A 57,671-nucleotide genomic window follows, 5' to 3' on the forward strand; every position below is an offset into this window, starting at 1 on the left:
ACGATCGCTGAGGATGTGAAAGTTAATGGTGCTGAATTAAAAGATGGTCTTTTAACAATTGCCTGTGAAAGAATTGTACCTGAATATAAAAAGAAAAAACTTATTGAAATTAAATAAGTAAAAACCTTACTTGTGGGGTACATTCCCCACAAGTATTAAGTTTTTAAAAACAACCGTTTGAAACAAAACCAATCACCATAGAATTAGAATCTACTTCAAATCTTCTCTCGCAAAGTATTCCATATTTTTTGGTATTGTAAACAAACTCTAAATTACCTTTATCATTTTTAAAATCTTCATCTGGCTTACCTAATTCCATTTGCAAATTGCTTGAAGTTTTTCCAATGTATTCACTTAACTTAGTATTTTCTTTTTCAATAATTGCGTCTGTTTTATTTTTGATTGTTTGGCAGCCGGCAACAAGAGTTAAAAGAAATAAGCTTACTAAAATAAATTTTAATTTATGCATACTTCAATGATAACACTCAAAATATGGCATAAATATAAACTTATAAGTTGAAATATGTTGATAAACTTAGATTTTTAAGAGTATTTTCTTAATTAATCTAATATTAGTCCATCTTAATCTTAGGAGGATCAATGTTAGAAAAATATTTCGACTATAAAAAACACAAGACCGATTTTAAAACAGAAGTAATAGCTGGTGTAACAACATTTTTGACAATGGCTTACATTATGTTTTTAAATCCATTTATACTATCAGGTGAATTTGCTGGACCAGAAAAAGGGTTCTTTGAATTTGGAGCAGTATACACGGCAACAATTGTTGCAACAGCGCTTGCTTGTTTCATAATGGCATTTTATGGAAAAACATGGCCGATAGGTTTGGCACCAGGTATGGGAATTAATGCATTTGTTGCATTTGGTGTTTGTGCTGGAATGGGCTATACGCCTCAAGAAGCTCTAGGGGCTGTACTAGTTGCTGGGATTCTATTCTTAATCATTTCATTAACACCTATCAGAGCATGGTTAATTAATTCAATTCCAAAAAGTTTAAAATTAGGAATTGGCGCTGGTATAGGATTATTCTTAGCAATAATTGGACTTCAGATCATGGAAGTTGTTGTTGATAACCCAGTAACATTAGTTCAATTAGGTGACTTGAGTGATCCCCTTGTTCTATTGGGTTGTGCAGCATTTATTTTGATGGTTGTTCTTGAAAAAATGAAAATTAAGGGAAATATCATTATTGGTATTTTACTATTCAGTATTATTGCATGGGCTACTGGACTTGCTAAATTTAATGGAATTGCAAGCTCACCACCTCCAATGACTTATCTATTTGATTTTGATTTATCAGCAGCATTAACGGCTGGTATGACAACTGTAGTGTTTACTTTATTATTTGTTGATTTCTTTGATACTGCAGGAACATTAACTTCAGTAGCAAACGTTGCTGGAAAGGTTGATAAAAATGGCAAAGTTAAAGACATTGAAAAAGCGATGATGGCTGACAGTGTTGGAACTGTAGCGGGTGCAATGATGGGAACAACAACTGTAACAAGTTATGTTGAGTCTGGTGCTGGTGTAAAAGCTGGTGGGAAAACAGGAATGACCTCTTTAGTAATTGGTCTTCTATTTTTGGCTTGTATATTCTTCGCTCCTTTAGCAACAAGTTTACCTAAGCAAATTGATGGTGCAGCTTTAGTATTTGTTTCTGTTCTTTTTGTTAGAAACATAACTGATATTGAATGGGATGATATTGGTGAGGCAGCTCCTGCTATTCTTGCTATGATTGCTATGCCGTTAACATATAGTATTAGTAATGGTATTGCTTTAGCATTTGTATCATACGCATTAATCAGATTATTTACTGGTAAGTTTTCTTCAACTTCACCAGCGATATGGATTATTGCAATCTTAAGTGTTGTAAGTTTTGCGGTTGCTTAAAATATAATTTTTAGGGCTGGAATTATTCCAGCCCTATTTATTTTTCTTAATTATTTCTTCTATAGACATCTCTTCATAATGTTCCGTAGGCTGAACAATCCATGGATCTGAATCAAGTTTTACTGGACAAAAATCTGGCTCAAATGTGGATGATTTTTTTTTCCATAAGCAGGCTGTTTTAACTTCATTTATATAATTTTTAGTTGGTTCATAATTTTTTAACCACTCAATACTTTTGTTTAAAGTTAATCCTGTATCAGATAAATCATCTACTAATAAAACTTTATTAAAATCTTTATTCTCAGCTAAAGAACTAATTTCTCTTGCAAACATTAATTGACCCTGTTTATCTTCCATTCCTTTTCCTGAATAACTTTGGATAACTATATAAGCTATAGGTAATTTTAAAATTCTAGAGAGGATATCCAATATGGGGGCTGCCCCTCTCATAATACCAACTAGTACTGTTGGCTTATAATTATTGTAAATTTCTATTGCTAGTTTTTCTACAATTTTTGTATACTGATCAAAAGTGATAATTAATTTATCTGCCATAAAATTTTTTATCATATAAATATAGATAAAAAAGAATAAAAACTATGAAAATTTATGATTGCTTTATGTACTTTGACGAAGAAGTAGTTCTAGACGTAAGGCTTAACACTTTAAATGAATTTGTTGATTATTTTGTAATTGTTGAAAGTATTTACACTCATAAAGGTGACCCTAGAGAACTAAAATTTAATCATAAAAAATTTGAAAAATTTAAGGATAAAATAATTTATATAGTTGATGAAGAAACTTATCCACAAACAGATGAGATAAATACTGAAGATAGTGAAGACGAAAAATCTAGAAAAGCAATTTTTAATGCGGCTTATAGAGAAAATGGACAAAGAAATCTTATAACTAGAGGGCTTAAGAAAGCAAATGATGAGGATATAATAATGGTTTCTGATGTTGATGAAATACCCAAGCTTTCAGAATTAAATTTTAAAAATATAAATGAAAAAATAATTTTGTTTAAACAAGACATGTTTTACTACAAATTTAATTTGTGGTTACCTAATTTAATTTGGACAGGAACAAAAGCATGTAAGAAAAAAAATTTAGTTAACCCTCAATGGCTAAGAAATATAAAAGACAGAAAGTATTCCTTTTTTAGAATAGATACTTTTTTTTCAAAAACCAAATATACTAGTACAAAAGTTATAAATGATGGTGGTTGGCATTTTTCAAATATCAAAACACCAAAAGAAATAGAATTTAAATTACGATCTTATTTGCATCATAGAGAGTTTGATCTAAACCCTCTTTCAGTTACGCAGATAGATGAAATTATAAGGAATAAACAAGCCATCTACGATTTAAAGGTTGATAAAACTGTTAATAAAATTGGTAATGGAAGTATTCTTAAAAATTTTGATTTAAACAAGCTACCAGAATATATTGTGACAAATAAAAATAAATTTTTAGATTGGATAGACTAATGAAAGCCTACTGGATCGCTTTATACAAAAGAATAGATAGCCAAGAAAATTTAAAAAATTATGGGGCAAAAGTTACAGGAATAATAAAAAGTTATGGAGGAAAGCCTCTTGTGAGAGGTGGAAAATTTGAAACTTTAGAGGGTGAAACTTACCCAAGAACTGTAATTTGGGAATTTCCAAATCATGAACAAGCTATGAAATGTCACGATTCCAAAGAGTATCAAGATAGTTGGGCTATAGCTAAAGATACTACTGAGCGAAACCTACAAATAGTAGAGGGTTTTAGTACTGAATAGGTTCTGGATCTATACTTCTCCAAAGATACCAAGTTGCAACTGAACAGTATGGACTAAATCTTTTGTTTAATAATTTTACATAAGATTCAGGTGGTAGATATTTTTTTTTATAATTTTTTGAAATTCCTTTTAAAAGACCAATATCTTGTATAGGCCAAATGTTTGACCGATTATAAGTAAATAATAAAATCATTTCAGCTGACCATCTTCCAATTTGTCTTAACCGAGATAAATAAATAATAGCTTCTTCATCTGACATCTTAGGAATTAATCTAGGGTTAAATGATTTATCTAGTATTTGTTTAGCTAAACTTTTTATTCCCCTAACCTTTTGTCCACTTAATCCACAACTTTTAAGTTGAACAGAAGAAAGTTTAGAGACTGTTTTTGCATTAATCTTATTTTTACATTTCTTTTTAAATTTCAAAAAAACTGAGTTAGCTGCAGCAACACTGATTTGTTGTCCAATGATACTCTTACATAATGAAAAAAATATATCTTTTCTAGAAGTAAGCACAGCCTCTGAAGGAGATTTGTACCTGCTAATTAATAAAGACATTACTTTATCTTTATTGGATAAATATTTTTTTGCAGTATTCCAATATTTTGGTTTTTTATTCATGTCTAGTTGTTGATGGTATTTTTTGTTTATGATAAATTTCTCTTCTAAAAATTATAAGAGAGGCAAGAACTACAAGTGATGCACCAATTAGTGTTTTTAGAGTTGGTATCTCATTCCAAATAAAATAACCAAAAAATATAGCAAATACCAAAGCTAAGTATTTTAAAGGTGCCACCAAAGATACTTCAGAAAGTTTATATGATTGAGTTAAAAATAAATTTGCAGAACCTCCTGTTACTCCAATTAAAGCTAAAAGAATAAAGTCTTGAAAATTTGGCATTTTCCATCCCATTGGAATTGTGGCCAAGCCAGCGATTGAAATAGTAATTGTAAAAAAAATTGAGATAAGCCAAATAGGTTCTGTTGTGGATAACTTTCTAATCGTAATGGTTACAAAAGCCATTCCAATACAAAATATTAGAGGAAGGAAATAAAGATAATTCATGCCCTTAAAGCCAGGCTCAGCAATTATAATAACACCTATAAATCCAATTAAGACAGCTAGCCATCTAAAAATACCCACTTTTTCACTTAATAGAAAAATTGATAATACGGTGATAAATAATGGTGCCGCATATGAAAGGCTAACAACGACTGCCAAAGGAAGTTCTCTTAACGCAACAACTATTGCTATCAATGCCATTAAACCCATAAGGCATCTAAATAAATGTTCTTTTGATCTTTCAGTCGTATAAAAAGTTTTTAATTTACCTTTTGGAATTAAAAAATATGTGGGCAACAAACCAAAAAAGCCCCTAAAAAATAAAACTTCCCCAGTTGGGTAGTCGCTTGACCATTTTACCAGCAAATCCATAACGGAAAAGGTGCAAACAGATAAAAACATGTACAAAAAACCTAATTGATTTTTAGTTAGCATAGCAATAATTTGTAAATCAAATTAAAGTATAATCAATGGAAATAGCAGTATTAGGATTGGGATGTTTTTGGGGACCAGAAATTAAATTTAGTAAACTTGAGGGAGTTATTAAAACTGAAGTTGGCTATTGTGGAGGTGACAGCAAAACAGTCACTTACAAAGAGGTATGTACTGGTAATACAAATCATGCAGAAGTTGTTAAGTTAGATTTTGATCCTAAAATTATCTCTTATGAAAAAATTTTAGATTTCTTCTTTGAAATTCATGACCCAACAACCTTAAATTCACAAGGACCTGATTTTGGGATGCAATATAGAAGTGAAATATTTTACCTAAGTGACAAACAAAAAGAAATTGCTGAGAGTGTTATAAAAAGAGTAAATTTAAAATTATCAGGAAATGTTGTAACAAAATCTTCTTTATTAAAAAATTATTGTCCAGCAGAAGAATACCATCAGAGATATTTGGAAAAAAGATAATATGTCTTTAGTTGAAACAAATTGGTTAGAAGAAAATTTAGATAAAGTAAAAATTATTGATTGCTCATGGCACATGCCTCAGACAGAACGTAATGGTTTTGATGAATATAAAAAAAATCATATTAAAGATGCAATTTTTTTTGATTTAGATGAAAATTCTAAAAAAGATATCGATCTACCTCATATGTTAACAGATGCTAAGTCATGGGAAAATATTGTGTCAGGCATGGGAATTGAAAATGATGATCAAATAGTTATCTATGATAATTCAGATGTAATTAGTTCGTGTAGATGTTGGTATAATTTTATCTATTTTGGTCACAATCCAGAATTAGTCCATGTATTAGATGGTGGATTAAAAAAATGGATCAAGGAAGATAAAGCAACCACTAGTGATATAATTAAGATTATTCCCTCTAACTATATTGCAAATGAAAAAAGAGAGTTAGTAAAAGATATAAACCAAATTAACAAAAATATTTTAGAAAACAATTTTAATGTTATTGATGCAAGAAGTTTAGAAAGATTTGAGGGTAAAGTTCCTGAGCCAAGAAAAGGATTGCGAAGTGGCTCTATCAAAAAATCTTTTTGTCTGCCCTTCTCTGAACTTATAAATCAAGATCATACATTTATTAGTAAAGAAAAGATTCATGAAAAGTTTAAATCAACAGGATATGAGATGGGCAAAAACATTGTATTTACATGTGGTTCTGGTGTTACCGCTTCAGTTTTGGCTCTTGCTTATTCCTTAATAGATAATAAATATATGCCTACTATTTACGACGGATCATGGAGTGAATATGGAAAAAATTAAAATATGAAAAGATCTACAAAAATCGGAACTGCAATCCTTGCCTTCTTTTTAATTATTACAATAGTAATTGTTGGAAGAACAATGATAGGAAATCATTTTAAAAAAAAATTTAGCAAAAGACCTCCTCCAGGAATAATAGTAACTGAAGTTGTAGCAAAAAATTTCTCTCAAAAAGTTTCAACTTATGGAGCAGCAATTCCTTTTAGAACTAAATCATACAAAATTGAAAAATATGAAATAGTTAACCCAATAGAATTCAATAGAAAATTGAAAAAAGGTGATTTAATAACAAAATTAAAAACTAGAAATTTAATAGCATCTTTTGATGGAGTGGTGACTAAAAGGGATTTTTCAAATGATATTAAAGTTTCTGAAAGTTCACTTTTAATACAACTAGAAGATACCTCGACAATTTATGTAGATGTAGATATTCCTGAGCTTTACGCAAGTTTTATTAGAGAAAATTTAAATGTTGATGTTAAATTTTCAGGTAATAGTGAAAAAATTTATTCAGGTGTTGTTGACTCAACAGCTGGCAGGATTGATGTGGATACAAGATCATTAGCTATAAGAATAAAATTAGAAAATGATAATTTTGAAATTTTACCAGGTTCTCTTTTGGAGATTATTGTTAAATATAATGAGAGAAATTCCATGAGTATTCCAGATACAAGTTTAATCATGGAAGGTAACAAAACTTATGTTTATAAAGTTGCAGAAGATAATGTGACTAATAAAGCTGAAATTGTTATTGGAATAAGAGACTCTGGTTTTATTGAAGTAGTTTCAGGTTTAGCTAATGGAGATAATATTGTAGCTGAGGGTTTAAAAAAAGTTAGACCAAGAGGCAAAATTAAACCAATTAAAAAATAATGTTTATAACTGACGTAAGTATAAGAAGACCAGTTATTGCTTGGGTAATGTCTCTTATATTAATTGTTTTTGGAATATTTGTTTTTTCACAATTGCCAGTAAGAGAACTGCCTGAGGGCTTACAACCACCTGTAGTTCAAGTTAAAGTAGACTACAAATCTGCATCAGCTCCTATAATTGATCAGGAAGTAACACAAGTAATAGAAGATGTAATAGGTGGAGTAGAAGGAATAAAAAATATTAACTCAACATCAGAAAATGGGAGCAGTTCAATTAATATTGAATTTAATCCTGATATAGACCTAGATAATGCTGCTAATGATATAAGAGAAAGAGTTGCAAGAGTTGTCGATAGATTGCCAAGTGAAGCAGCAGCACCTCAAATACTTAAACAATCAGCAGGATTTTCAACCACTATGTGGCTGGCTGTATCTTCTGCAACCTGGAGTGATTTAGAGCTTGGAGATTATGTCGAGAGATATTTAGTAGATCAGTTCTCAAGTGTTAAGAACGTAGGAACTATTAGAACCGGTGGTTTAAGAGATCTAAGTGTAAGAGTTTGGATTGATCCTATTAAACTAGCTGCAAACAATTTAACTATTCAAGAAGTTGAGGGAGCTTTAAGAAAAGAAAATGTAAGTCTGCCAGCAGGAACATTAGAAGCTACCAACATAGATTTGATACTAAATTTAGATAAGTCATATAATGATATAGAAAAATTAAAGACATTACCTATTAAAAAAAACATAAATAGTGTCGTAAGACTTTCGGATATTGCCAATATTGAGTTTGGCCCAGTTTCAGAAAAAAATCTTTTTAAGGCCCAAAGTAAAGATGCCTTGAATTTAAAGACAGTTGGAATTGGTATTTACGCAAAAAGTGGCGCTTCAACTGTAGAGCTTTCTAAAGAAATAAATAAAAAAATAGATGAGGTTAAAAAAACATTACCAGATGATTTAAATATAGAAGTGGCTTTTAACAGGGCAACATATGTGGGCACTGCTATCGATGAAGTATACAAAACTTTAATCATTGCTTTTATTCTTGTGGTTATAATTATTTATTTATTCTTAGGTAATATAAAAGCTGTAATTGTACCAGCAGTTGCACTACCTGTAAGCTTAATAGCATCGTTTTTGGGTCTTTATTTGTTTGGTTTATCAATAAACATATTTGTCTTATTAAGTTTTATTTTAGCAATTGGAATAATTACTGACGACTCGGTCATAATGACAGATGCAATTTATAGAAGAATTGAAAATGGAGAGAGCCCATTAGTTGCAGCTTATAAAGGATCAAAACAAATCAGCTTTGCAATCATTGCAACAACTTTAATTCTAGTTGCAGTTTTTATTCCTTTAATTTTCATTGATGGAATTGCAGGAACATTATTTAGAGAAACAGCCATAGCATTATCTGTTTCTGTTGTGGTGTCTTCTTTTGTTGCTCTTACACTATCACCTATGTTAGCAAGTAAGTTTTTAAAGAAACAGCCAAAACAAAATTTTATAGTCACTAAATTTGATAAATTTTTTAAATCATTCTTAAAATTTTATGAAGAAACATTGGGGTATTGGCTTAATAAGAAAAAAATCATAATTTCATTTATAGTCTTCACTATTATTATTTCTGGTGTTTTGTTTAATATTACAAAAAAAGAATTATTACCCTTAGAAGATAGAGGGGTTTATCTTGTTCTAGGATTTACAGATGAAGGAAGCTCTTTTGAATATACTGAAAAAAGAGCAGAAGATGTTGAAAAAAGGTTAATTCCTCTTCTTCAAGCTGAGGATAGTCCATACAAAAGATTTATAATGAGAGTGCCAGGCTTTGGTAGCAATAAAAATTCTTTTAATAGCTTTATAATAATTGCATTATTAGATGAATGGGCTGAACGAGATAAAAGTTCACAAACAATAATGAGAGAAGCAATTGGAAAAATTGTGACTGTTCCTGAAACAGTAGCTTTTCCAATATCACCTCAATCTATTAGAGTTTCTAGTTACAATAAACCTGTTCAAATGGTTATATTGGGCAGTACTTATGAGGAGTTAGAGGAAATACAGTCTAAAGTTATCAATAAATTAAGACAAAATAAAAATTTATCTAGAATAGAATCTGACTATTCTAGAGATAAACCAGAAGTTAAATTAATAATTAATAAAAATAAGGCTAAAGATTTAAGTGTGTCTACAGACTCAATTGGCAAAACCTTAGAAACTCTTTATGGTGGAAAAACTGTAACAAAATTTAATAGACTTGGTAAAGAATACCCAATTATACTTCAACAATACTTGGCAGATAGACGATCGCAAGAAGGCCTTTCCAAAATATTTGTTAGATCTGAAAGCTCTGGTAAACTTATCTCTTTATCAAATTTAGTAGAGTTCAGTGAAATTGGATCTGCAAAAAAATTAGCAAGATATAACAGGCAGAGAGCTGTAACAATATCAGCAAATATATCAGAATCTTATACACTTACAGAAGCAATTGCATATTTAGAAGAAACAATGGAAGAAATTGGCTCCTCTAATCAAATTGCATGGAAAGGTAAATCAGAAGAAATAAAAGAAACTAGTAATGAACTATTTATTATTTTTGGATTAGCATTTCTAACTGCGTACCTAGTAATGGCTGCAACCTTTAATTCATTTATTCATCCATTTATTATTATGTTAACTGTTCCACTTGCTTTGTTTGGAGGCTTGGTCTTTATATTATTCTTGAACAGTTCTATTAATATCTTCTCACAAATAGCGCTTGTCATACTAATTGGAATATCAACTAAAAATAGTATTCTAATTGTTGATTATGCCAATCAGTTAAGAACAGCTGGAAAAAATATAGAAACATCTGTTAAGGAAGCTTGTCAATTAAGATTTAGACCCATAATGATGACGTCAATAAGCACAATGATAGCAATGATGCCGTTGGTTATAGGAAATATTGGGCCAGGCGCAGGTGAAGCTTCAAGATTAGCAGTCGGTGCAACTATTCTGGGAGGAATGATTATATCAACATTCTTTACATTATATGTAACGCCAACCATGTATTTGGTATTAGCAAAGAATACGAAACGAATTGACGCTGTTGATATTGAGCTAAAAAAACAACTTCGTTAAAATATAATATATTTATTTTTATTTAATCTTTTCTGGCAATCTTGTAATTGTGATTTATATTTATTAGATTGTTTTTCTACTTTTTTAGCTAAACCTATAACTTTCTGATTATTCTTATAATCTTTATAACCACCCCACCCTTCATGATACGCTAGATACTGTCTAAAGGCATCTTTCTTAGAAATTTTTAAAAGAGATTCAGTTTTGTCGGTATACCAACCAATAAAATCTACACTGTCTTTAAATCTTGTTCTTGTTGCTAATTTATTTCCAGTTTCATTTTTATACTGCTCCCAAGTTCCCTTTACTGCTTGTGAATATCCAAATGAGCTAGAGGGTCTCTTAAATGGTATAATCTTAAATAATTTTTGCCTTGGAGGTTTAGCTAGCCAATCAAAGTCTGATTCCATCTTAATTATAGCTAGCTGAATATAAATTGGGGTTCCCCATTTTTGTTCAGTTTTTTTGGCATGTTTATACCAAAGGTATCTTTCATTAAAAATTGAGCAACTATTTGAAGTGTTTTGAGGTATTGAGGAACAGCCAGCAATAAAAATAATTAATAGTATTGAAAAATGATTTCTAAGTTTTGACATTCCTAATTATAATCTTATAGATAAGTATTACTAATATTACACCCACAATATTTCCAAATAAATCACTCATCTCAAATCCACGATTTGGAATAATAATATGAAATAGTTCTAAAAAAATTGATAATAGAAATAAATAAACACTTAAAAAATTAATCTTTTTAGTATTATGAAAAGAAAGTACTCCTAAGCTTGTAAGTAAAATAAAAGCATAGAAATGGTTTGATGAAATTATATAATCTTTGGTAATTTGAGGTTGTGTATAACGATCATTATACAAAAACCATCCAAGAATACTGCCTGGGTATAAATAAAATATTATCAATATGATATTTGAAGAATAAAACCCAATTCTAAAAAAGTTTTTTAACTTATTCATAATAATCTTATTTATTTTATTTCTTTTATCAGTTATCAGAATATATCAAATGGCTCATTTAATTTTAGTAAGACATGGTCAAAGTGAATGGAATCTTGAGAAAAGATTTACAGGCTGGGTTGATGTTGACCTCACAGGGCAAGGTAAATTAGAGGCCTGCAAGGCTGGAGAGTATATTAAGGAAACTAAAATTGATATTGATTATTTTTATTCGTCATTTCAGTTAAGGGCTATCAACACACTAAAATTTATTCAGGACACATTAAGAGATAAAAGAGAAACAGTTAAAGCCTGGCAATTAAATGAAAGACATTATGGAGCTTTAACAGGGCTAAATAAAGATGATATGAAAGAAAAGCTTGGTGAAGATAAAATACATGCTTTTAGAAGATCTTGGGATATTAAACCAGATCCATTAAATAGAAACAATCCATATCACCCATTAAATATAGGAGTTTATAAAAGCATTCCAAAAGAAAATATTCCTGACACCGAGTCCCTTAAAGATACCTACGATAGAGTAATGAAATTTTATATTGATGAAATTCAAATGAAACTAAAAAATGATAAAAATATTTTAATTTCAGCTCACGGGAATTCTATAAGGGCGTTATGCAAATTTTTATTTAAATTAGACAATCAAAGGATAACATTACTCGAAATACCAACAGGCAATCCACTTTTGATAAATTTAGATTCGAAGCAAAATATTAAAGAATGTTCTTACCTAGATCAAGATAGAGCTAAGGACTTGTTAGTTTTTTAATAATTTTTTGTAGATATTGAGATCTGTTAAATGTCTAAAGTCTTCAAAACTCTCAAAACCATATAAATCGTCTTTATCAATTAATTTATTCCAAATATTTGAAATGGAAAAATTACCTACCTCATAAGAATCAAATAAACTCTTATTTAAGATTTGGCACCCTGTATAAATTAAGTGATTAAGTTCATCCTTTTTTATAATATTTTTTTTCAGATTGAAATCACCCTTCAAATTTTTGTCAAAACTCAAGTTTTCATTAGCTAATAAAAGTATATTTTTAACTTTATTTAAAAAATAAAATTTCTCCATATCTTTAATATATTTTTTATAATTCTCATTCCATACGGTGTCTGGATTAAATATCATAAAATCTGTTTCATCAGATAAATTTATTAAATTTAAAATTCCACCGCCCGTATCTAAAATATTTAAGCCATCATTTATTATTTTAATTTCTAAATTAAATTTCTTATTTTTAAGAAATTGTTCAATTTTTTCACTTAGGTAAAATGTGTTAATTAAAATTTTATCAATTCCCAATGAATGTATTAAATTAATACAATTTTCTAATAAAGTTATTTCGTTTATCTTTAGTAGAGGCTTCGGGGTTGTCAGTGTTATTGGGTTTAAGCGCTTACCATATCCAGCACATAAAATTAATGCAGTTTTAATCTTCATTTCTGATTTCTTATTTTTTTGGAAAAATTGAGCTCTAATAAGCTTTTGAGCTCAGAAAATTTTTTATTGTTGGAAATTCTTAATTCAATTAACCTCCAAGCGTAGGGAATTAATTTCAAATATTGCTTTTTCTTATCTCTCATGGCCAATCTTGTGAATATTCCAATGATCTTCATATTTCTTAGAATGGATAATATTTCAAATTCACTTAATAACGTAGCCTTGTTAACTCTTTTTTTATTCAATTTTAGATAATAACGATAAATTTTATCTTTAAATATTTTATCTGTTTTAAATCTAACATCATCAATTAGCGAAGCTAAATCATAAGCCCTGTTTCCAATTAAAGCATCCTGCGAGTCGATAACTCCTATTTTATTTTTGTACTTCATTAAATTCGATACATGAAAATCTCTATGAACTAAAACTTTTTCTTTTGATTGAAGGTTTGTTAATAAAAACCTAATTTGTTTTTTTATATCAATTTTAAACTTGGTTAGTTTATTTTTTTTTACAAATTTTTTTGCATACCATTCACAAAATAAATTTGCCTCATTGAATAATTTAACATTATCATAAATAGGAATTTTATAAGTTTTACCTTTAAAGTTTTTAGATCGATTTTGTTTAATTTTTTGAATCTCTGCAAGTAAATCAATAGATCTTTTATAGAGAGTTTCTTTTTGGTTTTTATTTTTTTTTAATAAACTAAAAACTGAGTCGTCTCCAAAATCTTCAATTTCTATATAATTTTTTTTATAATTTTCGTTATAAAGTTTAGGTGCTAAAACTTTATTTTTAATTAGAAGACTATTTATTGCATCATATATTAGCAAATTTTTCTCTTTTTCCTTAGAGGCAAAAACTATGATTGATTTTTTTTTTGATGATGACTTTCTATAAAAAAATCTAAATGATGCGTCGCCTTTAATTTTTTTTAATTTATCATTAGTTTGCAACATCTATTATTTATTTTTAACCTTCTTAATTGTTAAATATCTTTTATTTAAATCATCATTGTATTCAAAATGTAAATCAATTTTGGAATCAATAGTTTCTTGTATTTTCTCAGGCCATTCAATTAATGTCACAACTTCTTCTCTATTTTCAAATAAACCAATGTTTTTTATCTCACTATAGTCAGTCAACCTGTACAAATCATAATGCTGTATTATAAAATTTCCAACATCATATTCATTTACCAAATTAAAGGTAGGACTAGTAACTTCGGTTAAATTGATTTTATTTAATTGTTGAAGATTATTAATGAGGTGTCTTATAAATGTGGTTTTGCCAACCCCTATTTCTCCATGAAAATAAGCTACATCTCCTTTTTGTAGTGTTCTTGAAAAACTTTTAGCTAGCTCAGATGTTTTATCTTCTAGGGTGATATCTATTTTTTCGCTATTAGTAGCGATAAGCATCTGGTTTGAATGGACCTTCTGTTTCAACACTTATATAGTCAGCTTGGTCTTTTGATAGTTTCGTAAGTTTAGCCCCTACTTTTTTTAAGTGAAGCATTGCTACTTTCTCATCTAATGATTTTGGTAATACATAAACTTTATTTTCATAATTTTTATGATTATGCCAAAGTTCAATTTGTGCCATTACTTGGTTTGTAAATGATGCGCTCATTACAAAACTTGGATGTCCAGTTGCGCAACCTAAATTTACTAATCTACCTTTGGCTAAAAGAATAATTCTTTTTCCATCAACTAATTCTATTTCATCAACTTCTGGTTTTACTTCTGTCCATTTATAATTTTTTAAGGCTTCTACTTGAATCTCATTATCAAAGTGTCCAATATTACAAAGGATTGCTCTATCTTTCATATTTCTCATATGATCTGCAGTAACAATGTCTATATTACCTGTAGCAGTAACAACAATATCTGCCTTACTTATAGCTTCATCCATTAAAACTACTTCATAGCCTTCCATTGCTGCTTGGAGTGCACAAATTGGATCCGCTTCTGTAACCATCACTCTAGCACCACTTTGCCTTAAAGATGCAGCACTACCTTTTCCAACATCCCCGAAGCCTGCTACAATTGCAACTTTACCAGACATCATTACATCTGTGGCTCTTCTAATTCCATCTACTAAACTTTCTCTACAACCATATAGGTTATCAAATTTGGATTTTGTAACTGAGTCATTAACATTAATTGCTGGAATCATTAATGTTCCATCTTTTTCCATTTTATTTAATGCTTTAATTCCAGTTGTTGTTTCTTCTGAAACACCTTTTACTTCTTTTAACAAATCTTTGTAATCACTATGCATCATTGCAGTTAAATCACCACCATCATCTAATAGCATATTTGCTTTCCAGTCTTTTTTACCTTCTATTGTTTGTCTTATGCACCATACAGCTTCCTCTTCAGTTTCACCTTTCCAAGCAAAAACTGGTATTCCTGCTTTAGCTATTGCTGCAGCAGCATGATCTTGTGTTGAAAAGATATTACAAGAAGACCATCTAACTTCTGCTCCAAGCTCTACTAAAGTTTCAATTAAAACCGCTGTTTGAATTGTCATATGAAGACATCCCAATATTCTTGCTCCTTTTAAGGGTGCTTTTCCTGAATATTCTTCTCTTAATGCCATTAGACCAGGCATTTCACTTTCAGCTATTGAAATTTCTTTTCTTCCAAAGTCTGCTAGCGATATATCTTTAACTTTAAAATCATCCATTGCTCAGTTTTATATAATAAAAATTTAATTAATCAACTTATGATTAAACTTTAGGGAAGACAATCTCAACATTTGCACCTTCTTGCGTTACATTGTTTGAGGCATTAATGGTAGCACTATGGAGTTCAACAAGGTTTTTTACTATATTTAAACCTAAACCAGAATGCTCGCCAAAGGTATCAGGTCTATTACTATAGAATCTATTAAATATTTTTTTTGTATCTGTTTCCTTAAATCCCTTACCTTCATCAATAACTTTAAAAATAATTTTATCCTTATCTCCTTTGTAAATTTCAACTAAGATTTTTTTGTTATCATCGCTAAATGAAATTGAATTATCTAATAAATTTGCAATAATTTGCTCAATTCTATTTTCTATTCCATTAATAAAATATTCCTCTTGATCATTTTGATCATTTAACATTATTTTAATCCCTCTTTTTGCTTCATAAATATTATTAAAATCATCTACTACAGATCTTGCAATTAATTTGAGATTAATTTTTTTCATTTTTTCTTTACTTAATGCAACCTCATCTTTTAGTATTTGAGAATAATCAGTGATCAATCTTTCAATTCTTTGAACATCATGATTGAGAATGCTAATTAATTTACTTCTTTGAGATTGATCATCAGTCTCGTTCAATATTTCTGAAGCACTTTTTAATGATGTTAAGGGGTTTCTTATCTCATGAACAAGATCAGTTGAAAAATTTTCTGCATGTGAAATTCTTTTTTGAAGTTCACTTGTCATATCATCTAAAGAATTTGACAAAGTTCCTAGCTCGTCATTTCTACTTTTAAGTTCATTAATATTTGTTTTTTTTTTGCCCTTTTCTTTTATAATTTTTGTGTACGCTACTAAGTTCTTAATAGGTTTTAGAAAATATCTATTTAAAACAAAAGAGAATATAAATATTACTATAATTATAAATATTGCTGTTCTTAGAATAAATGTTTTTCTTTCATCAATAGCAGATTTTACGTCATTAGCATTTTCTGAAATTGCTAGGTATCCAATATTAACTCCATTTAGTGTTATGTTTTTAACTGTTGTTAGTAAAAATTGATCATAGCCTTCCTGTGTAAAAGTAAAGGGCTTTCCATAATCTTTTGACCACGAATAATTAGTAAGAACATCTTTGAATGAAACGGTTTTTTCTTTATTTATATTTTTTGTTTCAACAATTTTTTTGCTTTTTTCTTCGTCTAATATTTCTAGCTCAACTATATCTAGTCGATTAGAAAAGGATCTTGGGTCTAAATCTAGCGTATCAGTATCACCCACTAAATTAAATTGATTATCAAATAAGATAACTCTATCTAAATTTTGAAATAAAAATCTTGTTGAAAATAAAAATTTTCTAATATCTTCTTCCTCAAATTTTATATTTAACCTTAAAATATGCTCAATTGTATTGTTAATTATTTGAACATGTTTGGAAGTTTTATTTTTTATTAAATTAGGTTTTGCATTACTAATGTAAAGTGCTGTTAAAATTCCTATAATTAAAAAAATAACCAAATTTATGAATAAAAATTTTTTTAATATAGATAAACTTTTTAGAAAATTACTGAACATTAACTAACGTTCCATCTGTATCCACTGCCATATCTTGTTTCTATAGCTGTAAAATCAGGATCAACTTTTTTAAATTTTTTTCTAATTCTTTTAACATGACTATCGATAGTTCTATCTTCAATATCAGTATCTTCTCGATAGGCAATGTCCATAAGCTGAGCTCTTTCTTTTATTATTCCCGGTCTCTTTGCTAATTCTTTAACTATTAAAAATTCTGTAGTAGTTAGTTTATCTGGTAATTGCTTGTTATCCCATTCACATTCAAGTTGTGAAGGGTCAAGTTTTAGCTTCCCATGCGAAATAATATTTTTTGTGTCTTCAAGATTATTGTTAATATCTTTTTTTCTAAGTTGAACCCTTATTCTTTCTATTAAAACTTTAATAGAAAAACCTCCTGACTTTTTAATAAAATCATCTGCGCCCAATTTTAAACCTAATAATTCATCTATCTCATCATCTTTTGAAGTTAAAAAAATTACAGGCAAGGAAGTTTTTTTTCTTAACTTTTTTAAAAGCTCTTCACCATCCATTTTTGGCATCTTTATATCTATAACAGCAAGGTCTGGTGGATTTCTAGTTAACCCAATTAAAGCACTTTCTCCATCAATATAAGTTTGAACTTTAAAGCCTTCTTTTTCAAGAGCTATACTTATACTTGTGAGTATATTTCTATCGTCATCAATAAGAGCTATTGTTTGGGTTTGCATATTCTACTTTAAAAATACTAAATTGTTCTAATTTAGGCAATGGAGATAAATTAATGAAGTATTCCCCAATTGTCCCCTGTATTCACGTCTACCGTCAATGGTGTTGAAAAAGTGTGTAAATCACTTTCTGTAACACTCGTCATTTCATCCTTGATTATTTCAGTTATATTTTTAACTTCTTTTACTGGAACCTCAAAAATTAACTCATCATGAATTTGTAATAATATTTTTGATTTATTATTTTTAATGCTTTCAAATCTTTTATTAAGTCTAATCATTGCAAGTCGCATGATTTCTGATGCTGATCCTTGAATAGGAGCATTAATAGCTGCTCTTTCTTGAAAATTTCTTACATTGAAATTTTTATCATTAATTCCATTAAAGTGAGATCTTCGACCAAAAATATTGGTTACATATCCACTTTTTCTGCAAAACTTAATTGTATTATCCATATAAATTTTTATTTCGGGAAATTTTAAAAAATAAGCATTTAAAAATTCATCTGCTTCATGATTTGAAACGTTGATTTGTTTTGCAAGTCCATATTGTGAAATACCATAAATTATTCCAAAATTAATAGCCTTAGCCTTCCTTCTCATGTCTTGGTCTACTTTTTTAATATTAACATTAAATACTTGGCTTGCTGTAAGAGAATGAATATCTTCATTGTTATTAAACGCTTTTTTCAGCTCCTTAACTTCTGCCAAGTCAGCTAAAATTCTCATTTCAATCTGATTATAATCTGCAGATATTAATGTGAAGCCCTTTTCTGCTATAAAGGCTTTTCTTATATCCTTACCATCCTCTGATTTAATAGGAATATTTTGTAGGTTTGGATCACTGGATGCCAATCTTCCTGTTGTTGTTGCTGCCAATAAAAATGATGTGTGAACTCGTTTAGTATTTGGATTAATGTGTTCAGGTAAAGCATCTGAGTAAGTGTTTTTAAGCTTGGACACTTGTCTCCAATCTAGAATTAATTTTGGAAATTCATGGCCTTTAAATGCTAAGTCTTCTAATACACTTGCATTTGTGGCAAAGCTACCTTTTCTAGTTTTTTTAAGTACAGCAATTTTTAAATCATTATAAATAATTTCACCTAATTGTTTTGGAGATGCAATATTAAATTCTTTTTTTGAAATTTTAAAAACTTCTTTTTCTAGTTTACTTATTTTTTTTTCAAATTTTTCAGACAAAACCTTTAAAAATTTATTATCAATTTTAATTCCTTCAATTTCCATAAATGCTAGTATTTTAATTAAAGGTTTTTCAAAGATTTCATAAATATTAGTTAATTTCTCTAATTTTAAATTTTTACTAAATATTTTGTATAATCTGTAAGTAATATCAGCATCCTCAGCAGCATACTCCATTGCCTTATCTAGCTCTACATCACTAAAGTTTATTTCTTTTTTACCTGTACCAACAATTTCTTTAAATGAAATTGTTTTATGCTGAAGATGAATCTCAGACAAGGTATCCATATTATGTCTATTTTTTCCAGCATCTAATACATAAGACATCAGCATTGTATCTTCCATTGAATTCATATTTATTCCCTGTTTATATAAGACAATAAAATCAAACTTAATATTTTGACCAATTTTTTTTACACTCTTGTCTTCTAAAAGTGGTTTGAGTTTTTTAATTACAGTTTCTTTTTTTAAACATCCTTTAAACTTATGACCAATTGGAATATAACAAGCCTTGCCAATTTTAGTGCTTAATGAAATTCCCACTAAATCAGTCTGATGTGCATCTAAAGAACTAGTTTCTGTATCAATTGCTAGCTCTCCAGTTTCTTCTGCTTCGTTAATCCACTCATCTATTTCTTTTTCATTTGTAATTAGATGATAATTTTTTTTACTTATATTTTGATGTTTTTTTTCAGGCTTTGTCTCTTTTGCTGTCTCTTCTAACAGTGGTTCTCCATATGCAGAAATGACAGAACTAAGAAGTCTATTAAACTCCATTTCTCTTAAAAATTTATATAGTTTATCTTTATCTATCTTCTTTAGATGAAATTCCTCTAACTTTCTTTCAACTGGAGCATCCTTCATTAGTGTCACTAATTTTTTGCTAATTATCGCCTTATCTTTGTTCTCTATAAGTGTTTCTCTTCGTTTATTTTGTTTTATTTCTTGAGCGTTATCTAATAATTTTTCTAGGGTTCCATACTTATTAATCAGTTCTGCTGCAGTTTTTACACCTATCCCAGGTACACCTGGAACATTATCGCTACTGTCTCCAGCTAAGGATTGAACATCAATAACTTTTTCTGGGCCCACTCCAAATTTAGTTACTATATCTTCAGGTGTTATAAATTTATTTTTCATAGGATCAAATATACGAACGTCTTTTCTATACAATTGCATTAAGTCTTTATCTGAAGAGACTATTGTCACCTTTGCACCCTTTGCTAAAATTTGTTCTACATAAGTGGCTATTAAATCATCTGCTTCATAATTTGGAAGATCTACAGATGGTAAATTAAAAGCAACTACAGACTTTCTTATGTATTCAAACTGTGGTGCTAAATCATCTGGGGCTTCTGATCTATTAGCTTTATAATCTGAATAAATTTCATTTCTAAAAGTTTTTCTAGCAGCATCAAATATTACAGCAAAGTGTGTTGGCTTTTGAAGATTTTCATTTGATTTTGAATCCTCTAATAGTTTAAATAGCATACTGCAAAATCCACTAACTGCACCTACTGGAAGACCGTCACTTTTTCTAGTTAGGGGTGGTAATGCATAATAAGCTCTAAAAATGTAACCTGAACCATCTATTAAATAAAAATGATCTGTTTTTTTTATTTTATCCATTAAATAATATTATCTTAAATATTTTAAATACTATAAATGTATTACCACGCATGGAGCAAAAAAATATACTTTCTGTTAAAAATTTAAAAAAAATTTATTCAAACAAACAAGCTGGGGACAACCTTGCATTAAACGATTTAAACTTAGACGTGAAAGAAGGAGAAATTTTTGGCCTTCTTGGTCCTAATGGTGCTGGGAAAACAACATTTATAAATATTTTAGCTGGAACAGTAGTAAAAACAGCAGGACAAGTAAGTGTCTGGGGTTTTGACTTAGATAAAAACCCAAGACAAGTTAGAGCTTCAGTTGGAATAGTTCCTCAAGAAGTAAATCTTGATCCATTTTTTAGCCCAAGAAAATTATTAGAATTACAGGGTGGCCTTTATGGAATTAAAGAAAAAGACAGAATTACAGATACAATTCTAAAATTGGTGTCCTTAGAAAAACAAGCTAACAGCTATGCTAGAAGTTTATCTGGTGGAATGAAAAGAAGATTATTAATGGCTAAAGCTTTAGTTCATCAGCCACCAATTGTTATTCTAGATGAACCTACGGCTGGTGTTGATGTCGAATTAAGACAAAATTTATGGAAAAATGTAAAATTATTAAATGAACTTGGTGTAACAATCATTTTAACAACTCATTACCTTGAGGAGGCTGAGGAAATGTGTCAAAGAATAGCTATTTTAAATAAAGGAAATATTGTTGCTCTAGACAGCACTAAGAATTTATTAGATAGAATTCAAACCAAAAAAGTAACCTTTAAAACCGATATAAAGATAAATATTAACGATGATGATCTAGAATCTTTAAAAATAGTTTCACACTTAGATAATGAAGTTTGTGTTTCTTATGAAAAAAGTAAAATTAATATGGAAGAATTAATTAATTTAATTAAGAAAAATAACGTCAAAATTATAGATATTTCAACTGACGACGGTGATTTAGAGGATGTTTTTTTAAGATTAATAAAAAACTAGATTATCACATTAATAAATAGTAATTTGTGGATATGGATCTATTAAAAACAAATACAATTCAAAAAGTATTAAAAACATTTATTCTAATTTTTATAGGAACAATGGCTTTAACTATTTCAGCTAAATTAAAAATACCATTTTATCCTGTGCCTATGACAATGCAAACTTTTGTAGTTCTTTTTTTAGGAATTGCTTTTGGGTATAAAATTGGCCTGGCATCTGTAGCTGTTTATCTTCTGGAGGGTATTCTAGGTATGCCTGTATTTTCTAACTCACCAGAAAAAGGTATTGGAATAGTTTATTTTACTGGTCCAACAATGGGATATTTAATTGGATTTTTATTTGCTTCTTTTTTTGCAGGCTATTTAAATCTTAATAAAAATATTTTTATAATTTTTGGAAAATTAATATTTTCTGTTTCTGCAATCTATGTATTTGGAGCTATTTGGTTGGGAACTTTAATTGGATGGGATAAACCAATTCTTCAATTAGGAGTGACACCATTTTTATTAGCTGAATTATTTAAAATTTGCTTATTGGCTATATTGGCTAAAAAAATTATCAAATTTAGAAAATTTATCTAGGAGATCTTTTAGATAAAATTCTTTGTAACGTTCTTCTGTGCATTTTAAGTCTTCTAGCAGTCTCAGATACATTTCTATTGCATAATTCAAAAACTCTATGAATATGTTCCCACTTAACTCTATCAGCTGACATGGGGTTTTCTGGTGGTTCAGCTTTTTTCTCTGGATCGGCTAGTAATGCTTTTTCAACATCATCTGCGTCTGCTGGCTTTGCTAGGTAATCAATTGCACCTTCTTTAATCGCAGCAACAGCCGTTGGAATATTTCCATATCCTGTTAACATTATAATTCTACTGCTTGGATTAGAAATTTGAATTTGCTTTACTACTTCAAGTCCATTTCCATCAGCTAGTCTTAGGTCGACAACTGCAAAAGCTGGTTTTTTCTCTTTAACAGATAGTATTCCTTTTTGTACACCCTCAGCTTGAAAAACCTCAAATCCCTTTTTTTCCATGGCTCTTGCAAGCCTGTCTCTAAAGGGGTTGTCATCATCAACGATTAATAAGGATTTATTATCAAAATCACTTAATTTTTTTAAATTAGCTGCTTCAATCATAGTATTAATATGGTGCCTTATCGGATAATTTCAACACCCATTATTTGCTTTACATTAATTAACTATTACCTTAATTGCATGATTTATATGAAAGTTTTTAAGTATTTAAGAACTTTTTTTTATTAAATTTTTTTTGGGGACATATGAAATGCAAAAATTTAAAACAGTTGAAGAGCTTATAAATCAACTAAAACCAGAAAAGCCTATTTATTGTATTAGAAAAAAATCTATACAGTCTGCTTCCACTTATTTTAGAAATAAATTTCCTGGTAAAGTTCTATATGCTGTTAAAACTAACTCACATCCTGAGGTTTTAAAAACAATAGTAGAAAGTGGAATTGAAAACTTTGATGTAGCTTCTATTCAAGAAATTAAAGACATAAGAGCTATCTCCCCTGATGCAAAATGCTCATATATGCATACCGTTAAGAGTAGAGAAAGTATTAAGGAAGCTTACTTTAACTACAATATTAAAGCTTTTTCTTTAGATACTAAAGATGAATTAATAAAAATTATTGAAGCAACCAATCAAGCAAAAGATCTTGAACTATTTGTAAGAGTTGCTGTTTCAAATGAACATGCTGAAATAGATCTATCTAAAAAATTTGGTGTTTTAACCTCTGAAGCTACTGGTTTATTAAGACTAACGAAACAATATGCAAAAAAAATCGGCTTAAGTTTTCACGTTGGCTCTCAATGTATGCACCCAATTTCTTATGCAAAAGGAATAGGAGAGATTGGAAACATAATAAAAAAAACAAAAATTATTCCTGATTACATTAATATTGGTGGTGGATTTCCTGCAATCTATCCTGATTTAGTACCTCAACCTTTAGAAAATTATTTTGAAGAAATAAAAAAAAGTTTAACTAATTTAGAACTAGAAAAACTTCCAGAATTATTATGTGAGCCTGGAAGAGCAATAGTTGCAGAAAGTGGTTCTACAATTGTCAGAGTAAATCTTAGAAAAAAACAAAAACTTTATATAAATGATGGAACATATGGAACTCTTTTTGATGCTGGTACACCAAATATGGTTTACCCATCTCGTTTAATTAAATCTAGCAAAATAATATCAAAAAAATTAACTGCTTTTAATTTTTATGGCCCCACCTGCGATAGCATGGATTACATGAAAGGACCATTTTTACTTCCAAATAATATTAAAGAAAATGATTATATTGAACTAGGTCAGCTTGGAGCCTACGGTCTAACTTTTAGAACTCAATTTAATGGTTTTTATTCTAATGAGATTTATGAAGTAGAAGATGAGCCAATAATGACCATGTATGGTAAGGACAGCAATAAGGCTATACTAGTTGCCTAATGTCAGAAAACAAAAATTTAACTCATAATAGCAAAAAAAGCTTCTTACAAAATCCAGTTGAACACATAGATATTACATCGTTTGATGCAAGAAAGATAATTTCCTCAATGGAAAAAATGTCTTTTGTTTCAAGAGAAACAGCAAATGCAGCCAATATTTTTAATGAAATGATTCAAGATAAGGATTGTACAATTTTTTTAACACTTGCTGGCTCAACCTCTGCTGCGGGATGTATGAATATTTATAAAGATTTAGTTAAATACAATATGGTTGATGCAATTATTGCTACAGGAGCTTCAATAGTAGATATGGATTTTTTTGAAGCTTTAGGTTTTAAACATTATCAAGGTTCACAATTTCAAGATGACACTGAATTAAGAAAAAATTATATAGATAGAATTTACGATACATATATTGATGAAGATGAATTGCAGGAATGTGATCAAAAAATATGTGAAATAGCAGATACACTTGATCCTAGAAGTTACACATCAAGAGAATTTATTTATGAAATGGGAAAATATTTAAAGAAAAATTCTAAAAAAAAAGACTCTTTAATTGAAACTGCATATGACAATAATGTTCCCATTTTTTGTCCTGCATTTACAGACTCAAGTGCTGGTTTTGGATTGGTCACTCATCAAGAAAATAATCCTAAAAACCATATTACGATAGATTCTATTAGAGAGCTTCGTGAATTAACTGAAATAAAGATTCAATCAAAAGGATCTGGCTTATTTATGATTGGTGGAGGAGTACCTAAAAACTTTGTTCAAGATACTGTTATCTGTGCTGAACTTTTAGGAAAAGAGGTTGAGATGCATAAATATGCAGTTCAAATTACAGTAGCAGATTCTAGGGATGGTGCTTGCAGCAGCTCTACATTAAAAGAGGCAAGCTCATGGGGTAAAGTAGATATTGCTAAAGAACAAATGGTTTTTGCAGAAGCAACTAGTGTCCTTCCTTTGATTGCAAGCGATGCTTATCATAAAGGTGACTGGAAAAATAGAACGAGAAAAAACTTCTCAAAAATATTTAAATAAAATTGAAATATCTTTCTAATAAAAATGGTTTTCTAGGAATTGACAATGATGTTAATTTTAAAGAGAAAGTAGTAGTTGTTCCATTTGGTTTAGAAAAAACTGTAAGTTATGGTGGTGGCACTCGTAATGGCCCTAAAGAAATCATCAAAGCATCTCATCAAGTAGAGCTATATGATGAAGAATTATATTGTGAACCCTATAAAAAAATTGGGATTAAAACTTTAAAACCATTTAAAATTGATAAAGACATTAAAAAAGCTCTTAAAAAGATGTCTGATATAAATCAAGAAATATTAGATAAAAAATTATTTCCAATCACTTTTGGTGGGGAGCACTCAATAACACCTGGATGTATTGCTCCATTTGTAAAAAAATACAAAGATATATGTTTACTACATTTTGATGCACATGCAGATTTAAGAGAGAGTTATAATGGTGAAAAATTTTCACATGCTTCAGCTATTAAGAGATGTCTTGATCATAAAAATGTTTCCATAATTTCATTTGGGATCAGAAATATATCTCAAAGTGAAATACCATTCTTAAAAAAAAACTCATCTAGGATTAATATCTTTTGGGCAAAAGACAAAAATAAATGGGACCTAAAAAAATTTAAAAAAATGATAAAGAATAAAACAGTTTATTTAACATTTGATGTTGATGGTTTAGATTCAAGCATAATGCCTGCAACAGGCACACCTGAACCAGGTGGATTATTATGGGATGAAACTTTAAATATCATACGGATAGCTGCTAAAAACTCTAATATTGTTGGTGCAGATATAAATGAGCTTTCACCTATTAAAGGTTTTAATTCTTACAATTTTCTTGTAGCTAAACTTGCTTATAAAATCTTGTCGTACAAATTTTTATACTAAGCTTTTGAAGCTTTAAAAGTTCCTAATAATAATCTAAATGGAATTAACATTGCTAAAGCAACAAATATTTTAACAGCTAAATCACCTAGAGATAAAGTGACCCATGGTATTCCCGTTGCATAAAATGAGATGGAGAAGAATAAAAATGTGTCAACAGTAGACCCGATTAACGAGGAAGTTAATGGAGCAACAAACCATTTCTTTTTTCTTAAATAGTCAAAAATTTGAACATCTAACAACTGTGCAACCATAAATGCTATACCTGAACCTATAGCAATTCTAACTGAAATTAAGTCTGCAAAATTTGTTGAAAAGAAAAGAGTAAATACAATCCCTATAATAAAACCAACATAAACAATTTTTCTAGCTACAACCTTGCCATAAGATCTATTTGCCAGATCCGTAATTAAAAAAGCAACTGGATAGCTAAAAGCACCATAAGTTAATATTTCTTCTAAACCATAATAATTGATTGGAAATTGTACTAAATAATTTGAAGTTAAGACAACAACTCCCATTATAAATGAGAGTAGTATAAAAAACTTTTTCATTAAGCTGATTTACTAGGAGATGCTTTTGGTGCTTTTTTAATAAAAGGTGATTTAATTAATATACTTTTTTTTAATTTTTTTAGTCTAGGCGAAATATTTTTATTTTTTACAGTCTTTAAAAACTGATCAAAAGTACCTTTTTTATCAACGCTTCTAACCCCGGCATTACTAACGGTTAAAGTTAGGCTTCTTTTCAAAAGTTCACTTGTAAATTTAGCTTTTTTTAAATTAGGTAAAAATCTTCTTTTAGTCTTATTGTTAGCGTGACTAACATTGTGACCTTTCATAGGAATTTTACCAGTTAATTCACATTTTTTAGACATAATATTTAGTGACTATATAAGATGTGTTCATGATCTCGTCAAGTTTATTAGGATCAATTAGTCAGCTTCTTTCCTATTATTTCTTTAAAATTCTTAATACCTTCGTCAATTAATATTTCTTTAAGCTCTTTTTTTATCTTTCCTACAATGTTTGGTCCTTGAAAAACCATTCCTGTATATAACTGAACATAGCTAGCTCCTGCTTGAAACTTTTTATAAGCACTTTCTCCTGAGTCCACACCTCCTACACCTATAATTTCAATCTTGCCCTTAAGCAGTTTATAAAACTTACTTATTAGTTTATTGGCCTCTTCCTCTAGTGGCTTGCCTGATAGCCCACCCTTTTGATGCTTTAAAATATTATTCAATTTTTCTCTATTTTTAGCTGTTGTGTTTGAAACAATTATTGCACTAACTTTATGTTTAATTAAAATTTTACTTATTAGTTTAATTTGTTCGTCTGAAATATCTGGAGAGATTTTTACTACAATTGGAATTTTTGATTTAAGTTTAACTTTTTCTTTTTCTATTGCATTCAACAATTCATCAAATTTAGTCTCATCATGAAAAGCTCTTAGATTTTCTGTGTTAGGCGAAGAAATATTAACTGTAATATAGTCAGCGATATCATAAAAGTTTCTAAGTCCAATCAAATAATCATTTAATCTATCTTCACTATCTTTATTGGGACCTATGTTGATTCCTAATAAACCTTTATGTGAATTAGATCTAATTCTATGGCTAATATTTTCTGCTCCTAAATTATTAAAACCTAGCCTATTTATAAGAGCCTGATCTTCCACCAACCTAAAAACTCTTGGCTTTGGATTTCCATATTGCTCAAGTGGGGTAACCGTTCCTACTTCAACAAAACCAAACCCAAGTTTAAACAGTGGGTTATAAACTTCAGCATTTTTATCAAACCCGGCAGCCATTCCTATTGGATTATCTATATTCTTACCAAATAAATTAGTCTTAAATATTGGATCTCCTTTATTTTGATCAACTATGTTTGGTAATATGTTTAGTTTTAAAGACTTAATTGCTAAATTATGAGCAGTTTCAGGATCAATTTTGAAAATTAGTGATCTGAATTTTGAAAACATTATTTTATTTTTTCTTTAATTAACTCTTTAGTTTCGTTTACTCCAAAAAAACTTATAAAAAATCCCATTCTTGGTCCATTTTCATCTCCAAAAACAACTTCATAAATTAATTTAAACCAATCACGCAAGTTTTCTGCATAACCATTTTCTTTTCCCGTTGAATAAATTAATGTCTGAATATCCTCAGGCAACATCTTATCATTGCAGCTATCAAGAGACTTAACCAGTGCTTCTAATGCGACTTTTTCATTTGCGTCAGGAGTTTTGTATTTTTTTTGTAATTTTATTACGTCATTAAAATACTTAATCGCATAACCTATAAGATTATCAAAAATTAGGTGTTCTTTTTCTAAAAGGTTTTGTTTATATTTTTTTACAAACTTCCAAAGTAACTCCTTAGAGTCTGCATTGCTCGTTTCTACTAAATTTAAAAGCATTGAAAAGCTCATAATAGTATCTTCTTTAGGAATTAATCCATTATGCACATGCCAAACAGGATTCATTAATAGCTGTAACTCATTTTGATTTTTAGCTTTTTCTATAAAGTCCAAGTACTCATCGACTGTTTTAGGAACTATTTCTTTATATAGTTTTTTTGCTCTTTTGGGATTTTGATACATATACAATGAAAGACTTTCGGGTGATGCATACTCCAGCCACTGATCAATTGTAATTCCATTTCCTTTTGATTTGGATATTTTTTCTCCTTTTTCATCTAAAAAAAGCTCATAAGCAAACCCAGATGGGTTTGTTTTTCCAATTAACTTGATTATTTTTGATGATAATATTGCACTTTCAATTAGATCTTTTCCATACATTTCAAAATCTATATCAAAAGCGTACCATCTCATTGCCCAATCTACTTTCCATTGTAGTTTGCAATTCCCATCGAAGATACTTACCTCAAGTTTTTTTCCATTATTATCAAATATAATTTTGGATTTTTCTTTTAGTATTTCTAAAACTGGAATTTCTAAAACCTTGCCGGTGTCTGGACAAATTGGTAAAAATGGACTGTAAGTTTTTTGTCTTTCTTTCCCTAGTGTTGGAAGAATTATATCCATAATACCTTGATAATTTTCTAGGATTATCTGTAATGTGGGATTAAAAAAACCATTCTTATAAAGAACTGAAGAGCTTTGAAAATTATATTCAAAATTAAATTTATTTAAAAAATCTTTTAACATTTCATTATTGTGTTCGCCAAAACTTGAAAATTTTTCAAATGGATCCGGCACTTGAGTTAAAGGCTTATGAAGATTGTTATTTAAGAGCTCTTGATTTGGAACGTTTTCTGGAACTTTTCTAAAGCCATCCATGTCATCAGAGAAAGTTATGATTTCCGTTGGTATATCGGTGAGTTGTTTTAGAGCATTAACCATCATCGATGTTCTTGCAACTTCACCAAATGTACCTATGTGGGGCAGCCCACTTGGACCATAACCAGTTTGTAAAATTATTTTACCTTTTTTATCAATAAAGGACTTTCTTTCACGCAGTAATTTTTTAGCCTCAACAAAGGGCCATGCGTTAGTTTTATCTAAATTATCTTTTTCAATCACTTTGTTTAATAACAAATATCTTATATTTGGTGTTTTTATTAATTCTTATAGAGTTGAAATTTATTTACCATAAAATAATGTTCTTTCAAAATGTCTAATTATAAAACTGTTTTTTTTACCTTGGGTGTTTTGCAAATTATTCTTGGAATTTCCATGATGATTCCAATTATAGCTCAGTTTATATATTCAGAAATTGACTCCTCTTTTATTGGAGGCTCTATAATTTCTATAATATTTGGTGTTTTATTTTTTTTAACAAATTTAAATCATGATAAAAAATTAAATCTACAACAAGCGTTCTTATTAACTGCTCTTTCTTGGTTAAGTATTGCAATATTTGGTTCTTTACCTTTTATTTTTTCTACTCTTGAACTTTCAATTACTGACTCTTTCTTTGAAAGTATGTCTGGAATCACCACGACTGGGTCGACAATTATCTCCAACTTAGAGAGTGCTCCTAGATCGATACTTTTGTGGCGAGCAATGCTTCAATGGTTAGGTGGAATTGGTATTATTGTAATGGCAATAACCTTAATGCCAATAATGAATGTTGGTGGAATGCAATTGTTTAAAATTTCAAGTAATGATTCTTCTGAAAAACTATTACCAAAATCAAAAGAAATTTCACTTAGACTAATTTACGTTTATTTAGGTCTAACCGTGCTTTGTGCTTTTACATATAAAATTTTTGGTATGAATATTTTTGATAGCTTAACTCATTCAATGACCACGATAGCAACTGGTGGCTTTTCAAATTATAACGAATCTATTGGATATTTTAATAGTCTACCTATCGAAATATCATCCATGGTTTTCATCATATTAGGGAGTTTACCTTTTATTGCTTATATAAAATTTTTAAATGGAGACAAAAAAATTCTTATCTCCGATGTTCAAATAAAGTCGTTTTTAAAAATTATTATTTTTTCAATTATTATACTTTTTATTTATTTACTTTTTCACAACAAAGATTTTTCTCAAATAAATATTAGGACTATTTGTTTTAATGTTATCTCTATATTAAGTGGAACGGGATATGTTACTGGAGAATTTGATGGATGGGGTAATTTTCCACTCATTTTCTTTCTAACTTTAATGTTCATTGGTGGTTGTGCTGGTTCTACCACATGTGGAATTAAAATTTTTAGAATTCAAATTTTATACCTTTTTATTATCAATCAATTAAAAAAGATTATTTATCCCAAAGGCATATTTATAATAAAATATGATAAAAATAATGTTGATGATAAATTTATGGCTTCCATCATTTCTTTTATCTTTCTTTATTTGGTTATATTTTTTTTAATAACTGCATTTTTATCTTTAAGTGGTCTTGATTTTGTTACTTCAATTTCTGGTGCCGCAACTTCTATCTCAAATGTTGGTCCAGGATTGGGCTCTACAATTGGCCCTAATGGCAATTTTTCAAGCTTACCGGAAATATCTAAATGGATTTTAAGTCTTGGAATGATATTGGGTAGATTAGAATTATTTGCTATACTTGTATTGTTTCTCCCATCATTTTGGAGAAATTAACTATGATTCAAATTAAAAAAAAATCCTTATCAGAAACTTTTGCTGTCTACTTTGATAAGAGAATGCTTAGAATATTATTATTAGGTGCAATTTCTGGTTTTCCTTGGGTTTTAATTGGGAGCAGTTTAAGTCTATGGCTCAAAGAAGAGGGCTTAAGTAGATCAACAATTGGTTGGGCAGGACTAATATTTGCTGTTTATGCTTTTAATTATTTATGGGCCCCCCTTATTGATAGATTTCAAATACCCTACCTAACAAAAAAACTTGGTCATAGAAGAGGTTGGATAGTTTTAATGCAAATTGCAATTTTAGCTTGTCTTGTTACTTGGAGTTTCATTAATCCTACCGAAAACCTTGCGCTACTAATTACAGTTGGTTTAATTATTGCTATAGCATCAGCCACACAAGATATTACAGTTGATGCTTTAAGAATTGAACAAATAGGCGAACACGAAAGTAAATCAATGGCTGCTGGTGCTGCTATGGCTGTTGTTGGCTGGTGGAGTGGATACAAATTAGGTGGTGTAATAGCTTTATTTACAGCAGAATATTTAGAGAATATGGGTGTTACAAATTACTGGCAAATTACATTTTTAATTTTAGGAATTCTAGTAATTTTAATGAACATAGGTTTGATGTTTGTTCATGAGCCTCTTTATACTGACAGACAAAAAAAACAAAAAGAAACTGATAAACTTATAGAAAGTAAACTTGGATCAAAAAATATTATAAGTAATTTTATAACATGGATAAGCAGCACATTAGGTGGCCCTATAATAAGCTTTTTTAGGAAAAATGGTTTTACAATTGCTGTTGGAATTTTAAGTTTTATTTTTTTATTTAAGATTGGTGAGGCCTTTCTTGGACGTATGTCGATAGTTTTTTATAAAGAAATAGGCTTCTCTAAAGGTGATATTGCAATTTATTCTAAAACTTTAGGTTGGATTACTACAGTTATGTTTACATTGCTGGGTGGACTTTTTGTAATTAGATCTGGTGTTTTAAAAGCAATGTTTGTTGCAGGAATATTAATGGCTGCAACTAACTTATTATTCACAGTCTTAGCGTGGAGTGATAAATCCGAGTTGTTATTCGCAGTAGCTGTCATATTTGATGATATAGCAGCAGCATTTGCAACAGTTGCATTTGTAGCATTTATTTCATTACTAGTAGACCGAACATATACTGCAACCCAATACGCGTTACTTGCATCAATTGGAACTGCAGGCAGAACTACACTTGCATCATCATCTGGAGCATTAGTAGATTGGCTTAATGGAGATTGGGGAGTATTTTTTATCATTACAGCCATCATGGTAATACCTTCTTTGATTTGTTTATGGTTTATAAAAGATAAATTAAAACTTCATGAAAGATAGTTATTTTTATAAAAAACCATTATCAAATATCCATAAAAAACCCAATGCATTTTCTGAGGTTACCTCTCAAATTTTGTACGGAGAAAAATTTAAAATTATATCTAAGAATAAAAGTTGGATAAAAATAAAGGCTTTATTCGATAATTATACTGGATACATAAAAAATAAAGATTACACAAAAGATCACCAACCAACCCATAAAATATTTACTCTAAAAGCAAATATTTATAATAAACAAAAAAATAAAACAAAAAATTTTTTGCCCTTTGCATCAAGAATTTCAATGATTCATGAAAATAAAAAATTCATAGAGTTTGAAAAAAATAAATGGATTAAAAAAGATAATATAAAAAAAATTAATCATATTGAAAAAGATTATTTAAAAGTATTAAAAATGTTTTTAAAAATTAAATATCTATGGGGTGGTAAAACTTATAGAGGTATAGACTGCTCTGCTATTTTACAATTATTTTTTTACTATAATAATAAATTTTATCCACGAGACACAAAAGACCAAATAAAATATTCAGCAAAAAAAAATAGAAGTAAAGTTTTTAAAAAAGGTGATATTATTTTTTGGAAAGGTCATGTTGCTGTTTGTATTAACGCTCAAAAGTTAATTCATGCATATGGTCCTGAAAAGAAAGTTTTGATTATGAATATAAAAGAGACAATAAATAGAATTGAAAGAACAGCAAAATTAACAGTAAAAAAAATATCCCCTATAAAATACTAATTTCTTCCAAAATCTGGCTTATTAATATCTTGTTTTAACTTAATTATTTTTTTCCTAACCTTCTTAGTATTAACTAATTTTTTAATAATAGATTTATTATTTTTAAATTGAATATCTCTTTTAAATGAACGTAAATTTTTAATAAACAGATCAATAACTTTTGAAATATTTTTTTGATTATTAAAAAAAATATCTCTCCACATAATTTCATTAGATGCAGCAATTCTTGAAAAATCTCTCAAACCACCAGCACTAAATTTTATTAATTCATATCTTTGTTGTTTTTCAAAGTCTGTAGCTGTTTTAACCAAATTATATGCAATTAAATGAGGCAAATGACTAGTCATAGAAAAAACTGTATCATGTTTTTTTGAGTCCATAATTGCAACTTTTGAACCAATTTTTTTCCAAAACTTGGTAAGTATCAGAAGATGTTTTTTGTTAGTATTTTTTTCTTTTATTAATATGCACCATTTATTAAAGAATAAATTTTTTACTCCATTTTCTGGACCACTAACTTCTGAGCCTGCAATAGGGTGACTTGATGTCCAAAAAATTCCTTTTTTTAATTTTCTTTTAATTAAGTCCATAGACTTTTCTTTAGATGATCCAACATCTGTAATAATAGTTTTGGGTAATAAATATCTGTTTATCTTTAAAATTATTTTTTCATATTCTCCTAGTGGAGTACAAAATATTATCAAATCTAAGTTTGGGATAATTTGCTTTAAATCATTTGTAATTTCACATGGTAATTTTAATTTTTTTATTTTTAGAATATTTGATTTTGATTTTTCATAGACAAATATTTTTTTAGCTATTTTTTTTTCAGAAATTGCTCTTAATAATGAAGAACCAATTAAACCACAGCCTATAATTAAAATATTTTTCATAATCAATTAAAGATAGCCTTAATTGTTGTTATGAATCTCATGTTCTCTTTTGTTGATCCAATTGTTAATCTTAATTTGTTTTTAATATTATACCCATCCTCTGTAGATCTTAATATAATTCCTTTTGACTGCAGTTTGTTAAAAATATAGTTAGCTGAAAATTTACATCTATCAAAATTTAATAATAAAAAATTAGCCGTTACTTTATTTGAGAGAATTTTTAGTTTTTGTAAAACATTTCTAACTTTATTTGCTTCTCTAATATTGTGTTTCACAGAATTATTAATAAATTTTCTATCTTTTAAAGCTTCTATTGCTGCCATCTGTGCAACTTGATTTACATTAAATGGAGGTCTAATTAAGTTCATTGCAGATATAATTTTTTTTGGCCCATGACCCCAGCCAACTCTTAAGGAGGCCAGTCCATATATTTTTGAAAAAGTTCTTATCACAACAACATTATTCTTATTTTTAAATAAATCTAAACCAGATTTATAATCTTTATTTTTCATATATTCAAAATACGCATCATCTAAAACTAGTAAAATGTTTTTATTTAATTTCTTTCTTAAGTCTATTAATTCTGCTCTAGTTAAGTATGTTCCCGTTGGGTTATTTGGATTAGCAATAAATACTAGCTTGGTTTTTCTTGTTACTTTCTTAATAATTTCATTTATCGAAACTTTAAAATTTTTTTCCTTAGAAAAAACAACTTTTGCCCCCACTATTTGTGCATATATCCTGTACATTAAAAAGCTATATTGAGGAACAATCACTTCATCAGAGGGTTTTAAGTATAACTGACAAATCATTTGAATAATTTCATCTGACCCTGCACCACAAATTATTCTCTCAAAATCACACTTAAATTTCTTTGAAATTTCTTTTCTTAATTTTTTTGCTTTACCGTCTGGATACTTCGATATTAACAATTCTTTATTCTGTAAAATTTTCTTTACTCTCGGGCTTACACCAAGAGCTGACTCATTTGCTGATAATTTTATAATATTTCGTATTTTTGCTATATTTGACTTACCTGGTTTATAAGCCTCTATTTTGAATTTTTTAAATTTTGGAACTGTCATTATATTAATTTAATTTACCTTATAAATAAAATATTATCCTTTCATATAGAATAAGTCATTTTTTAAAAAAATTGACATAAGAAATGCTATCTAGTACAAAAAATATGCGCTGATTTAACTGAATTGCGAGCGCTTAAAAAAAACCGCTAAATAAGTTTTTTTGTCTCACAATTCAAATTTGGCTAATACTTATGAATATAAATGTGAACATAAAAAATATTATAATTGATAAACCATTAAAATTAGATTGTGGCCAAACTATCAATAATTATTCTCTTGCTTATGAGACTTATGGCTCTCTAAATGAGAATAAAGATAATGCTATTCTTATTTTTCATGCCTTGACTGGTGATCAATTTGTATCTGGAATAAATCCAATTACTAAAAAAGAAGGTTGGTGGTCTTATGCTGTTGGGTCTGGTAAAGCTATTGATACTGATAAATACTTTGTAATTTGTGCAAATGTTATTGGTGGGTGCATGGGTTCATTTGGTCCTAGTGATATTAACCCTGATACCAATAAAAAATATGGCACTACTTTTCCAGTCATAACTATTAATGATATGGTCAATGCACAATTTAATCTCTTAAATTTTTTTAATATTGAAAAATTATTTGCTGTTATGGGTGGATCAATGGGTGGTATGCAGACACTTCAATTCATTAATAACTTCCCTAATAAAGCAAAAGTTGCTATTCCAATAGCCTGTACAGCTAGTCATTCAGCACAGAACATTGCTTTTAATGAACTTGGTAGACAATCAATTATGGCTGATGCTAATTGGGAGAACGGTGATTATTCCAATCAAAATAAAAATCCTAATAAAGGATTATCTGTTGCAAGAATGGCTGCACATATAACTTATTTGTCTAAAAATGGTCTTCAGGAAAAATTTGGAAGGAAGTTACAAGAAAGAGATGATCTGAAATTTGGTTTTGATGCTGACTTTCAAATTGAAAGCTACTTAAGATATCAAGGATCTGTATTTGTTGATAGATTTGACGCCAATAGCTACCTATACATAACAAGAGCAATGGACTATTTTGATCTAGTAAAAGAACATCATGGTAATTTATCTAAAGCATTTGAAAAAACTAAAACCAAGTTTCTTATTATATCTTTTACTTCTGATTGGCTTTATCCAACCTCTGAAAATAAAGAAATTGTTATAGCCTTAAATGCTATAGGTGCTGAGGTCGGATTTGTTGAAATTGAATCTGACAAAGGGCACGATTCATTCCTTTTAAAAGTTCCTAAATTTTTAAATACACTAGGTGACTATATTAAAACAGCTTATTCTAAAAACTAAACATGAAACAAGAATTTAAAATAATCTCCGATTTAATTGAAAAAAATACTAGAGTTTTAGATGTGGGGTGTGGAGATGGCATATTAATGGAATATCTTAAGTATAATAAAGAAATAGACATAAGAGGAATAGAAATCTCAAAAGATAATGTTCAAAAATGTTTATCAAAAGGACTAACTGTTATCGAAGGTGATGCAGAAAAAGATCTATTACAATTTCCTGACAGTTCCTTTGATTTCGTTATTTTAAGTCAAACATTACAAGCATTTTTAAATCCTGAAATAGTTATCAAAGAACTATTAAGAGTTGGCAAAAAAGCTATAGTTACAATACCTAATTTTGGTTTCTGGAAGGTTAGACTTCACCTATTAGTTAAAGGAACAATGCCAATTACAAAAAATCTACCTGATGAATGGTATAATACTCCTAACCTTCATATGTGTACTATAAAAGATTTTTATAATTTTTGTGAAAATAGAAAAATTAAATTAGATAAATCACTAGCTCTACATAACGAAAAGATATCTTCTATTAATAGACTTAATCTAAATACTAAAAATTTGTCTGCAGAATTGGGTATTTTTTTAATTGAAAGTTAAATGGAAATTCAAATAATACGTTGTCTACAGGATAATTATTCTTATCTAATTATTGATAAAGCTAAAAATATTGCATGTGTGATTGACCCTAGTGAAGCAAAACCTGTTATCAAATATTTGGAAGATAAAAATATACATTTAAAATATATATTAAATACACATCATCATTATGATCATGTGGGGGGGAATAAAGAATTAAAAGAAAAATATGGAGCTAATGTTATTGGATACAAAGGAGACAAAGATAGAATTCCAGAAATAGATATATTTGTTAGTGATCAGGACATTTGGCACGAAGAAAATTTCCAGGCTAAAATATTTCATATACCTGGTCATACCCTTGGCCATATATGTTTTTATTTTTATAATGAAGAGTCTGTTTTTACTGGAGACACTCTCTTTTCTCTTGGTTGTGGTAAGATTTTTGAAGGAACATACTCACAGATGTATAATTCATTAATGAAAATAAAAGCTCTACCAGAAAAAACTAAGATCTATTGTGGACATGAATATACCAAACAAAACTCTAAATTTTGTATTGCTCATGACCAAGACAATGAAAGCCTTAAAGTTAAGATTAAACTTATAGATGAAAAATTAAAAAAAAACCTACCTACTATTCCATCTACGATTAAAGAGGAATTAGAGTGCAATATTTTTCTTAGATCGGGTACAGAGGAAAACTTTTCAAAATTGAGAGATTTAAAGGACAATTTTTAGCTTATTCGCGCTTGACTATAATTTGGTCAAGACTATATTGCTGATTATAAAAAACAGATTAAACAATGTCATACGCAATAATACAAACAGGTGGAAAACAGTACAAAGTTAAAGCTGGTGAAATCCTTAAAATTGAAAGATTAGAGGATTCTAAACCTGAAACTAAAATCGAATTTAAAGAAATCCTAGCTTATGGAGATGATAAAACTATTGAAGTTGGTTCTCCAGTAGTTGAAGGTGCAAAAGTTGAAGCCGACCTTGTAGAAAATGGTAAAAATAGAACTATTTTAATATTTAAAAAAAGAAGAAGACAGAATTCAAGAAGAAAAAATGGTCATAGGCAACAGTATTCATTAATTAGAATTAGCAAAATTTTTTCAAAAGATGGTAAAGTTTTATCAGAAGCTGAGAAAATGGTAAAACCAACTAAAAAAGTTGAAAAAGTTGAGACTGAAGTAGCAAGCAAATAAATTAGGTAAATTATGGCAACAAAAAAAGCAGGTGGATCATCGAGAAACGGACGAGATAGTGCCGGTCGTAGACTTGGCGTTAAAAAGTATGGTGGTGAAGTAGTAATTCCTGGAAACATAATTGTAAGACAAAGAGGTACAAAAATTTTTCCTGGTGAAAACGTGGGGATGGGTAAAGATCATTCAATTTTTTCTGTTGTTGAAGGAAAAGTTGTTTTTAAAAAGGGTAAATCAGATAGAACATTCGTTTCAGTAAAGCCCAATTAGTAGTACAACTAAAAAACTAAGAGTTGTATTATGAAGTTTCTAGATCAAGTTAAAATTTATGTAAAAGCAGGCAATGGAGGACATGGATCTCCTAGCTTCCGTAGGGAAAAATTTATTGAATACGGCGGACCTGATGGTGGCGATGGAGGTAAAGGTGGCACCATATATCTTAGGTCAGAAAGAAATTTAAATACTCTTATCGATTATAGATTTCAACAACACCATAAAGCAGGAAGAGGAGTAAATGGTTCTGGACAAAATCGTACAGGTCACAGTGGAGAAGATTTAATTTTAAAAGTTCCAATAGGTACGCAAGTTTTTGAAGAAGATAATAAAACCTTAATTTATGATTTTAAAAAAGAAGGTGAAGAATTTATTGTAGCTAATGGTGGTAAAGGTGGTCTAGGAAATACTCGATTTAAAAGTTCCACTAATAGAGCTCCCAAAAAATTTACTAAAGGTGCACCTGGTGAAGAGTATGTAATCTGGCTTCAGTTAAAAACTATTGCTGATGTTGGTATTGTTGGACTACCTAATGCAGGTAAATCAAGCTTACTAGCTTCCATTACAAATGCGATGCCTAAAATTGCTAACTATAAATTTACAACATTAAATCCAAATCTTGGTGTTGCAAGTTATGATGATAAAGAAATAACTCTAGCTGATATTCCTGGATTGGTTGAAGGTGCGCACGAGGGTGTAGGTCTTGGTATTCAATTTTTAAAACACATAGAAAGATGCAAAACTTTAATGCATTTAATAGATATTACTGATGAGGACCTTGAAAATACGTATAAACAAGTTCGAAATGAGTTGGGGAGTTACAGTAAAGATTTACTAGGAAAAAAAGAAATAATTGTATTAAATAAGACAGACTTATTAGAAGAAGAAGAAGTGAAAGAAATTTTAAAAAATTTTTCTAAAAATAAAGATTCTGAGGTGGTTACACTCTCAACATTAGAAAAAGGCTCAATATCTAAAATTAAAGCTAAATTGCTCTCCTATGTATCTTAAAGATTCTAAAATAATTGTAATTAAGATTGGTTCATCCTTGTTAATAGATGACAAAAAAAAAGTAAGGAGAAAATGGCTCACTGAATTTGCTAAAGATATTCAGGAATTAATAAAACAGAATAAAAAAGTTATTATTGTAAGCTCCGGAGCAATAGCAATGGGTTGCAAAAAACTAAATATTAGCAAAAAAAACCTTAAGATTGATAAAAGTCAGGCTGTTGCTTCTATTGGGCAAATTGAACTAATGAATTTATTTTCAGAAACATTTGTTAAATTAAAAATTAATATTTCCCAAATTCTTCTCACTCTAGAAGATACGGAACAAAGAAGAAGAGCCCTTAATGCAAAAAGAACTTTTGACAATTTATTTAAACTAGACTTTGTACCAATAGTAAATGAAAATGATACTATCGCTACTTCAGAGATTAAGTATGGTGATAATGACAGATTAGCATCTCGTGTTGCGCAAATATCAGGTGCAGACTCCCTTATTTTGCTTTCTGATGTAGATGGTCTTTATACACATAATCCAAAAATATATAAAAATGCAAAATTAATAAAAGAAATAAGAAATATAGATAAAGATATAGAAAAAATAGCGACCAAAAGTATTAGTGAGCATGGAACGGGTGGCATGAAAACTAAAATAGATGCTGCTAAAATCTGTCAATTATCAGGATGCCAGATGGTAATAGCAAATGGCTTAATAAAACGACCTATTAAAAAAATAACTGAAGAGAATAAATGTACATGGTTTTTACCTAGGGTTTCAAAATTAGATGCTAGAAAAAAATGGATTATCAGCTCTGTTTCACCTAAAGGTGCGCTGATTATTGATGATGGTGCAAAACAAGCACTTTCAAATGGTAAAAGTTTATTAGCAGCAGGAATAAAAAAAGTATCTGGGCGATTTAGTAAAGGAGATCATATTAAAGTTTTAGATAAAAATAATTACGAATGTGCAAGAGGACTTAGCTCTTTTTCATCTAATGAAATAGAAAAAATAATGGGTCACCACTCAAAAGAAATAGAAAAATTACTAGGATATATTTCCAAATCAGAAGTAATTCATAAAGATGATATAGTAGAGGTATAGAATGAGCAGATATATGAGATTAATAGGTCAAAATGCAAGAAAGGCATTACTTGATAAAGTTAATTCAAAAACTAAAAATAAAGTTTTAAAAAAATATGCTTTCTTATTAGGCAAAGAAAAAAAATCTATATTTAAAGCTAATCAAAAAGATATTCAATTTGCTCTAAACAAGGGCCTAAAAAGCAATCTGATAGAAAGATTAACTATTGATGAAAAAAAGTTAATAGGCATAAAAAATTCTATAAATAAAATTGCTAAATTGAAAGATCCTGTTGATACTACTTTAGAAAAATGGAGCAGACCAAATGGTTTAACAATTAGCAGAGTGTCTATACCTATTGGTGTTATAGGTGTTGTTTATGAAAGCAGACCCAACGTTACAGCTGATGTTGCAAGTTTATGCTTTAAATCTGGAAATGCTGTAATTTTAAAGGGTGGCTCTGAAGCTATAAATACTAATAAAATTTTAGCAAAACTATTTCGAAAGTCGCTTAAGGAAACTAGAGTGAATGAAAACTTTATTCAATTTATAGACTCTAAAGACAGAAAAATGGTCGACTTTATGCTTTCAAAAATGAAAGATTATATTGATGTAATAATACCTCGTGGTGGAAAAAATTTAGTAAAAAGAGTTCAGCAATTTTCTAACGTCCCTATTATCGGTCACTTGGAAGGTCTTTGTCATACTTTTATTGATAAGGATGCCAATCTAAAGATGGCTACAAACATTACCTATAATGCGAAGCTAAGAAACACTAGTATTTGTGGTGCTACTGAAACAATTTTGATGCATGAAAAAATTGTTAAGAAATTCTGTAACCCAATTTTAAAAAAGTTAGAAGAAAATAATTGCAAAATTTATGGAGATAGTTTTTTGAAAAAATATTATAAGGGAAAGATTTATCCAGCAAAAGAAAAGGATTGGTCTACTGAATATTTATCTTCAACAGTGTCTGTAAAAACAGTTAAAGATTGTAACGACGCTATTAGCCATATTAATAAATATGGGACTATGCACACTGACTCTATCATTACTAAAAATAAAAAAACTGCAAATAAATTCTTAAAAAATGTTAAAAGTTCAATAGCAATGCATAACACATCTACTCAATTTGCTGATGGTGGTGAATTTGGTTTTGGTGGTGAGGTTGGCATTTCAACAAATACTTTACCTCCACGAGGACCTGTTGGATTATGGCAGCTCGTTTCATACAAATACGAAATTATTAGTAATGGTAAAACCAGAAAATAACTTAAAACAAAAAAAGACAAAAATTGGAATCTTGGGGGGAACTTTTGATCCTGCTCACAAAGGTCATTTAGAAATCTCTAAACAAGCTAAAAAAATATTAGAATTAAAAAATATTATATGGGCAATTACTAAACAAAACCCATTTAAAAATACAAGTAAAACAGATCTAAAAAATAGAATAAAATTTGCAAAAAAAGTCATTGGTAAAAATAATTTTATTAAAGTAAAGTTTTATGAGGAAAAAGTTCTCTCCAATAAAACAATTGATCTCATCAATTACTTAAATAAAGATAAAAAATTTGAGATCTATTTTATTATGGGTGCTGACAATCTAATCAATTTTCATAAATGGTATAAATGGAAATCCATTATAAAAAAATGTAATCTTCTTGTGTTTGATCGACAGGGATATAAAGCTAAATCTCTAAAGTCTGTGACCTATAACGGTGTAAATAAAAATAGATTATCTTTTATTAATTTTAAAAAAGTTAATATTTCATCTTCTCAATTAAGAAAAATTTGATAAGGTTAAATAAATTAATGGAAAAAAACATAGACCTTAAAGATTTAATCCTAAAAACCCTAGATTCTAATAAAGCCCTAGATATTATTTCAATAGATCTTAAAAATAAAAGTTCAATGGCTGACTATATGATTATAGCAAGCGGAACTTCTTCTAGACACATTCAAGCTTTATCTGAAATGGTGTTAGAAAAATTAAAGACCAATGGAATAAAAAATTCTAAAATTGAAGGAAAAGAAAGTGGTGATTGGAAATTAGTTGATGGTATAGATTTGATTGTTCATATATTTCATCCCGATAAAAGAAAATTTTATGAATTAGAAAAAATATGGTCAGAAATCATTCCTAAAGAAAAAGTGATGATATGATTTTGACTAAAAGATTTTTTCTTTTTTTTATAATACTATTATTTACTTTTCAAAAAAGTTTTTCTGAAAACACCGACTTATATAAAAAAATTGATTTGTTTGGTGAGGTTCTTGAGAAAATTAGCAAAGAATACGTTGATGAAGTTGATCAATCAAAAAGTATGGACTCAGCCATAAATGGTTTATTGCAATCTCTTGATCCCTATTCTGCATATATGACACCTGAAAGTTTTGAGGGTATGCAAACTGAAACTAGTGGAGAGTTTGGTGGGCTTGGTATTGAAGTTGGCATGGAAGCAGGTGTTGTAAAAGTAATATCACCAATAGATAATACTCCAGCATCAAAAGCAGGATTAAAAGCTGGTGATTATATTGTAAAAATTAATAATACCCAGGTCCAAGGCAAAACATTAATGCAAGCAGTAGACTTAATGAGGGGACCTGTTGGATCAAGTATTGAAATAACAGTTAGAAGAAGAGGTGTAAAAAAAGCATTAATTTTTAATATAACGAGAGAAGTTATTCAGGTTCAGTCTGTAAAATCTGAACTTATAGATAATAACATTGGCTATATAAAATTAACTTCCTTTAACGAAAATAGCAGTGAACAAATTAAAAATAAAATTAATAAATTAAATAAAAAAAAAGATCTAAAGGGTTATATCTTAGATTTAAGAAATAACCCAGGTGGCTTGCTTTCTCAGGCAATTAAAATTTCAGACTTTTTTTTAGAAAATGGTGAGATTGTATCAACAAGAAGTCGACAAGCTTCAGAGAATAGAAAATGGTTTGCTAAAAAAGGTGATCTAACAAATGGTAAAACACTAATTATACTTATTAACTATGGATCAGCTTCAGCATCGGAAATAGTAGCTGGTGCATTAAAAGATCATAAAAGAGCTATTATACTTGGAGAAAATAGTTATGGAAAAGGTTCTGTGCAATCAATAATCCCTTTGAAAAATAGAGGTGCTATTAGATTAACAATTGCAAAATATTATCTCCCTTCAGGAAAATCTATTTCTGAAGTAGGTGTAACACCCGATATAGAAGTTGCAGAAGGTTCGGATGATTTTAAATTTAACTCTGAAACTGATAATCAATTGAATTTTGCAATAAAACTATTCAACGGATAAATGCCAGATAGTAAAGTGAATTTACCTCTTAGAAGCGGGGTTGGAATTGTTGTCCTGAACAAAGATAATAAAGTTTTTGTTGCAAAAAGGATTGATAATCAAAAAAATTTTTGGCAGATGCCCCAAGGTGGTGTTGATAAGGGTGAGGACTATTTAACTGCTGCTTACAGAGAGCTAGAAGAAGAAACTAGTATAAAAAATGTTGAACTAATCAAAGAATGTGATGGATTAATCTCTTATGAATTACCAAAAAACTTACTAGGTATAATTTGGAAAGGTAAATATAGAGGTCAGGAACAAAAGTGGTTTATAATGAGATTTTTAGGACAAGATAATGAGATTGATATTAAAACTAAACACCCTGAATTTTGTGAATGGAAATGGATTGATCTAGAAAATATAACTGACCTAGTTGTAGACTTTAAACTACATGTGTACAAAGATGTTAAAGAAAAAGTAAAAGAAATTCTTAATTAAGAGTTTTTAGCACATCAATTTTTTGATCAACCAAGTATTTATTTTGATCTGTAATGTTACTATTTTTTGAATTTTCTTCTGCTTGAACAAGTAGTTCACTAATTTTATCTTTATCAATATCTTTAATATTAAAAATAGAACTTGTCAGAACTGATAAATTATTATTCTTAAATTCAACAATTCCATCCTCAACATAGTAATTATCCTCACCTGATTTAGAAAAGATTTTAATAATCCCCGGCTTTAGAAATGAAATAATTGAGATATGGTCCTTTAAAATCCCCATTTCTCCCTCAAAAGCAGGTACAACAACTTCTGTTACATCTTCTTTTGAAAGAAAAGATTTTTCTGGGTTTACAATTTCTATTTTGAACTCTTCACTCATTATGCAGCAGCATCTTTCGCCATTTTTTCTGCTTTTTCTACAGCTTCTTCAATTGTGCCCACCATATAAAATGCAGCTTCTGGTAAATGATCATACTCACCATTACATATTGCAGCAAAACCTTTAATTGTAGACTCTAAATCTACTAATTTTCCTGGAGAACCAGTAAAGACTTCAGCAACAAAGAAAGGTTGTGATAAAAATCTTTGTATTTTACGCGCTCTAGCTACTGTTAATTTATCTTCTTCAGATAATTCATCCATTCCTAAAATCGCAATAATATCTTGCAGAGATTTGTAAGTTTGAAGAATTTTTTGCACTTCTCTTGCAACTCTGTAATGCTCATCACCAACTATTCTAGGGTCTAAAATTCTAGAAGTAGAGTCTAGAGGATCAACTGCTGGATAAATTCCAATTTCAGCTATCTGTCTCGATAATACAGTTGTTGCATCTAAGTGAGCAAAAGATGTAGCAGGTGCCGGGTCAGTTAAATCATCTGCTGGTACATAAATCGCTTGTACAGATGTAATAGAACCCTTGTTAGTAGTCGTAATTCTTTCTTGAAGATTACCCATGTCAGTTGCAAGTGTAGGCTGATATCCCACTGCTGAAGGAATTCTTCCTAATAGTGCAGAAACTTCTGAACCTGCTTGAGTAAATCTAAAAATGTTATCAACGAAGAATAATACGTCTTGTCCTTCTTGATCTCTAAAATATTCAGCCACAGTTAAACCTGTTAAGGCAACTCTTGCTCTAGCCCCTGGGGGTTCATTCATTTGACCATACACTAATGCAGCTTTTGATCCTGGACCTTCTGGCTTAATAACGCCTGAATCTATCATTTCGTGATAAAGGTCATTTCCTTCTCTAGTTCTTTCTCCAACACCAGCAAACACAGAAAATCCACCATGAGCTTTTGCTACGTTGTTAATTAATTCCATAATAAGTACTGTCTTACCAACACCCGCACCTCCAAATAAACCAATTTTTCCTCCTTTGGCGTATGGTGCTAATAGATCAACTACTTTAATTCCTGTAACTAGAATTTCTGTCTCTGTTGACTGATCACTAAATTCAGGTGCAGCTCTATGAATTGGCCATTTTTCTTTTGTTTTAACTTCACCCTTTTCATCGATGGGTTCACCTATTACATTTATAATTCTTCCTAAAGTTTCCGGACCAACTGGAACTTGTATAGGAGCACCTGTTGCGGTTACTTCGTCTCCTCTTTTTAATCCTTCAGTAGCATCCATTGCAATTGTTCTAACACTTGACTCACCAAGGTGCTGAGCAACTTCTAAAACTAATCTGTTGTCTCCATTTTTACATTCTAATGCTGATAAAATTTCTGGTAATTCTCCATCAAATTTTACGTCTACTACTGCTCCAATGATCTGTGTGATTTTTCCTTTGCTCATAATTATAAACTTTCCGCTCCTGATATGATTTCAATTAGTTCTTTTGTAATAGCTGCTTGACGACTTCTATTATACTCAATAGTTAGCTTGTCAACCATTTCACCTGCGTTACGGGTTGCATTGTCCATTGCACTCATTCTTGAGCCCTGTTCGCTAGCTGAATTTTCTAACATCGCTTTAAAAATCTGAGTAGATATGTTTTTAGGCAATAAGTTGCTTAAAATTTCATCTTCGTCTGGTTCAAATTCATAATTATCCTCAGAAGAATTTTCTTCTGCTTCAGATGTTTTTAAAGGAATTATTTGTTGTTCTTGAGGTATCTGAGTGATTACATTTTTAAATTTATTATAAAAAATTGTACACACATCAAATTCTTCTTTTTCAAAGTTTTCAATTATCATTTTTCCGACTTTTTCAGCATCTAGATAGTTGATAGTTTTTGAATCTTTAAAAGATATTCTCTCTACGATATCATCTTTATAAACTCTTTTTAATTGATCATACCCTTTAGATCCAACGGTTATAATTTTTAAAGTTTTTCCCTCATCAGATATTTTTTGAAAATATGTTTTGGCTTTTTTAATAATATTTGTATTAAAACCACCACATAGACCACGATCAGATGTTAACACAATACATAAATGCACTTTATCTTCTCCTGTTCCTGAAAGAAGCTTAGGAGCATTTTCCTTATCAGAAATGCCACTAGATAAATTAAGAATAATGTTATTCATTTTTTCAGAATAAGGTCTTCCCTTTTCAGCATTTTCTTGTGCTCTTCTAAGCTTAGCGGCCGCAACCATTTTCATGGCTTTGGTAATTTTTTGTGTAGACTTTACACTCGCTATTCTTTTTTTTAAGTCGTCTAGTGTTGCCATATTTTAAGAATTAAAGTTCTTCTTAAGTTCCATGATAGTATCAACTAATGATTTTTCAGTATCTTCTTCAAGCTTACCTGAGCTTAAAACAGATTCTAAAATTTCTGGTTTTTCAGATTTACATTTTTCAATAATCTTAGATTCGAACTCAGCAATATCTTTAAGTTCTACATCATCCAAATAACCTTTAACTCCACAGAAAACTGAAATTACTTGCTCAGCAACTGTCATAGGAGAATATTGTTTTTGTTTTAAAAGTTCAGTTAGTTTTGAACCTCTATTTAAAAGTTTTTGTGTTGATGCATCTAAATCAGATCCAAATTGTGCAAAGGCAGCCATCTCCCTATATTGAGCAAGCTCCAGCTTCATTGAACCAGAAACTTTTTTCATTGCTTTTGTTTGTGCTGCAGATCCAACTCTAGAAACTGATAGACCTACGTTAATCGCTGGTCTAATTCCTTGGTTAAATAATTCTGTTTCAAGAAATATTTGACCATCTGTAATTGAAATAACGTTAGTTGGAATAAAAGCAGATACGTCTCCACCTTGCGTTTCAATTATAGGAAGAGCAGTTAACGAACCTCCACCATGCTCATCACTAAGCTTGGCTGCTCTCTCAAGTAATCTGCTGTGTAAATAAAATACATCTCCCGGATAAGCTTCTCTTCCTGGAGGTCTTCTTAATAAAAGTGACATTTGTCTATAAGCTACAGCCTGTTTAGATAAATCGTCATAAATGATTAATGCATGCATACCATTATCTCTATAGTATTCACCCATAGTACAGCCTGTATATGGTGCTAAAAACTGAAGCGGCGCTGCATCTGAAGCAGTAGCAGCAACAATTGTTGTATATTCCATTGCACCAGCTTCTTCTAAGGTTTTTTGAATTTGTCTAACGGTAGATCTTTTTTGACCTATAGCAACATAGATACAATAAAGTTTTTGCTTCTCATCACCAGATTCATTTATTTTTTTCTGGTTAATGATCGCATCGATAGCAACTGCAGTTTTTCCAGTTTGTCTATCCCCAATAATTAATTCACGCTGTCCTCTTCCAACTGGAACTAGACTGTCAATTGATTTTAAGCCTGTTTGCATTGGTTCACTAACAGATTGTCTTGGAATAATTCCAGGAGCTTTTACTTCAACTCTACTTCTTTTAGTTGCTTTATCTAAAGCACCTTTGCCATCGATTGGATTTCCTAATCCATCAACAACTCTTCCTAATAATTCTTTTCCAACAGGTGTATCAACAATACTTCCTGTTCTTTTAACAACGTCACCTTCTTTAATTTTTCTATCGTCTCCAAAAATTACAACTCCAACATTTTCACTTTCTAAGTTTAGAGCCATTCCTTTTGATCCATCAGAAAATTCTACCATCTCTCCAGCTTGAACATTGTCTAATCCGTACACTCTAGCAATACCATCTCCTACTGACAGAACTTGACCAACCTCAGTCACTTCTGCTTTATCGCCAAATTTTTTAATTTGCTCTTTTAATATCTTTGTTACTTCTGATGGGTTTATATCCATTTATGCCTCTATCATCCTATTTTCGATTTGTTGTAATTTATTTTTAATGGAAGTGTCCACCATTGTGCTTCCGACTTGCACAATCAAACCCCCAATTAAACTTGCATCATGTTTGTAGTTTAATTTTATTTTTGAACTAAAGTTTTTAGTCAATTCTTCTTTTATATTGTTAATTTCACTTTCAGTAAGATCTTTTGCAGAAGTTAATTCTGCTTTTAATTCACCTCTTTTGACCGAACATGTCTCAACAAAGCTTTTTAGAATTTTATCCACATAAAAGAATCTTCTTTTGGATATTAAGAAACTTAAAAATTTAGTTAATAATTCATTTAATTTATATTGTTCTGAAATTTTACTTAAAGCACTCAATTGGTCTTCTTTGTTATTCGTTGGATCCTTGATTAAAGATTTAAAATCTTCACTTGAAGTAATTAAATTAATAATTGAAGCAGAATGAACCTCAATCTCACTTAAATTATTAGCTTCTATGGCTAATTCATAAAGTGCCAGGGAATATCTACCTGCTGATGTTTCAGAAAAACCTTTATTTTTGCTCAATTTATTGTTCCTTATAAATATTAGAAGATTTATTAAAATTTTGTTTTAATTAACATATGACTCCTAGCTCTTCAAGTCACACATTGTCTAAAAGTCTTGTTTTTTCTTTGTTAATTGAAGTTTATTGGGTCAACATCAACCGTTAGTTTCATTCCAGCTGGAAATTTGAATTTTTCAATGACTTTTGAAAGGGAATTTTGAACTTTTAAAGATTTTCGACCCCTAATCAAAAGTCTTACTCTAAATCTTCTTTTTAATCTAAATATAGGTGCATTTACAGGACCAAGCACTCTACCATCAACAGCACTTTCTATAAAACTTTTAAATTTATAAGCCTCTTTTTCAAGTTCTCTTTCATTATTACCAGTAATTATTAAGGCAATAAATCTTTGAAACGGTGGAAGGTTATTTTCCCTTCTAATTTCAAGTTCTTTATCTAAAAAAATATCAGGATCTTTATTGGTAATGTCTGTTATCATTTTGGTATCTAAATTATAAGTTTGAAAATAAACAGTTGCTGGCTTTCCTGTTCTTCCTGCTCTACCTGAAAGTTGATGATATAATTGTAAATTCTTTTCAGCACCTCTTAGGTCGTGACCTTGTGATGATAAATCGATATCAACAACAACAATACAATTTAAACTTGGAAAGTGAAATCCTTTAGAAATTAATTGAGTTCCAATTAAAATTTGAATTTTATTATCTATAATCTTTTCTAAAACATCTGCTGAACTTTTTTTATTCATTGTATCGCTAGAAAATATAGTTGTTTCCTTGGTGGGAAAAATTTTTTTTACTTCTTCTGATATCCTTTCAACTCCAGGCCCACTAAAAATAAAATCACATTTTCCTTCTTTTGAGCAGTCCCTATTTAGTAAAGCTTTGTATCCACAGTAATGACATAATAAATTTTGTTTGTTTTTGTGATAAACCAAATTTATTGAACAATTTGGACATGAATAACTAGTAAAACATTTTTTACATAATACATGAGGTGAAAATCCTCTTCTATTTAAAAAAAATAATACTTGATCTTTTTTTTCAAGATGAAATTTTACTTTCTCAATTGTTTCTTTAGATATCCAGGATTGTGATTCTAACTTTGAATTATTAAGATTAATTATTTCATATTTTGGTAAAGATGCATTTAAATATCTTTGATCAAGTTTTGATAAACTATATTTGCCTTTTTTAATATTGTCATATGTTTCAATAGAGGGGACAGCTGTTATTAAATTGATTGGAATATTTTCAAAGGATGCCCTAGAAATTGCCATATCTCTTGCATTATAAGTTACTCCCTCATCTTGCTTATAAGATTGATCATGTTCTTCATCAACAATGATTAATCCTAGTTTTTTAAAAGGTAAAAATAATGAAGATCGAGCACCAATTACAACTTTAATTTTATCATTTGCTATTCCACTCCAAATAATTTCTTTGTTTTTTTTTGTAATTCCTGAGTGCCACACAGCAGGCTTGAAACCAAAAAATTCTATAAATTTATTTTGAAATTGTCCTGTTAATCCGATTTCTGGTAATAGAATTAAACCCTGAAAACCCTTATTAATTATCTCTTTTAAAGCCTCAAAATAGACCATTGTTTTACCTGAGCCTGTAGTGCCTTGTAAAACATGAACTCTAAATTTTTGATTTAATACATTCATTTTTTTTAATGAATCTTTTTGCTCTTTAGAAAGTTTTATTTCATTTTCTTTGATGTCTATTTTGAATTGCTCATAAGCTTCAATTGGTAACTTTTCTATGGCGCCACTACTTAATAATAACAATTTTAATGCCATGCCTTTAGGAGTCATATTGTATTCAGAAAACCAATTTAAGAATTTAATTGTATTTTTCTTTAAGGGTGGAACATCTAATTTTCCTAAAACCTTTTTAATAGCAAAATTTTTGTTTGTTTTTTTTTCAAAATCATCCCATACAACTCCAGTCACCTCTGACTTGCCAAAAGGCACTACCACATAGTCTCCAACCTTTAAATTTAAATCTGAATTATAGGTAAATGGATGATTAAAAATATTTGGTATAAGAATCGGTACTTTCATATTTTTATAATATGAAAATACTTTAAGAGTGTATTGTTCTTTTTTGAACCACTCTACTTCTATTGATAAACATAACTTCTAAAGGCACTATTTGTTTTTTACTTTCTGTACCAAGAATAGAACCTAAATTATAAAACTAATTCACTATTTAGTTAACAATCCCAATACATTTGAAATCTATTTGAAATACAAATCTTGGTCAATATGTTTCTAAAGCATCAATAATTATATCAAAAAATTAGATACAAGGCAGAATATTTAGATGAACTTTTACTTTATTTTTCTAGAGAGAGTTTATTTATAAAAATTTAAAAGTTTATTTTTTAGGGTTACAAGCAACCTATAGACCTTTGAGCTATAATAGTCTTTATGATTAAAATATACGAATTCCTCAGATCCGGGAAATTTAGTATCAATTATTTGATCTTCTAATAAATTTAAATATTTTATTGGCTCAACATAATATGTTCTTAAAAATAGGTTTGTTAAATAATTAGGATTCCATCTAAATTTATAAAATCCACCATATTTGTTGACTTCATTAATAAACTTATACCAATTATCTTCTTTAAATACTTTCATATTATATATTTCCATGCAGCCGGCTGAATAATTTAATTGGTGTAAAATATTCTCATCATCATTAATAACAGCATTAGCTAATTGTTTATCTTTCGGAGTGATATTATTTGATATTATGTAGTTTTTATAAAATTCCCACAAATTTTCAATACAAGCTAGGTTAGTTTTATTTTTTTTCATTTTTGATGTAAAGCCAGTAACTAAAGAATAGTTATTTAAAGATTCAAATAAATCAAATTTAATTTCTTTTTTGTAATAAATATCGTCATCAAAAAACATTAAGTTGTCAAAATCTTCTAATTTTTTAGATATACAACCTTCACCACCATAATTACTTACGTTTGCCAAGAACTTGCACATATGTAGAAAGCCTATTCTTTTTTTTGAAAAAGCTTTTTTTACATACTCATGGTATGTTCTGTTATAGTACAATTCTTTTTCAGCTATATACGATGGGATTTTTGGAAAGATTTCAATAAATTCTATAGTTGAGTCTATTTCTTTATTAATTTTTTCTTTAAGCTCAGAGCTAATTAAGTCACCAAATGTATGAATATAAATTGGATATTGAAAATTATTATTCCAATTCTTATAAAATAGGCTCAAAGTTTTATAAATTATATTGGTTCTTGCTACTAAAATGATGATTGCACTTTTTGATTTAATTGAAGTCATATTTATAATTAATTATATCATGAATAAAATTGTTTTTACAAATGGATTAATAATTCCGTTAATTAAATTTAATTTTTTAATTTGAGGAAGTGTCAACCATATAAAATTTTTTTTTTTAATCTTTGAGTAGTCTTTTTTTTCTAAAAAAATTAAATAGTTTTTGTTTGGCTTTCTCCAAAATCTTGCACCTTCTTCATAATGCATTGTTTTGCCAATTATATTTTTACTGTTTAAAACAAATTCAGATAAGTCTGTTTTTTTCCCCCCGTGTGCTAAGTTCATATTAGATTGCGTTGCAGAAAATGAAGGACATAATTTTAACCTGCCATTTCCATCGCCGGGCTCTCTTCTAGCGTTAAGTAAAAATTCAATCTTACCATCTATTTCTCTAACTAAAATTGCTAAAATTCCACCATGTTTTTGAAAAAGAAGTGGTTGGTCCCAATTTTTAACCTCTCTATTTTTAGCGTTTTCTGTTTTAACACCCTGCAATGAAAAAAATTGTTTACTTTTGTGAAAGACGTTGCCATTTGGTAAAACTTTCCAATCTTTTAAATTATTTATTGGCACTTTTCTAACTTTAGTTTTGTCTTCTTTTGCTCTTTTTTTAAACCAAATTAATATTTTTTTTATATCATGATCTTTATCTTCATTATTAAATAAAAGTTTTTTTCTTAGTTGTTTTAAATTCATTTTAATTAATCAATCCTAATTTTTTTTTAATTTTGTTATCTAAATCTATTTTTTTATAATAATGATTAAAAATCAATTTTGAATTGATAATATCGTTAAAAAACTTTTTAATATAATCATTTTTCAATTTTATAGTATATTTTTTATTTTTAGATTTTATAATAATATTTATTTTTTTGTTTGAAGGTAGCGCAAATGCTTGAAAGGGTATTTCGATAATCTTATCATTACCAAAAAAAATCAGATTACTAATATATTCTTTTGATATGGCAAAATTTCCATAAAATTTTTTTGACTTATCTTGAACTAATAAAGAAAATTCCTTAATAACTTTACTTTTTGACCTTTTAAAGTTTTTTTTGAGGATTAAACTTTTTTGAAAATTTTTATTAAAAAAGATTCGAATAATGGCAGCCGCATAAGGCCCCATATCATAATTGCACCCACCATTAATATTAGAAATATCTTTAATAGGTTTAGTGAGAGGTATATTAAAATTTGCCTGAATTGTTTCTATCTTCTTTTCTCCACCAATTAATTTTATAATTTTATCAAAAGCAGAGTGATAATTAAAAATCATTAATTCACACAATAATACATTTTTCTTTTTAGCAATTTTTAAAAGTTGGTTGGTCTCTGAGTAAGATGTTGTAATTGGTTTATCAACAATAACATTGTATCCTAGATTTAATGCTAATTTTGCATAGTAAAAATGAAGATTATTTACTAAAGAAATATAAATATAATCAAAACTTTTAGCCTTGAGAGCCTTGTCGTAATCATTATAAAATATTTTTTTCTTCCTATTGATTTTATGTGATTTAGAGCAAATAAATATATCTAGATTTTCTATTCTTTTTAAAGATTTAATTACTCTTCTACGTACAAAAGAGGAATAACCAATAATTAGCATTTTTTTTGGCATCAATATAATTTACTAAATTAATATATAAAAATATTATGTATATGATATTTCATTGTAATTATCACGTTATATGCAAAAAATTTTAATTATTAGTAAAAATAAATCATTAAGAGGAGGCTATAAAGCAGCAATAGAACTTGGAAATGCACTAAAAACCCTACCATTCAATAATGTGAAGTTCTTTAGAGGTGGATGCCAAAAATAAAAAAATAACTTTTTTAAAAATAAAATTCCATGAAAGATTGCCTGACTTACTGTCTGGTGAAAGTTATCATTGTTAAAGCTTAAAGTTTCAAGCTGTGCATTAAATAACTTTTCAGACATTATTACATCTTCAAGATTATATTTTAAGATTCTTGATTTCTGGTCTTCATCATAGGTGGGATAATTATCAATAATAACATCGCGCCATGAGTCTTTTATCTCTTTGGTCGTTGGGCCCTTGCCTTATTAGCGTCTGTAAAACTGAACCCAGTTGCGTAAATAGGTTCTCTTGCCATTCTCTTTGTTTCAGGAGCTGCACCAGCAGCGACAGTCTTTTGTATTTCATCAGTCATAATAGTTCACCTTTTATTAGTTGTTAATATTGGGAATACTACAATTCATGGAACAGAAAATGAGAAGCTAACTAGGTGTTAAAGTGACAAGGACAATACATACCTGAACCAAGAATGAACCAAGATTTATCCTAACATGTCCTAACAAATACAACGTCCAGTGAGTCCACAAAACATGAACACTGTTTAAAGACACAGTATTTGCTAATGCTTTAGAATATAGGTTTAGATATAGAAATTAATTAAGAGTGTATTGCTCTTTTATCTACTGATAAAGCTGCTTCTTTTACAGCTTCTGAGAATGTTGGATGCGCATGACACGTTCTTGCAATATCTTCAGCGCTAGCACCAAACTCCATTGCTACTCCAATTTCTCCAATTAATTCACCTGCATGAGGTCCAATAATATGTGCTCCTAAAACTCTATCTGTTTTTTCATCAGCTAAGATTTTCACAAAACCTTCTGCTTCATCAATTGCTTTAGCTCTTGAATTTGCCATAAATGAAAATTTACCAATTTTATATTTAGTATTTGCTTCTTTTAATTGTTCTTCTGTTTTCCCAATTGAAGCAACCTCTGGCGTTGTATAAACAACTCCAGGAATAATATCATAATTAACATGTCCTGATTGTCCTGCAATATTTTCTGCAACTGCAATACCTTCGTCCTCAGCTTTGTGAGCAAGCATCGGTCCATCAATTACATCTCCAATAGCATATACATTCTTAATATTTGTTTGAAATGTTTTATCAGTTTTAATTCTTTTCTTTTCATCTAATTCAACACCAATTGCTTCTAAATTTAAGTTAGTTGTATTAGGTTTTCTACCAACAGATATAAGAACTACATCACAATCAAAATCTGCTTTTTTTCCATCTTTATCTGATGTTGAAACTATAGCACCATTAGCATTTTTTTTAATTCCTTCTACTTTTGTCTGCATATGAAAATTAATTCCTTGTTTCTTTAATATTTTCATAAACTCTGTAGATATTTCTCTATCCATACCAGGAGTAATATGCTCTAAAAATTCAACCACATGAACCTCAGCACCTAATCTAGACCAAACAGATCCCATCTCTAACCCTATATAACCACCACCAACTACAACCATTTTTTTTGGAACCGATTGCAGAGTTAATGCACCTGTTGAAGATACAATTATTTTTTCATCAAATTCAATACCTGGTAATGCAACTGGAACTGACCCCGTGCTAATGACTGTTTTATCTGTTTCAATTATAGTTTCTTTTTTTTGATCATCTAATATTGAAATTTTATTTGCAGATTTAAAGCTTCCAGTACCCTTAAAGTAAGTGACTTTGTTTTTCTTGAATAAAAATTCTACACCCTTAGTTAAAATTGTTACTGCTTTGTCCTTGTTTTGCATCATTTTTTGAAGATTAAGCTTTACCTCACCCACCTCTATGCCAAGTTTAGAAAAATTTTGCGCCTTATGATAATTTTCAGAAATATTTAACAAGTTTTTAGAAGGTATGCACCCAACATTTAAACAGGTTCCACCTAATGAACCTCTTGATTCTATACATGCAGTTTTAAGTCCTAATTGTGCTAATCTTATCGCACACACATAGCCTCCTGGACCACCACCTATTACTACTGCTTGAAATTTATCTGACATTTAAATATTTAAAAATAACCTTCTTGGATCCTCTAAGTTTTCTTTAACCATTTTTAAGAATGATACTGACTCTTTACCATCTATAATTCTGTGATCATAAGACAAGGCAAGATACATAATGGGTCTAATTTTAATTTCACCATCAACCACCATTGGTCTTTCAACTATATTATGCATACCTAACACACCAGATTGAGGTAAGTTTAATATTGGAGTAGATAGCATTGAACCATAAACTCCACCATTGCTAATTGTAAAAGTTCCACCCTGAAGGTCATCTATGGTTATTTTTCCATCTCTTGCTTTTTCAGAAATAGTTTTAATATTTTTTTCAATATCAGCAAATGATAATTGATCAGCATCTCTTAATACTGGTACTACTAATCCCTTTTCAGTTCCTACTGCAAAACTCATATTATAATAATTTTTATAAATAATTTCATCTCCATCAATTTCAGCATTAACTGATGGATACATTTTTAGTGCAGCAACACATGCTTTTACAAAAAATGACATAAACCCTAATTTAATTCCGTACCTGCTTTGAAAATCTTCCTGGTTCTCTTTTCTCATTTCCATTATGCCAGTCATATCAACTTCATTAAAGGTAGTTAGTAATGCTGCATTTTCTTGTGCTTGTTTTAATCTTTTTGCAATTGTCTGTCTAAGCCTAGACATTTTAATTCTCTCTTCTTGACCATATTTAATTTTTCTTTCTGACGGTTGTGGGTTTTCCCCCATCATACCAATTAGATCACCTTTAAGAATTCTACCCTCTTTACCAGAGCCACTAACTTTTTTTAAATCAATTTTATTTTCAACTGCCATTTTTCTTACAGCTGGTGAAAGTACTTCACTATTTTTATTTGAAGAATCAGCTTTTTCTTCTTTAACTTCATTGTTTAATATTAAAGGTTCTTCCTCTTCAGGTTCTTTAAAAACTTTAGGAGCTTCTTTTTTAATTTCTAAATTAACTACATTATTTTCTGTTTTCTTAGGTTCAATTTTTGTAATTATCTTTTTTTCAGATGGTTGAGCTCCATTTTGACTTATCATACCAAGAAGAGCACCTACTTCGACTGTTTCTCCATCTTTAGAATTTATTTCGGACAAAACCCCATCAATTGGAGATGGTACTTCTAAATTAACTTTATCAGTTTCTAATTCTACAATTGCCTCATCAGCTACCACTGTATCGCCTTCATTCTTAAGCCACTTAGCAACTGTCGCTTCAGTAATGCTTTCTCCAAGAACTGGTACTAAAATTTTTTCG

Annotated in this window: 61 protein-coding genes (2 of these 61 cut by a window edge); 29 read left to right on the forward strand and 32 right to left on the reverse strand. The window is 29.3% G+C overall.

Annotated elements, in window-relative coordinates; genetic code table 11:
* Positions 1–117, forward strand: the final stretch of a protein-coding gene (locus AC5SMR_RS05905) for an Hsp20 family protein (RefSeq protein ID WP_006997730.1). 330 nt of this gene lie to the left of the window's left edge; only the last 117 of its 447 coding nucleotides appear in the window; its start codon lies off the left edge, out of view; its stop codon occupies positions 115–117.
* A gap of 46 nt (positions 118–163) precedes the next feature.
* On the opposite strand, the gene AC5SMR_RS05910 is transcribed toward AC5SMR_RS05905, so the two are convergent.
* Positions 164–469: a hypothetical protein gene (locus AC5SMR_RS05910; protein ID WP_494576650.1), complete on the reverse strand. Its 306-nt coding sequence runs from the start codon at positions 467–469 to the stop codon at positions 164–166.
* Between the two features lie 131 nt (positions 470–600).
* Between AC5SMR_RS05910 and AC5SMR_RS05915 the strand changes: the two genes are divergently transcribed.
* Positions 601–1,911, forward strand: coding sequence for an NCS2 family permease (locus AC5SMR_RS05915; RefSeq protein ID WP_494576651.1), 1,311 nt, complete (start codon positions 601–603; stop codon positions 1,909–1,911).
* A 33-nt stretch (positions 1,912–1,944) separates the two neighbouring features.
* Here the strand turns inward: AC5SMR_RS05915 and AC5SMR_RS05920 are convergent, their stop codons facing one another.
* Positions 1,945–2,481, reverse strand: a complete 537-nt coding sequence (locus tag AC5SMR_RS05920; RefSeq protein ID WP_494576652.1) for a phosphoribosyltransferase — start codon at positions 2,479–2,481, stop codon at positions 1,945–1,947.
* A gap of 29 nt (positions 2,482–2,510) precedes the next feature.
* On the opposite strand from AC5SMR_RS05920, the gene AC5SMR_RS05925 reads away from it, so the two are divergent.
* Together AC5SMR_RS05925 and AC5SMR_RS05930 are read left to right on the forward strand one after the other, a co-directional pair.
* Entirely contained in the window at positions 2,511–3,401 is an 891-nt protein-coding gene (locus AC5SMR_RS05925) for a glycosyltransferase family 17 protein (protein ID WP_494576653.1), read from the forward strand.
* Positions 3,401–3,697 carry a DUF1330 domain-containing protein gene (locus AC5SMR_RS05930; RefSeq protein ID WP_494576654.1) on the forward strand — a complete coding sequence of 99 codons (297 nt, stop codon included), beginning with the start codon at positions 3,401–3,403 and terminating at the stop codon, positions 3,695–3,697. The genes AC5SMR_RS05925 and AC5SMR_RS05930 overlap by 1 nt, the downstream gene beginning before the upstream one ends.
* Here the strand turns inward: AC5SMR_RS05930 and AC5SMR_RS05935 are convergent.
* Both AC5SMR_RS05935 and AC5SMR_RS05940 read right to left on the reverse strand, forming a co-directional pair.
* On the reverse strand, positions 3,684–4,319 hold the full coding sequence (locus tag AC5SMR_RS05935; RefSeq protein ID WP_494576655.1) for a DNA-3-methyladenine glycosylase family protein: 636 nt from the start codon (positions 4,317–4,319) through the stop codon (positions 3,684–3,686). The two genes, AC5SMR_RS05930 and AC5SMR_RS05935, sit on opposite strands and share 14 nt — an antisense overlap.
* On the reverse strand, positions 4,312–5,196 hold the full coding sequence (locus tag AC5SMR_RS05940) for a DMT family transporter (protein ID WP_494576656.1): 885 nt from the start codon (positions 5,194–5,196) through the stop codon (positions 4,312–4,314). The genes AC5SMR_RS05935 and AC5SMR_RS05940 overlap by 8 nt, the downstream gene beginning before the upstream one ends.
* Before the next feature lie 35 nt (positions 5,197–5,231).
* Between AC5SMR_RS05940 and msrA the strand changes: the two genes are divergently transcribed.
* The 4 genes from msrA to AC5SMR_RS05960 are packed head-to-tail and all read left to right on the forward strand — an operon-like array spanning position 5,232 to position 10,484.
* On the forward strand, positions 5,232–5,675 hold the full coding sequence (msrA, locus tag AC5SMR_RS05945; protein WP_494576657.1) for a peptide-methionine (S)-S-oxide reductase MsrA: 444 nt from the start codon (positions 5,232–5,234) through the stop codon (positions 5,673–5,675).
* Position 5,676: 1 nt separating this feature from the next.
* Positions 5,677–6,489 (forward strand): rhodanese-like domain-containing protein, encoded by an 813-nt coding sequence (locus tag AC5SMR_RS05950; RefSeq protein WP_494576658.1) that lies wholly within the window; start codon positions 5,677–5,679, stop codon positions 6,487–6,489.
* 3 nt (positions 6,490–6,492) lie between these two features.
* Entirely contained in the window at positions 6,493–7,362 is an 870-nt protein-coding gene (locus AC5SMR_RS05955) for an efflux RND transporter periplasmic adaptor subunit (RefSeq protein WP_494576659.1), read from the forward strand.
* On the forward strand, positions 7,362–10,484 hold the full coding sequence (locus AC5SMR_RS05960) for an efflux RND transporter permease subunit (RefSeq protein WP_494576660.1): 3,123 nt from the start codon (positions 7,362–7,364) through the stop codon (positions 10,482–10,484). The genes AC5SMR_RS05955 and AC5SMR_RS05960 overlap by 1 nt, the downstream gene beginning before the upstream one ends.
* On the opposite strand, the gene AC5SMR_RS05965 is transcribed toward AC5SMR_RS05960, so the two are convergent.
* On the reverse strand, positions 10,481–11,080 hold the full coding sequence (locus tag AC5SMR_RS05965; RefSeq protein WP_494576661.1) for a transglycosylase SLT domain-containing protein: 600 nt from the start codon (positions 11,078–11,080) through the stop codon (positions 10,481–10,483). The two genes, AC5SMR_RS05960 and AC5SMR_RS05965, sit on opposite strands and share 4 nt — an antisense overlap.
* On the reverse strand, positions 11,067–11,456 hold the full coding sequence (locus AC5SMR_RS05970; RefSeq protein WP_494576662.1) for a VanZ family protein: 390 nt from the start codon (positions 11,454–11,456) through the stop codon (positions 11,067–11,069). The genes AC5SMR_RS05965 and AC5SMR_RS05970 overlap by 14 nt, the downstream gene beginning before the upstream one ends.
* A gap of 49 nt (positions 11,457–11,505) precedes the next feature.
* Between AC5SMR_RS05970 and AC5SMR_RS05975 the strand changes: the two genes are divergently transcribed.
* Positions 11,506–12,222: a 2,3-bisphosphoglycerate-dependent phosphoglycerate mutase gene (locus AC5SMR_RS05975; protein ID WP_494576663.1), complete on the forward strand. Its 717-nt coding sequence runs from the start codon at positions 11,506–11,508 to the stop codon at positions 12,220–12,222.
* On the opposite strand, the gene AC5SMR_RS05980 is transcribed toward AC5SMR_RS05975, so the two are convergent.
* Genes AC5SMR_RS05980 through polA form a run of 7 tightly spaced genes read right to left on the reverse strand, consistent with a single transcriptional unit; the run spans position 12,211 to position 20,708 of the window.
* Positions 12,211–12,900 (reverse strand): sugar phosphate nucleotidyltransferase, encoded by a 690-nt coding sequence (locus tag AC5SMR_RS05980; protein ID WP_494576664.1) that lies wholly within the window; start codon positions 12,898–12,900, stop codon positions 12,211–12,213. The genes AC5SMR_RS05975 and AC5SMR_RS05980 overlap by 12 nt on opposite strands.
* Positions 12,897–13,862: an aminoglycoside phosphotransferase family protein gene (locus AC5SMR_RS05985; RefSeq protein WP_494576665.1), complete on the reverse strand. Its 966-nt coding sequence runs from the start codon at positions 13,860–13,862 to the stop codon at positions 12,897–12,899. The genes AC5SMR_RS05980 and AC5SMR_RS05985 overlap by 4 nt, the downstream gene beginning before the upstream one ends.
* Before the next feature lie 3 nt (positions 13,863–13,865).
* The gene (tsaE, locus tag AC5SMR_RS05990) at positions 13,866–14,324 is read right to left on the reverse strand and encodes a tRNA (adenosine(37)-N6)-threonylcarbamoyltransferase complex ATPase subunit type 1 TsaE (RefSeq protein ID WP_494576666.1); all 459 of its coding nucleotides are present in this window, start codon (positions 14,322–14,324) and stop codon (positions 13,866–13,868) included.
* Complete coding sequence (ahcY, locus tag AC5SMR_RS05995; protein ID WP_006997713.1) at positions 14,308–15,594, reverse strand: adenosylhomocysteinase; 1,287 nt, start codon at positions 15,592–15,594, stop codon at positions 14,308–14,310. Before ahcY ends, tsaE begins: the two co-directional genes overlap by 17 nt.
* Positions 15,595–15,637: 43 nt before the next feature.
* Positions 15,638–17,176 (reverse strand): sensor histidine kinase, encoded by a 1,539-nt coding sequence (locus AC5SMR_RS06000; protein ID WP_494576667.1) that lies wholly within the window; start codon positions 17,174–17,176, stop codon positions 15,638–15,640.
* A complete protein-coding gene (locus AC5SMR_RS06005; RefSeq protein WP_006997711.1) occupies positions 17,176–17,883 on the reverse strand; it encodes a response regulator transcription factor in 708 nt (235 codons plus the stop codon). Before AC5SMR_RS06005 ends, AC5SMR_RS06000 begins: the two co-directional genes overlap by 1 nt.
* 50 nt (positions 17,884–17,933) lie before the next feature.
* Positions 17,934–20,708, reverse strand: a complete 2,775-nt coding sequence (gene polA, locus AC5SMR_RS06010; RefSeq protein ID WP_494576668.1) for a DNA polymerase I — start codon at positions 20,706–20,708, stop codon at positions 17,934–17,936.
* Between the two features lie 50 nt (positions 20,709–20,758).
* Between polA and AC5SMR_RS06015 the strand changes: the two genes are divergently transcribed.
* A complete protein-coding gene (locus AC5SMR_RS06015; RefSeq protein WP_494576669.1) occupies positions 20,759–21,688 on the forward strand; it encodes an ABC transporter ATP-binding protein in 930 nt (309 codons plus the stop codon).
* Between the two features lie 32 nt (positions 21,689–21,720).
* Positions 21,721–22,272 (forward strand): biotin transporter BioY, encoded by a 552-nt coding sequence (locus tag AC5SMR_RS06020; RefSeq protein WP_494576670.1) that lies wholly within the window; start codon positions 21,721–21,723, stop codon positions 22,270–22,272.
* Here AC5SMR_RS06020 and AC5SMR_RS06025 read toward each other — a convergent pair.
* The gene (locus AC5SMR_RS06025) at positions 22,265–22,828 is read right to left on the reverse strand and encodes an ActR/PrrA/RegA family redox response regulator transcription factor (RefSeq protein ID WP_494576671.1); all 564 of its coding nucleotides are present in this window, start codon (positions 22,826–22,828) and stop codon (positions 22,265–22,267) included. The two genes, AC5SMR_RS06020 and AC5SMR_RS06025, sit on opposite strands and share 8 nt — an antisense overlap.
* A gap of 148 nt (positions 22,829–22,976) precedes the next feature.
* Here AC5SMR_RS06025 and AC5SMR_RS06030 point away from each other — a divergent pair, with 148 nt between their 5' ends.
* The 3 genes from AC5SMR_RS06030 to speB are packed head-to-tail and all read left to right on the forward strand — an operon-like array spanning position 22,977 to position 26,076.
* Positions 22,977–24,155: a type III PLP-dependent enzyme gene (locus tag AC5SMR_RS06030; RefSeq protein WP_494576672.1), complete on the forward strand. Its 1,179-nt coding sequence runs from the start codon at positions 22,977–22,979 to the stop codon at positions 24,153–24,155.
* Complete coding sequence (locus AC5SMR_RS06035) at positions 24,155–25,198, forward strand: 1,9-bis(guanidino)-5-aza-nonane synthase (RefSeq protein WP_271480731.1); 1,044 nt, start codon at positions 24,155–24,157, stop codon at positions 25,196–25,198. Before AC5SMR_RS06030 ends, AC5SMR_RS06035 begins: the two co-directional genes overlap by 1 nt.
* A 2-nt stretch (positions 25,199–25,200) precedes the next feature.
* Positions 25,201–26,076 carry an agmatinase gene (gene speB / locus AC5SMR_RS06040; RefSeq protein ID WP_494576673.1) on the forward strand — a complete coding sequence of 292 codons (876 nt, stop codon included), beginning with the start codon at positions 25,201–25,203 and terminating at the stop codon, positions 26,074–26,076.
* Here the strand turns inward: speB and AC5SMR_RS06045 are convergent.
* Genes AC5SMR_RS06045 through AC5SMR_RS06060 form a run of 4 tightly spaced genes read right to left on the reverse strand, consistent with a single transcriptional unit; the run spans position 26,073 to position 29,618 of the window.
* On the reverse strand, positions 26,073–26,627 hold the full coding sequence (locus AC5SMR_RS06045; protein ID WP_018413597.1) for a queuosine precursor transporter: 555 nt from the start codon (positions 26,625–26,627) through the stop codon (positions 26,073–26,075). The two genes, speB and AC5SMR_RS06045, sit on opposite strands and share 4 nt — an antisense overlap.
* Positions 26,627–26,950: a 50S ribosomal protein L28 gene (rpmB, locus tag AC5SMR_RS06050; RefSeq protein ID WP_006997702.1), complete on the reverse strand. Its 324-nt coding sequence runs from the start codon at positions 26,948–26,950 to the stop codon at positions 26,627–26,629. The genes AC5SMR_RS06045 and rpmB overlap by 1 nt, the downstream gene beginning before the upstream one ends.
* Positions 26,951–27,003: 53 nt before the next feature.
* Positions 27,004–28,056 carry a quinone-dependent dihydroorotate dehydrogenase gene (locus AC5SMR_RS06055; RefSeq protein ID WP_494576674.1) on the reverse strand — a complete coding sequence of 351 codons (1,053 nt, stop codon included), beginning with the start codon at positions 28,054–28,056 and terminating at the stop codon, positions 27,004–27,006.
* On the reverse strand, positions 28,056–29,618 hold the full coding sequence (locus tag AC5SMR_RS06060; RefSeq protein WP_494576675.1) for a lysine--tRNA ligase: 1,563 nt from the start codon (positions 29,616–29,618) through the stop codon (positions 28,056–28,058). The genes AC5SMR_RS06055 and AC5SMR_RS06060 overlap by 1 nt, the downstream gene beginning before the upstream one ends.
* A gap of 90 nt (positions 29,619–29,708) precedes the next feature.
* Here AC5SMR_RS06060 and AC5SMR_RS06065 point away from each other — a divergent pair, with 90 nt between their 5' ends.
* The 3 genes from AC5SMR_RS06065 to AC5SMR_RS06075 are packed head-to-tail and all read left to right on the forward strand — an operon-like array spanning position 29,709 to position 33,269.
* The gene (locus AC5SMR_RS06065; RefSeq protein WP_494576676.1) at positions 29,709–31,154 is read left to right on the forward strand and encodes a TrkH family potassium uptake protein; all 1,446 of its coding nucleotides are present in this window, start codon (positions 29,709–29,711) and stop codon (positions 31,152–31,154) included.
* A 2-nt stretch (positions 31,155–31,156) separates the two neighbouring features.
* Entirely contained in the window at positions 31,157–32,533 is a 1,377-nt protein-coding gene (locus AC5SMR_RS06070; protein WP_494576677.1) for an AmpG family muropeptide MFS transporter, read from the forward strand.
* Positions 32,523–33,269 carry a C40 family peptidase gene (locus tag AC5SMR_RS06075; protein ID WP_494576678.1) on the forward strand — a complete coding sequence of 249 codons (747 nt, stop codon included), beginning with the start codon at positions 32,523–32,525 and terminating at the stop codon, positions 33,267–33,269. The genes AC5SMR_RS06070 and AC5SMR_RS06075 overlap by 11 nt, the downstream gene beginning before the upstream one ends.
* Here AC5SMR_RS06075 and AC5SMR_RS06080 read toward each other — a convergent pair.
* Both AC5SMR_RS06080 and hisC read right to left on the reverse strand, forming a co-directional pair.
* On the reverse strand, positions 33,266–34,162 hold the full coding sequence (locus AC5SMR_RS06080) for a prephenate dehydrogenase (RefSeq protein WP_494576679.1): 897 nt from the start codon (positions 34,160–34,162) through the stop codon (positions 33,266–33,268). The two genes, AC5SMR_RS06075 and AC5SMR_RS06080, sit on opposite strands and share 4 nt — an antisense overlap.
* Positions 34,163–34,164: 2 nt before the next feature.
* The gene (gene hisC, locus AC5SMR_RS06085; RefSeq protein ID WP_494576680.1) at positions 34,165–35,247 is read right to left on the reverse strand and encodes a histidinol-phosphate transaminase; all 1,083 of its coding nucleotides are present in this window, start codon (positions 35,245–35,247) and stop codon (positions 34,165–34,167) included.
* Positions 35,248–35,438: 191 nt separating this feature from the next.
* On the opposite strand from hisC, the gene metX reads away from it, so the two are divergent.
* The 12 genes from metX (at position 35,439) to AC5SMR_RS06145 (ending at position 44,479) form a co-directional block, all read left to right on the forward strand.
* Complete coding sequence (gene metX / locus AC5SMR_RS06090) at positions 35,439–36,557, forward strand: homoserine O-acetyltransferase MetX (RefSeq protein WP_494576681.1); 1,119 nt, start codon at positions 35,439–35,441, stop codon at positions 36,555–36,557.
* Positions 36,558–36,559: 2 nt separating this feature from the next.
* Positions 36,560–37,156 (forward strand): methionine biosynthesis protein MetW, encoded by a 597-nt coding sequence (metW, locus tag AC5SMR_RS06095; protein ID WP_271564026.1) that lies wholly within the window; start codon positions 36,560–36,562, stop codon positions 37,154–37,156.
* Entirely contained in the window at positions 37,157–37,876 is a 720-nt protein-coding gene (gloB, locus tag AC5SMR_RS06100; protein ID WP_494576683.1) for a hydroxyacylglutathione hydrolase, read from the forward strand. It begins immediately after the preceding gene.
* Positions 37,877–37,941: 65 nt separating this feature from the next.
* Positions 37,942–38,346, forward strand: a complete 405-nt coding sequence (gene rplU, locus AC5SMR_RS06105; protein WP_006997690.1) for a 50S ribosomal protein L21 — start codon at positions 37,942–37,944, stop codon at positions 38,344–38,346.
* Between the two features lie 12 nt (positions 38,347–38,358).
* Positions 38,359–38,613, forward strand: coding sequence for a 50S ribosomal protein L27 (gene rpmA, locus AC5SMR_RS06110; protein WP_006997689.1), 255 nt, complete (start codon positions 38,359–38,361; stop codon positions 38,611–38,613).
* 30 nt (positions 38,614–38,643) lie between these two features.
* Positions 38,644–39,627 carry an Obg family GTPase CgtA gene (cgtA, locus tag AC5SMR_RS06115; protein WP_494576686.1) on the forward strand — a complete coding sequence of 328 codons (984 nt, stop codon included), beginning with the start codon at positions 38,644–38,646 and terminating at the stop codon, positions 39,625–39,627.
* Positions 39,617–40,723 carry a glutamate 5-kinase gene (gene proB, locus AC5SMR_RS06120; protein WP_494576688.1) on the forward strand — a complete coding sequence of 369 codons (1,107 nt, stop codon included), beginning with the start codon at positions 39,617–39,619 and terminating at the stop codon, positions 40,721–40,723. Before cgtA ends, proB begins: the two co-directional genes overlap by 11 nt.
* Before the next feature lies 1 nt (position 40,724).
* On the forward strand, positions 40,725–41,975 hold the full coding sequence (locus AC5SMR_RS06125; protein WP_494576690.1) for a glutamate-5-semialdehyde dehydrogenase: 1,251 nt from the start codon (positions 40,725–40,727) through the stop codon (positions 41,973–41,975).
* Complete coding sequence (gene nadD / locus AC5SMR_RS06130) at positions 41,956–42,498, forward strand: nicotinate (nicotinamide) nucleotide adenylyltransferase (protein WP_494576692.1); 543 nt, start codon at positions 41,956–41,958, stop codon at positions 42,496–42,498. The genes AC5SMR_RS06125 and nadD overlap by 20 nt, the downstream gene beginning before the upstream one ends.
* Before the next feature lie 17 nt (positions 42,499–42,515).
* Entirely contained in the window at positions 42,516–42,866 is a 351-nt protein-coding gene (gene rsfS / locus AC5SMR_RS06135) for a ribosome silencing factor (RefSeq protein WP_006997684.1), read from the forward strand.
* Positions 42,863–44,002 (forward strand): S41 family peptidase, encoded by a 1,140-nt coding sequence (locus AC5SMR_RS06140; RefSeq protein ID WP_494576694.1) that lies wholly within the window; start codon positions 42,863–42,865, stop codon positions 44,000–44,002. Before rsfS ends, AC5SMR_RS06140 begins: the two co-directional genes overlap by 4 nt.
* Entirely contained in the window at positions 44,003–44,479 is a 477-nt protein-coding gene (locus AC5SMR_RS06145; RefSeq protein ID WP_020168880.1) for an RNA pyrophosphohydrolase, read from the forward strand. It abuts the gene before it with no gap.
* Here AC5SMR_RS06145 and atpC read toward each other — a convergent pair.
* The 12 genes from atpC to odhB all read right to left on the reverse strand — a co-directional run.
* On the reverse strand, positions 44,472–44,864 hold the full coding sequence (gene atpC / locus AC5SMR_RS06150) for an ATP synthase F1 subunit epsilon (protein ID WP_494576696.1): 393 nt from the start codon (positions 44,862–44,864) through the stop codon (positions 44,472–44,474). The genes AC5SMR_RS06145 and atpC overlap by 8 nt on opposite strands.
* A complete protein-coding gene (gene atpD, locus AC5SMR_RS06155; RefSeq protein WP_006997680.1) occupies positions 44,864–46,282 on the reverse strand; it encodes a F0F1 ATP synthase subunit beta in 1,419 nt (472 codons plus the stop codon). The genes atpC and atpD overlap by 1 nt, the downstream gene beginning before the upstream one ends.
* Before the next feature lie 2 nt (positions 46,283–46,284).
* On the reverse strand, positions 46,285–47,160 hold the full coding sequence (locus AC5SMR_RS06160) for a F0F1 ATP synthase subunit gamma (protein WP_271579986.1): 876 nt from the start codon (positions 47,158–47,160) through the stop codon (positions 46,285–46,287).
* A gap of 3 nt (positions 47,161–47,163) precedes the next feature.
* The gene (gene atpA, locus AC5SMR_RS06165) at positions 47,164–48,699 is read right to left on the reverse strand and encodes a F0F1 ATP synthase subunit alpha (protein WP_006997678.1); all 1,536 of its coding nucleotides are present in this window, start codon (positions 48,697–48,699) and stop codon (positions 47,164–47,166) included.
* Complete coding sequence (gene atpH / locus AC5SMR_RS06170) at positions 48,700–49,257, reverse strand: ATP synthase F1 subunit delta (protein WP_494576698.1); 558 nt, start codon at positions 49,255–49,257, stop codon at positions 48,700–48,702. It lies immediately after the preceding gene.
* Between the two features lie 110 nt (positions 49,258–49,367).
* Positions 49,368–51,323, reverse strand: coding sequence for a replication restart helicase PriA (gene priA / locus AC5SMR_RS06175; protein WP_494576700.1), 1,956 nt, complete (start codon positions 51,321–51,323; stop codon positions 49,368–49,370).
* 294 nt (positions 51,324–51,617) lie between these two features.
* Positions 51,618–52,580 (reverse strand): glycosyltransferase family 15 protein, encoded by a 963-nt coding sequence (locus AC5SMR_RS06180; protein ID WP_494576702.1) that lies wholly within the window; start codon positions 52,578–52,580, stop codon positions 51,618–51,620.
* A 12-nt stretch (positions 52,581–52,592) separates the two neighbouring features.
* Positions 52,593–53,273: an NDP-hexose 2,3-dehydratase family protein gene (locus AC5SMR_RS06185; protein WP_494576704.1), complete on the reverse strand. Its 681-nt coding sequence runs from the start codon at positions 53,271–53,273 to the stop codon at positions 52,593–52,595.
* A gap of 1 nt (position 53,274) precedes the next feature.
* Positions 53,275–54,198, reverse strand: a complete 924-nt coding sequence (locus tag AC5SMR_RS06190; RefSeq protein WP_494576706.1) for a Gfo/Idh/MocA family protein — start codon at positions 54,196–54,198, stop codon at positions 53,275–53,277.
* A 117-nt stretch (positions 54,199–54,315) separates the two neighbouring features.
* Entirely contained in the window at positions 54,316–54,522 is a 207-nt protein-coding gene (locus AC5SMR_RS06195) for a hypothetical protein (protein ID WP_494576708.1), read from the reverse strand.
* A 475-nt stretch (positions 54,523–54,997) separates the two neighbouring features.
* The gene (gene lpdA, locus AC5SMR_RS06200; protein ID WP_494576710.1) at positions 54,998–56,398 is read right to left on the reverse strand and encodes a dihydrolipoyl dehydrogenase; all 1,401 of its coding nucleotides are present in this window, start codon (positions 56,396–56,398) and stop codon (positions 54,998–55,000) included.
* Positions 56,399–57,671, reverse strand: partial view of a 2-oxoglutarate dehydrogenase complex dihydrolipoyllysine-residue succinyltransferase gene (odhB, locus tag AC5SMR_RS06205; protein WP_494576712.1) — the 3' portion only. It continues 5 nt past the right edge of the window; 1,273 of the gene's 1,278 nt are visible here — the last part of the coding sequence; its start codon lies off the right edge, out of view; the stop codon is at positions 56,399–56,401.

It is taken from the genome of Candidatus Pelagibacter sp. PS_28 (assembly GCF_059417885.1).

Coding starts and splice junctions, on each gene's coding strand:
- AC5SMR_RS05910 (WP_494576650.1), bottom strand. CDS start 469: ATGCATAAATTAAAATTTATTTTAGTAAGCTTATTTCTTTTAACTCTT.
- AC5SMR_RS05915 (WP_494576651.1), top strand. CDS start 601: ATGTTAGAAAAATATTTCGACTATAAAAAACACAAGACCGATTTTAAA.
- AC5SMR_RS05920 (WP_494576652.1), bottom strand. CDS start 2,481: ATGATAAAAAATTTTATGGCAGATAAATTAATTATCACTTTTGATCAG.
- AC5SMR_RS05925 (WP_494576653.1), top strand. CDS start 2,511: ATGAAAATTTATGATTGCTTTATGTACTTTGACGAAGAAGTAGTTCTA.
- AC5SMR_RS05930 (WP_494576654.1), top strand. CDS start 3,401: ATGAAAGCCTACTGGATCGCTTTATACAAAAGAATAGATAGCCAAGAA.
- AC5SMR_RS05935 (WP_494576655.1), bottom strand. CDS start 4,319: ATGAATAAAAAACCAAAATATTGGAATACTGCAAAAAAATATTTATCC.
- AC5SMR_RS05940 (WP_494576656.1), bottom strand. CDS start 5,196: ATGCTAACTAAAAATCAATTAGGTTTTTTGTACATGTTTTTATCTGTT.
- msrA (WP_494576657.1), top strand. CDS start 5,232: ATGGAAATAGCAGTATTAGGATTGGGATGTTTTTGGGGACCAGAAATT.
- AC5SMR_RS05950 (WP_494576658.1), top strand. CDS start 5,677: ATGTCTTTAGTTGAAACAAATTGGTTAGAAGAAAATTTAGATAAAGTA.
- AC5SMR_RS05955 (WP_494576659.1), top strand. CDS start 6,493: ATGAAAAGATCTACAAAAATCGGAACTGCAATCCTTGCCTTCTTTTTA.
- AC5SMR_RS05960 (WP_494576660.1), top strand. CDS start 7,362: ATGTTTATAACTGACGTAAGTATAAGAAGACCAGTTATTGCTTGGGTA.
- AC5SMR_RS05965 (WP_494576661.1), bottom strand. CDS start 11,080: ATGTCAAAACTTAGAAATCATTTTTCAATACTATTAATTATTTTTATT.
- AC5SMR_RS05970 (WP_494576662.1), bottom strand. CDS start 11,456: ATGAATAAGTTAAAAAACTTTTTTAGAATTGGGTTTTATTCTTCAAAT.
- AC5SMR_RS05975 (WP_494576663.1), top strand. CDS start 11,506: ATGGCTCATTTAATTTTAGTAAGACATGGTCAAAGTGAATGGAATCTT.
- AC5SMR_RS05980 (WP_494576664.1), bottom strand. CDS start 12,900: ATGAAGATTAAAACTGCATTAATTTTATGTGCTGGATATGGTAAGCGC.
- AC5SMR_RS05985 (WP_494576665.1), bottom strand. CDS start 13,862: ATGTTGCAAACTAATGATAAATTAAAAAAAATTAAAGGCGACGCATCA.
- tsaE (WP_494576666.1), bottom strand. CDS start 14,324: ATGCTTATCGCTACTAATAGCGAAAAAATAGATATCACCCTAGAAGAT.
- ahcY (WP_006997713.1), bottom strand. CDS start 15,594: ATGGATGATTTTAAAGTTAAAGATATATCGCTAGCAGACTTTGGAAGA.
- AC5SMR_RS06000 (WP_494576667.1), bottom strand. CDS start 17,176: ATGTTCAGTAATTTTCTAAAAAGTTTATCTATATTAAAAAAATTTTTA.
- AC5SMR_RS06005 (WP_006997711.1), bottom strand. CDS start 17,883: ATGCAAACCCAAACAATAGCTCTTATTGATGACGATAGAAATATACTC.
- polA (WP_494576668.1), bottom strand. CDS start 20,708: ATGGATAAAATAAAAAAAACAGATCATTTTTATTTAATAGATGGTTCA.
- AC5SMR_RS06015 (WP_494576669.1), top strand. CDS start 20,759: ATGGAGCAAAAAAATATACTTTCTGTTAAAAATTTAAAAAAAATTTAT.
- AC5SMR_RS06020 (WP_494576670.1), top strand. CDS start 21,721: ATGGATCTATTAAAAACAAATACAATTCAAAAAGTATTAAAAACATTT.
- AC5SMR_RS06025 (WP_494576671.1), bottom strand. CDS start 22,828: ATGATTGAAGCAGCTAATTTAAAAAAATTAAGTGATTTTGATAATAAA.
- AC5SMR_RS06030 (WP_494576672.1), top strand. CDS start 22,977: ATGCAAAAATTTAAAACAGTTGAAGAGCTTATAAATCAACTAAAACCA.
- AC5SMR_RS06035 (WP_271480731.1), top strand. CDS start 24,155: ATGTCAGAAAACAAAAATTTAACTCATAATAGCAAAAAAAGCTTCTTA.
- AC5SMR_RS06045 (WP_018413597.1), bottom strand. CDS start 26,627: ATGAAAAAGTTTTTTATACTACTCTCATTTATAATGGGAGTTGTTGTC.
- rpmB (WP_006997702.1), bottom strand. CDS start 26,950: ATGTCTAAAAAATGTGAATTAACTGGTAAAATTCCTATGAAAGGTCAC.
- AC5SMR_RS06055 (WP_494576674.1), bottom strand. CDS start 28,056: ATGTTTTCAAAATTCAGATCACTAATTTTCAAAATTGATCCTGAAACT.
- AC5SMR_RS06065 (WP_494576676.1), top strand. CDS start 29,709: ATGTCTAATTATAAAACTGTTTTTTTTACCTTGGGTGTTTTGCAAATT.
- AC5SMR_RS06070 (WP_494576677.1), top strand. CDS start 31,157: ATGATTCAAATTAAAAAAAAATCCTTATCAGAAACTTTTGCTGTCTAC.
- AC5SMR_RS06075 (WP_494576678.1), top strand. CDS start 32,523: ATGAAAGATAGTTATTTTTATAAAAAACCATTATCAAATATCCATAAA.
- AC5SMR_RS06080 (WP_494576679.1), bottom strand. CDS start 34,162: ATGAAAAATATTTTAATTATAGGCTGTGGTTTAATTGGTTCTTCATTA.
- hisC (WP_494576680.1), bottom strand. CDS start 35,247: ATGACAGTTCCAAAATTTAAAAAATTCAAAATAGAGGCTTATAAACCA.
- metX (WP_494576681.1), top strand. CDS start 35,439: ATGAATATAAATGTGAACATAAAAAATATTATAATTGATAAACCATTA.
- metW (WP_271564026.1), top strand. CDS start 36,560: ATGAAACAAGAATTTAAAATAATCTCCGATTTAATTGAAAAAAATACT.
- gloB (WP_494576683.1), top strand. CDS start 37,157: ATGGAAATTCAAATAATACGTTGTCTACAGGATAATTATTCTTATCTA.
- rplU (WP_006997690.1), top strand. CDS start 37,942: ATGTCATACGCAATAATACAAACAGGTGGAAAACAGTACAAAGTTAAA.
- rpmA (WP_006997689.1), top strand. CDS start 38,359: ATGGCAACAAAAAAAGCAGGTGGATCATCGAGAAACGGACGAGATAGT.
- cgtA (WP_494576686.1), top strand. CDS start 38,644: ATGAAGTTTCTAGATCAAGTTAAAATTTATGTAAAAGCAGGCAATGGA.
- proB (WP_494576688.1), top strand. CDS start 39,617: ATGTATCTTAAAGATTCTAAAATAATTGTAATTAAGATTGGTTCATCC.
- AC5SMR_RS06125 (WP_494576690.1), top strand. CDS start 40,725: ATGAGCAGATATATGAGATTAATAGGTCAAAATGCAAGAAAGGCATTA.
- nadD (WP_494576692.1), top strand. CDS start 41,956: ATGGTAAAACCAGAAAATAACTTAAAACAAAAAAAGACAAAAATTGGA.
- rsfS (WP_006997684.1), top strand. CDS start 42,516: ATGGAAAAAAACATAGACCTTAAAGATTTAATCCTAAAAACCCTAGAT.
- AC5SMR_RS06140 (WP_494576694.1), top strand. CDS start 42,863: ATGATTTTGACTAAAAGATTTTTTCTTTTTTTTATAATACTATTATTT.
- AC5SMR_RS06145 (WP_020168880.1), top strand. CDS start 44,003: ATGCCAGATAGTAAAGTGAATTTACCTCTTAGAAGCGGGGTTGGAATT.
- atpC (WP_494576696.1), bottom strand. CDS start 44,864: ATGAGTGAAGAGTTCAAAATAGAAATTGTAAACCCAGAAAAATCTTTT.
- atpD (WP_006997680.1), bottom strand. CDS start 46,282: ATGAGCAAAGGAAAAATCACACAGATCATTGGAGCAGTAGTAGACGTA.
- AC5SMR_RS06160 (WP_271579986.1), bottom strand. CDS start 47,160: ATGGCAACACTAGACGACTTAAAAAAAAGAATAGCGAGTGTAAAGTCT.
- atpA (WP_006997678.1), bottom strand. CDS start 48,699: ATGGATATAAACCCATCAGAAGTAACAAAGATATTAAAAGAGCAAATT.
- priA (WP_494576700.1), bottom strand. CDS start 51,323: ATGAAAGTACCGATTCTTATACCAAATATTTTTAATCATCCATTTACC.
- AC5SMR_RS06180 (WP_494576702.1), bottom strand. CDS start 52,580: ATGACTTCAATTAAATCAAAAAGTGCAATCATCATTTTAGTAGCAAGA.
- AC5SMR_RS06185 (WP_494576704.1), bottom strand. CDS start 53,273: ATGAATTTAAAACAACTAAGAAAAAAACTTTTATTTAATAATGAAGAT.
- AC5SMR_RS06190 (WP_494576706.1), bottom strand. CDS start 54,198: ATGCCAAAAAAAATGCTAATTATTGGTTATTCCTCTTTTGTACGTAGA.
- AC5SMR_RS06195 (WP_494576708.1), bottom strand. CDS start 54,522: ATGTCTGAAAAGTTATTTAATGCACAGCTTGAAACTTTAAGCTTTAAC.
- lpdA (WP_494576710.1), bottom strand. CDS start 56,398: ATGTCAGATAAATTTCAAGCAGTAGTAATAGGTGGTGGTCCAGGAGGC.